The organism is Candidatus Accumulibacter propinquus, assembly GCF_056856495.1.
This window is the reverse complement of the sequence record NZ_JBSEHC010000002.1, coordinates 346030-403700: the sequence shown is the minus strand read 5'-3', so window position 1 is coordinate 403700 and position 57671 is coordinate 346030. Positions and strand designations below refer to the sequence as shown.

48 protein-coding genes, 4 pseudogenes and 1 CRISPR repeat array (2 of these 53 only partly in view) are annotated in these 57671 nt (G+C 62.4%); of the genes and pseudogenes, 29 read left to right on the top strand and 23 right to left on the bottom strand.

The annotated features are described in order from the left end of the window. The 9 genes from AC15MQ_RS04345 to AC15MQ_RS04305 form a co-directional block, all read left to right on the top strand. Positions 1–1450 carry the 3' portion of a Ni/Fe hydrogenase subunit alpha gene (locus AC15MQ_RS04345; RefSeq protein ID WP_483079429.1) on the top strand. 38 nt of this gene lie to the left of the window's left edge, so the window shows 1450 of its 1488 coding nt (coding positions 39–1488); its start codon lies off the left edge, out of view; the stop codon is at positions 1448–1450. Between the two features lie 6 nt (positions 1451–1456). After that, the gene (locus AC15MQ_RS04340) at positions 1457–1951 is read left to right on the top strand and encodes a hydrogenase maturation protease (protein WP_287651634.1); all 495 of its coding nucleotides are present in this window, start codon (positions 1457–1459) and stop codon (positions 1949–1951) included. Further along, positions 1948–3888: an FAD-dependent oxidoreductase gene (locus AC15MQ_RS04335; protein ID WP_483079428.1), complete on the top strand. Its 1941-nt coding sequence runs from the start codon at positions 1948–1950 to the stop codon at positions 3886–3888. The genes AC15MQ_RS04340 and AC15MQ_RS04335 overlap by 4 nt, the downstream gene beginning before the upstream one ends. Beyond that, positions 3885–4349 carry a hydrogenase iron-sulfur subunit gene (locus AC15MQ_RS04330; protein ID WP_332335965.1) on the top strand — a complete coding sequence of 155 codons (465 nt, stop codon included), beginning with the start codon at positions 3885–3887 and terminating at the stop codon, positions 4347–4349. Before AC15MQ_RS04335 ends, AC15MQ_RS04330 begins: the two co-directional genes overlap by 4 nt. A gap of 17 nt (positions 4350–4366) precedes the next feature. After that, on the top strand, positions 4367–4591 hold the full coding sequence (locus tag AC15MQ_RS04325) for a sulfurtransferase TusA family protein (protein ID WP_034917267.1): 225 nt from the start codon (positions 4367–4369) through the stop codon (positions 4589–4591). Between the two features lie 363 nt (positions 4592–4954). Next, on the top strand, positions 4955–5257 hold the full coding sequence (locus AC15MQ_RS04320) for a BufA1 family periplasmic bufferin-type metallophore (protein ID WP_294996396.1): 303 nt from the start codon (positions 4955–4957) through the stop codon (positions 5255–5257). 28 nt (positions 5258–5285) lie between these two features. Next, positions 5286–6203, top strand: a complete 918-nt coding sequence (gene bufB / locus AC15MQ_RS04315; protein WP_483079427.1) for an MNIO family bufferin maturase — start codon at positions 5286–5288, stop codon at positions 6201–6203. Beyond that, positions 6200–6985 carry an HvfC/BufC N-terminal domain-containing protein gene (locus AC15MQ_RS04310; protein ID WP_483079426.1) on the top strand — a complete coding sequence of 262 codons (786 nt, stop codon included), beginning with the start codon at positions 6200–6202 and terminating at the stop codon, positions 6983–6985. Before bufB ends, AC15MQ_RS04310 begins: the two co-directional genes overlap by 4 nt. Next, positions 6985–7518: a DoxX family protein gene (locus AC15MQ_RS04305; protein ID WP_483079671.1), complete on the top strand. Its 534-nt coding sequence runs from the start codon at positions 6985–6987 to the stop codon at positions 7516–7518. The genes AC15MQ_RS04310 and AC15MQ_RS04305 overlap by 1 nt, the downstream gene beginning before the upstream one ends. 173 nt (positions 7519–7691) lie before the next feature. On the opposite strand, the pseudogene AC15MQ_RS04300 reads toward AC15MQ_RS04305, so the two are convergent. From AC15MQ_RS04300 to AC15MQ_RS04245, 12 genes and pseudogenes are all read right to left on the bottom strand, one after another. Continuing rightward, positions 7692–8471, bottom strand: a pseudogene (locus AC15MQ_RS04300) (Wadjet anti-phage system protein JetD domain-containing protein); the annotation flags it as partial. A 15-nt stretch (positions 8472–8486) separates the two neighbouring features. After that, positions 8487–10822: a CRISPR direct-repeat array (repeat unit 37 nt; unit sequence GTTTCAATCCTCGCTCGGCCCTCGCGGGCCGGGCGTC). 178 nt (positions 10823–11000) lie between these two features. Then, positions 11001–11291, bottom strand: a complete 291-nt coding sequence (gene cas2 / locus AC15MQ_RS04295; RefSeq protein ID WP_332335961.1) for a CRISPR-associated endonuclease Cas2 — start codon at positions 11289–11291, stop codon at positions 11001–11003. Between the two features lie 14 nt (positions 11292–11305). Beyond that, the gene (gene cas1c / locus AC15MQ_RS04290) at positions 11306–12337 is read right to left on the bottom strand and encodes a type I-C CRISPR-associated endonuclease Cas1c (protein WP_483079425.1); all 1032 of its coding nucleotides are present in this window, start codon (positions 12335–12337) and stop codon (positions 11306–11308) included. Positions 12338–12349: 12 nt separating this feature from the next. Continuing rightward, positions 12350–12979, bottom strand: a complete 630-nt coding sequence (cas4, locus tag AC15MQ_RS04285; RefSeq protein WP_483079424.1) for a CRISPR-associated protein Cas4 — start codon at positions 12977–12979, stop codon at positions 12350–12352. Further along, the gene (locus AC15MQ_RS04280) at positions 12966–13349 is read right to left on the bottom strand and encodes a DUF5615 family PIN-like protein (RefSeq protein ID WP_483079423.1); all 384 of its coding nucleotides are present in this window, start codon (positions 13347–13349) and stop codon (positions 12966–12968) included. The genes cas4 and AC15MQ_RS04280 overlap by 14 nt, the downstream gene beginning before the upstream one ends. Then, entirely contained in the window at positions 13346–13585 is a 240-nt protein-coding gene (locus AC15MQ_RS04275; RefSeq protein ID WP_332335957.1) for a DUF433 domain-containing protein, read from the bottom strand. The genes AC15MQ_RS04280 and AC15MQ_RS04275 overlap by 4 nt, the downstream gene beginning before the upstream one ends. Next, entirely contained in the window at positions 13582–13956 is a 375-nt protein-coding gene (locus AC15MQ_RS04270; RefSeq protein ID WP_483079422.1) for a DUF433 domain-containing protein, read from the bottom strand. The genes AC15MQ_RS04275 and AC15MQ_RS04270 overlap by 4 nt, the downstream gene beginning before the upstream one ends. 3 nt (positions 13957–13959) lie before the next feature. After that, positions 13960–14865, bottom strand: coding sequence for a type I-C CRISPR-associated protein Cas7/Csd2 (gene cas7c, locus AC15MQ_RS04265; protein WP_483079421.1), 906 nt, complete (start codon positions 14863–14865; stop codon positions 13960–13962). A gap of 1 nt (position 14866) precedes the next feature. Continuing rightward, the gene (gene cas8c / locus AC15MQ_RS04260) at positions 14867–16621 is read right to left on the bottom strand and encodes a type I-C CRISPR-associated protein Cas8c/Csd1 (RefSeq protein ID WP_483079420.1); all 1755 of its coding nucleotides are present in this window, start codon (positions 16619–16621) and stop codon (positions 14867–14869) included. Further along, positions 16618–17283, bottom strand: a complete 666-nt coding sequence (gene cas5c, locus AC15MQ_RS04255; protein ID WP_483079670.1) for a type I-C CRISPR-associated protein Cas5c — start codon at positions 17281–17283, stop codon at positions 16618–16620. Before cas5c ends, cas8c begins: the two co-directional genes overlap by 4 nt. 13 nt (positions 17284–17296) lie before the next feature. Continuing rightward, positions 17297–17458: a hypothetical protein gene (locus AC15MQ_RS04250; protein WP_483079419.1), complete on the bottom strand. Its 162-nt coding sequence runs from the start codon at positions 17456–17458 to the stop codon at positions 17297–17299. A gap of 232 nt (positions 17459–17690) precedes the next feature. Further along, positions 17691–19955 carry a CRISPR-associated endonuclease Cas3'' gene (locus AC15MQ_RS04245; RefSeq protein WP_483079418.1) on the bottom strand — a complete coding sequence of 755 codons (2265 nt, stop codon included), beginning with the start codon at positions 19953–19955 and terminating at the stop codon, positions 17691–17693. A 105-nt stretch (positions 19956–20060) separates the two neighbouring features. Here AC15MQ_RS04245 and AC15MQ_RS04240 point away from each other — a divergent pair, with 105 nt between their 5' ends. Next, a complete protein-coding gene (locus AC15MQ_RS04240) occupies positions 20061–21578 on the top strand; it encodes a MarR family transcriptional regulator (RefSeq protein WP_483079323.1) in 1518 nt (505 codons plus the stop codon). Positions 21579–21870: 292 nt separating this feature from the next. Here the strand turns inward: AC15MQ_RS04240 and AC15MQ_RS04235 are convergent, their stop codons facing one another. From AC15MQ_RS04235 to AC15MQ_RS04215, 5 genes and pseudogenes are all read right to left on the bottom strand, one after another. Continuing rightward, the gene (locus AC15MQ_RS04235) at positions 21871–22146 is read right to left on the bottom strand and encodes a helix-turn-helix domain-containing protein (protein WP_483079417.1); all 276 of its coding nucleotides are present in this window, start codon (positions 22144–22146) and stop codon (positions 21871–21873) included. Positions 22147–22268: 122 nt separating this feature from the next. Beyond that, positions 22269–22748, bottom strand: a pseudogene (locus AC15MQ_RS04230) (Wadjet anti-phage system protein JetD domain-containing protein); the annotation flags it as partial. Beyond that, positions 22738–22995, bottom strand: a pseudogene (locus AC15MQ_RS04225) (IS4 family transposase); the annotation flags it as partial. The pseudogenes AC15MQ_RS04225 and AC15MQ_RS04230, both read right to left, overlap by 11 nt. A gap of 6 nt (positions 22996–23001) precedes the next feature. Continuing rightward, positions 23002–24255, bottom strand: a complete 1254-nt coding sequence (locus AC15MQ_RS04220; protein ID WP_332337375.1) for an ISL3 family transposase — start codon at positions 24253–24255, stop codon at positions 23002–23004. Between the two features lie 413 nt (positions 24256–24668). After that, a complete protein-coding gene (locus AC15MQ_RS04215) occupies positions 24669–24860 on the bottom strand; it encodes an IS4/Tn5 family transposase DNA-binding protein (RefSeq protein WP_483079669.1) in 192 nt (63 codons plus the stop codon). A gap of 206 nt (positions 24861–25066) precedes the next feature. Between AC15MQ_RS04215 and AC15MQ_RS04210 the strand changes: the two genes are divergently transcribed. The 18 genes and pseudogenes from AC15MQ_RS04210 (at position 25067) to AC15MQ_RS04125 (ending at position 47834) form a co-directional block, all read left to right on the top strand. Continuing rightward, entirely contained in the window at positions 25067–26761 is a 1695-nt protein-coding gene (locus tag AC15MQ_RS04210) for an ATP-binding protein (protein WP_483079416.1), read from the top strand. Further along, positions 26758–27408 carry a response regulator gene (locus tag AC15MQ_RS04205; protein ID WP_287665871.1) on the top strand — a complete coding sequence of 217 codons (651 nt, stop codon included), beginning with the start codon at positions 26758–26760 and terminating at the stop codon, positions 27406–27408. Before AC15MQ_RS04210 ends, AC15MQ_RS04205 begins: the two co-directional genes overlap by 4 nt. Before the next feature lie 184 nt (positions 27409–27592). Beyond that, a complete protein-coding gene (locus AC15MQ_RS04200; protein ID WP_483079415.1) occupies positions 27593–27991 on the top strand; it encodes a response regulator in 399 nt (132 codons plus the stop codon). A 171-nt stretch (positions 27992–28162) separates the two neighbouring features. Continuing rightward, positions 28163–29131, top strand: a complete 969-nt coding sequence (locus AC15MQ_RS04195; protein ID WP_483079414.1) for a DUF3313 domain-containing protein — start codon at positions 28163–28165, stop codon at positions 29129–29131. A gap of 693 nt (positions 29132–29824) precedes the next feature. Further along, positions 29825–30916, top strand: coding sequence for an efflux RND transporter periplasmic adaptor subunit (locus AC15MQ_RS04190; RefSeq protein WP_483079413.1), 1092 nt, complete (start codon positions 29825–29827; stop codon positions 30914–30916). A 6-nt stretch (positions 30917–30922) separates the two neighbouring features. Further along, complete coding sequence (locus tag AC15MQ_RS04185; RefSeq protein ID WP_483079093.1) at positions 30923–34129, top strand: efflux RND transporter permease subunit; 3207 nt, start codon at positions 30923–30925, stop codon at positions 34127–34129. Next, the gene (locus AC15MQ_RS04180) at positions 34122–35552 is read left to right on the top strand and encodes an efflux transporter outer membrane subunit (protein ID WP_287669395.1); all 1431 of its coding nucleotides are present in this window, start codon (positions 34122–34124) and stop codon (positions 35550–35552) included. Before AC15MQ_RS04185 ends, AC15MQ_RS04180 begins: the two co-directional genes overlap by 8 nt. 128 nt (positions 35553–35680) lie before the next feature. Then, complete coding sequence (ppk2, locus tag AC15MQ_RS04175) at positions 35681–36571, top strand: polyphosphate kinase 2 (protein WP_483079412.1); 891 nt, start codon at positions 35681–35683, stop codon at positions 36569–36571. Between the two features lie 297 nt (positions 36572–36868). Next, positions 36869–37426 carry a lipid-binding SYLF domain-containing protein gene (locus AC15MQ_RS04170; protein ID WP_287655692.1) on the top strand — a complete coding sequence of 186 codons (558 nt, stop codon included), beginning with the start codon at positions 36869–36871 and terminating at the stop codon, positions 37424–37426. Between the two features lie 79 nt (positions 37427–37505). Continuing rightward, positions 37506–38732 carry a patatin-like phospholipase family protein gene (locus AC15MQ_RS04165; protein WP_483079411.1) on the top strand — a complete coding sequence of 409 codons (1227 nt, stop codon included), beginning with the start codon at positions 37506–37508 and terminating at the stop codon, positions 38730–38732. 31 nt (positions 38733–38763) lie between these two features. Beyond that, a pseudogene (locus AC15MQ_RS04160) lies at positions 38764–38883 on the top strand (IS5/IS1182 family transposase); the annotation flags it as partial. Positions 38884–38955: 72 nt separating this feature from the next. Then, complete coding sequence (locus AC15MQ_RS04155) at positions 38956–40374, top strand: DUF2252 domain-containing protein (protein WP_287665857.1); 1419 nt, start codon at positions 38956–38958, stop codon at positions 40372–40374. Beyond that, positions 40371–42128 carry a SulP family inorganic anion transporter gene (locus AC15MQ_RS04150; protein ID WP_332333141.1) on the top strand — a complete coding sequence of 586 codons (1758 nt, stop codon included), beginning with the start codon at positions 40371–40373 and terminating at the stop codon, positions 42126–42128. Before AC15MQ_RS04155 ends, AC15MQ_RS04150 begins: the two co-directional genes overlap by 4 nt. Before the next feature lie 222 nt (positions 42129–42350). After that, positions 42351–44072: an FAD-dependent oxidoreductase gene (locus tag AC15MQ_RS04145; RefSeq protein ID WP_483079410.1), complete on the top strand. Its 1722-nt coding sequence runs from the start codon at positions 42351–42353 to the stop codon at positions 44070–44072. Between the two features lie 91 nt (positions 44073–44163). Continuing rightward, positions 44164–44706: a hypothetical protein gene (locus AC15MQ_RS04140; protein ID WP_287665853.1), complete on the top strand. Its 543-nt coding sequence runs from the start codon at positions 44164–44166 to the stop codon at positions 44704–44706. Then, positions 44703–45905 (top strand): hypothetical protein, encoded by a 1203-nt coding sequence (locus tag AC15MQ_RS04135; protein ID WP_287665852.1) that lies wholly within the window; start codon positions 44703–44705, stop codon positions 45903–45905. Before AC15MQ_RS04140 ends, AC15MQ_RS04135 begins: the two co-directional genes overlap by 4 nt. Next, positions 45902–47401, top strand: a complete 1500-nt coding sequence (locus tag AC15MQ_RS04130; protein WP_287665851.1) for a patatin-like phospholipase family protein — start codon at positions 45902–45904, stop codon at positions 47399–47401. Before AC15MQ_RS04135 ends, AC15MQ_RS04130 begins: the two co-directional genes overlap by 4 nt. A 79-nt stretch (positions 47402–47480) precedes the next feature. Further along, the gene (locus tag AC15MQ_RS04125) at positions 47481–47834 is read left to right on the top strand and encodes a hypothetical protein (RefSeq protein WP_483079409.1); all 354 of its coding nucleotides are present in this window, start codon (positions 47481–47483) and stop codon (positions 47832–47834) included. 357 nt (positions 47835–48191) lie between these two features. Here the strand turns inward: AC15MQ_RS04125 and AC15MQ_RS04120 are convergent, their stop codons facing one another. From AC15MQ_RS04120 to AC15MQ_RS04105, 4 genes are read right to left on the bottom strand one after another with little or no spacing between them, the layout of a single operon-like run. Next, positions 48192–49388 (bottom strand): DUF3322 domain-containing protein, encoded by a 1197-nt coding sequence (locus AC15MQ_RS04120; protein WP_483079408.1) that lies wholly within the window; start codon positions 49386–49388, stop codon positions 48192–48194. After that, positions 49385–52759, bottom strand: a complete 3375-nt coding sequence (locus tag AC15MQ_RS04115; RefSeq protein WP_483079407.1) for an ATP-binding protein — start codon at positions 52757–52759, stop codon at positions 49385–49387. The genes AC15MQ_RS04120 and AC15MQ_RS04115 overlap by 4 nt, the downstream gene beginning before the upstream one ends. Then, complete coding sequence (locus AC15MQ_RS04110) at positions 52752–53396, bottom strand: DUF4194 domain-containing protein (RefSeq protein WP_483079406.1); 645 nt, start codon at positions 53394–53396, stop codon at positions 52752–52754. The genes AC15MQ_RS04115 and AC15MQ_RS04110 overlap by 8 nt, the downstream gene beginning before the upstream one ends. After that, the gene (locus tag AC15MQ_RS04105) at positions 53393–54268 is read right to left on the bottom strand and encodes a transposase (protein WP_287665844.1); all 876 of its coding nucleotides are present in this window, start codon (positions 54266–54268) and stop codon (positions 53393–53395) included. Before AC15MQ_RS04105 ends, AC15MQ_RS04110 begins: the two co-directional genes overlap by 4 nt. 447 nt (positions 54269–54715) lie before the next feature. On the opposite strand from AC15MQ_RS04105, the gene AC15MQ_RS04100 reads away from it, so the two are divergent. Further along, positions 54716–55684, top strand: coding sequence for a hypothetical protein (locus tag AC15MQ_RS04100; RefSeq protein ID WP_287654660.1), 969 nt, complete (start codon positions 54716–54718; stop codon positions 55682–55684). Between the two features lie 485 nt (positions 55685–56169). Here the strand turns inward: AC15MQ_RS04100 and AC15MQ_RS04095 are convergent, their stop codons facing one another. Both AC15MQ_RS04095 and AC15MQ_RS04090 read right to left on the bottom strand, forming a co-directional pair. Further along, on the bottom strand, positions 56170–56718 hold the full coding sequence (locus AC15MQ_RS04095) for a Uma2 family endonuclease (protein WP_483079405.1): 549 nt from the start codon (positions 56716–56718) through the stop codon (positions 56170–56172). After that, positions 56715–57671, bottom strand: partial view of a DUF3375 domain-containing protein gene (locus AC15MQ_RS04090; RefSeq protein WP_483079404.1) — the 3' portion only. It continues 498 nt past the right edge of the window; the window shows 957 of its 1455 coding nt (coding positions 499–1455); its start codon lies beyond the right edge, outside the window; the stop codon is at positions 56715–56717. The genes AC15MQ_RS04095 and AC15MQ_RS04090 overlap by 4 nt, the downstream gene beginning before the upstream one ends.

Genomic DNA, 57671 nt, shown 5'->3' with positions numbered 1-57671 from the left:
GGAAGGCCACGGCAAGATTGAAATTTTTCTGGACGACGCCGGCGACGTTTCCTCAGCGTATTTCCAGATTCCGGAACTGCGCGGTTTTGAGTCCTTCTGTGTCGGACGCCATGCCGAGGAAATGGCCAATATCACCAATCGCATCTGCGGCGTTTGCCCGGAAGCTCACCACATGGCGGCAGCCAAGGCCGTCGATGCAGCCTTCGGCGTTACCTGCCTGCCGGCGGCAAGGCGCATTCGCGAATTGATCTACATGGCGTTTTTTGTCACCGATCACACCACGCATTTCTACTGCCTGGGTGGGCCGGATTTCATCGTTGGCCCGGATGCTCCGGCCTCCGAGCGCAATATCCTGGGGGTCATTCGCAAGGTGGGCGTCGATATCGGCTTGCAGGTCATCAATTGCCGCAAGCGCAACCACGAACTGATCAAGCGTCTGGGCGGCCGCGGCGTGCACTTGTGCGGGGCGTTGCCGGGCGGTTGGTCGGTGGCCCTGAGCGAGGAAATGCGCCGGGATTTTCTTGACTGTGCCAAGGAAAACATCGATTTCGCCCGTTTCTCGCTGAAAACGTTCGACGACATCGTTCTCAAGGATCAGGCTTATCTTGATCTGATGTTTTCCGACTTGTATCGCCACGAAACGCACAGCATGGGGACGGTCGATGCCGGGATGGCACCCAATTTCTACGAGGGCAGGATTCGTGTCGTCGATACACTGGGAAATGAAGTCGCCCTCTACGATCCCAAGGATTACCTGAGCCACATCGCCGAACACGTCGAGCCATGGAGCTATCTGAAATTCCCCTATCTGAAGAAATTCGGCTGGAACGGCTTTGTCGATGGGCAGGAGAGCGGCATTTACCATGCCACCCCGCTGGCACGCCTCAATGTCGCCGACCGCATGGCCACACCGCTTGCGCAGGCTGAATTCGAACGTTTTTTCGACACCTTCGGCGCGCGGGGAAAGGCCGCCAATGGCCGCAACCTGCCGGTTCATCAGCGCCTTGCCACGCACTGGGCGCGGTTGATCGAGTTGCTCTATGCCGCAGAGCGCATGCAGGAGTTGCTCGAACACCCTGAAATCTGTGATCCAGCGGTCCGCCAGGTCGTCGAGGCGCGGGCCGGCATTGGCATCGGCTCGGTCGAAGCCCCGCGCGGCACGCTGACCCACCATTACGAGACCGACGTACGTGGTGTGCTCACCAGGGTCAATCTGATCGTCGGCACAACCAACAACAATGCCCCGATTTCGCTTTCAGTGATGAAGGCCGCCAAGGGGCTGATCAAGGGTGGCGTGTTCAGCGACGGCATCCTGAACCAGGTGGAAATGGCTTTCCGCCTCTATGATCCCTGCTGCTCGTGTGCCACGCACGCACTGGGCAAGGCACCGCTAGAGGTTAACCTGCGCGCCGTCGACGGATCGCTGCTCGATCAACAGGTGCGGGGATAAGCGACCATGCGCAGTACAAATGGCGACTGCGTCGTTATCGGCCTGGGTTGCCCTTTTCTAAGTGACGATTCCATCGGTCCGAGGGTAATTCGCGAACTGGCAGCCGGAGTGGAAGAGTCATGGAGGCTGGTGGAATCGCATGCCGGCGGCTTGTTGCTGCTGGAGGAACTGGCGGGTGCAACGCGGGCCATCATCGTCGACGCACTGCTCGACAGCCGCCGCACGCCGGGCGAGGTGGTGGTGGCGGGCATCCACGGCAGCAGCCAGAATGCGGCCTGCGGCCACGACTGCACACTGCTGCAGGCGCTGACCATTGGCCGCGCCATGGGCCTGGATCTGCCCACCGACATGAATATTCACCTGGTCGCGGTGGTGGCTGACGACGTCACCACGTTCGCTGAAAACCTGTCACCCCGCGTCGCCAGCGCCCTGCCGGAAGCCTGCCGGACAGTACGTTTGCTGGCCCGAGGGTCTCTCTTTGCCAACAAGGAGGCTGCATGAGTTCCCGAGCAAGAACCGCCGTCATTCTTTGCACCTGCAGCGGCATCATCGCGGAGCGGATCGACTGGGAAAAAGTTCAGAAACTGCTTGCCGGCCACCCGACCAGGCCGGTTTTCCGGGTCGACCAACTCGCCTGTGGTGCCGACAACCTCGAACAGCTGGAAACCTGGCTGAAGGAAGAAAAGCCTGAACGCGTGGTCGTCGCCGCCTGTTCGCCACGCGATCATGAAGCGACTTTTCGGCGGCTGTTGATCGGGGCCGGCATCAACCCGTATTTCCTCCAAATGGTCAACGTCCGTGAGCAGGTTGCCTGGGTGACCGCCGATCCCGTGCAGGCAACGGCGAAGTCGGCACGTCTGTTGTCGGCGGCGCTGGATCGGGTACAGCGGCAAGAGCCGCTCGTCGCGCGCAAGGTGCCGCTGCGCACCGAAGTAGCGATCATCGGTGCCGGACCGGCCGGCATGCAGGCGGCGCTGACCCTGGCGCGCGCGGGGCGCAAGGTGACCCTGATCGAGAAGGAACCCTTCATCGGCGGACTGCCCGTTCGCTATGAGGAACTTTTTCCGAATCTCGAATGTGGTCCGTGTTTGCTGGAGCCGGTGATGGGCGAATTGCTGCATGGCCACGAAAGTGAGTACGTTGATTTGCTGACGCTGGCCGAGGTGACCGCAGTCAAGGGCACCTTCGGCAACTGGACCCTGACCGTCAAACAGCGACCACGCTTCATCAACCCGGATTTATGCATCGGCTGCATGGCCTGCGCTGCCGTCTGCCCCGAGCACCGGCCGCACGCGTGGAATGCTGCAGGCGAACTGGCCGCGGTCGATGCGCCTTTTGCCGGTGCACTGCCCAATTTTCCGCATATTGATCCGGCAGTCTGCCTGAAATTGAAAGGCGAGGAATGCAATGCCTGCCTCGTCGAATGCCCGGTCGAAGGTTCTCTGGCTTTCGACGATACCGCTCGTCAGATCACCATCGAAGTGGGCGCCATTATCGTCGCCACGGGTGCTCTTGAAAAACAGGACGTTCCCGCTGCGTTCGCCGGGCTAGCGGACGTGCATACTGGCTACAGCTTCGAGCGTCTGCTGGCGATGAACGGCCCGACCAGCGGCGAGATCCTGAAAGCTGACGGCACCCCGCCGCAATCGGTGGCCATTGTCCATTGCGCCGGCTCGCTCGATACCAACGAGATTTCCTACTGTTCCGGCACCTGTTGCCGCGCTGCGCTGAAGTACGCCCACATTACCGCTGCCAAAGTGGCGGGGGTCGAACTGACGCGTCTGGTTCGCGAACAGGTCGTACCCGGCCTGGATGCCGATAGCCAACTGCACCACGACCACAGCGCAGTCAGCCGCTATTCCGGGCTGGGCGCCCTGAGCGTCGACGGCGTGGGCGCAGAACGCCGGATCGTTTGCCAGGACAATGGGCAGTCGATTGCCGCCGAGATGATCGTGCTGATGCGTCCAGTCGTTCCCGGCGAAGGAACCAGCAAGATTGCCGAGGTGCTTGAACTCGATACCAATGCAGGCGGCTTCCTTGCCCAGTTGCATTCGCTTTCCGCTTCCTGCGCCAGCAACATGAAGGGGATCTATCTGGCCGGGACCAGTCGTGGGCCTGGCGATATCCGTGAGGCCTTTTCCAGCGGTACGGCGGCGGCCGGCCTGGCGCTTTCCGAACTGGTCGATGGTCGCGATCTGGTGGTCGATCCGCAGGTGGCGGTGGTCGATGTGATGCGCTGTTCTGGATGCGGAACGTGCCTGCAGGTCTGCCCATACAAGGCCATTTCGTGGAATGCACGCGACAGGATTGCCGATGTGGCCGATATCCTGTGTCGAGGTTGCGGGACCTGCGTCGCAGCCTGCCCGTCTGGTGCGATTACCGGTCAGGGCTTTTCCCGTGCGATGCTGCGAGCTGAAATTGGGGGAGTATTGTCATGAGTTGCCAGAGCTATTCGACCACCCATCCAACAAACCCGACGAACAACGTTGACGCCATTGCCGGCGTTGCTGTCAAAGTTGTTGCCTTCCTGTGCAACTGGTGTTCCTACGCGGGCGCTGACAAGGCGGGTGCCAACCAGTTGCCGGTGCCGGCAGAACTGACGGCGATCCGCGTCATGTGTTCTGGCCGGGTTGAGCCGACCATGATCCTCGAATGCTTCCAGAAAGGAGCGGACGGCGTATTGGTGCTGGCCTGCCATCCCGGTGACTGCCATTACAAGGAGGGCAACCTGCGCGCCTACTGCCGGGCCGAACTGCTGGAGCGCCTGGTACCACAATTGGGCGTCGATCCGCGGCGCTTTCGCTTTGACTATGTCTCGGCGGCGGAAGCAGACAGGTTTTCGCAGATCACCAATGAATTCGTTGATCAGGTTCGTGCCCTTGCGGTAATACCATCTTAAAACTAAGGAGAAGAAGAATGGCAACCCAAATCCTTGACTGCGTTGGACTCAAGTGCCCGCAACCGACGCTGAAAGTGACCGTCCAGTCGACCCGGATGAAACCGGGAGACATTCTCGAAGTCGTTGCCGATTGCTCGACTTTCGAAAAGGACGTGCGTGAATGGGCGACTCGCGCCAGGAAGACCGTCCTCTGGTGCAAGGATGAAGGCGGCGGCAAGAAACGCATCCAGATCAAGCTTTGAACAGTTTCCCGGCGACCTGGCCGGGGCGCGGGCAGAGCGCAAGCGTTCAGCGCACCCACCTCTGCTGTTGGCCATCACGGCATCGTCCTTGTTGCGCGATGGCACTGGATGGACATGGCGATAGTTGTCGGTACCGTGCTTCTTGCCGACACGTCGCGCCTGTACGACGCGGCCGAGTTGCTCGTTGCGCTCGAAATTTGTCTGGGGCTCCGCGCGTTCTGCTGCGGGGCGAAATCGTCAGAGAAGAAACTCCCGGGTTGTTGTAAGGAATCGGCTGCGACTCCGACTATCGTCCAGCAGGCCCGAGAAACTTCGGGTGACTGCAGAAAACCAAGCCATCCAACCCAAACAAGGAGTGTACCGATGAACAAGACAATGACGACAGCTTCACTGGCCCTGGCGCTCGGCGCCGCCCTGACGGTAGCCGCCAGCCCGGCTTTCGCCGCCGATAGCGCGGCCGACAAGGAAAAATGCTACGGCGTCGCCCTCAAGGGCAAGAATGACTGCAAGGCGGGCGCCGGCACCTCATGTGCCGGTACCTCGAAAACCGACTACCAGGGCAATGCCTGGACCCTGGTGCCCAAGGGGACCTGCGAAAAGACTGTTTCCTCGACTTCGCCGACCGGCAAGGGCCAGCTTGCCGAGTTCAAGGAAAAGAAGGCCTGATCGAAATCCGGATCGCGGAGCATCCGCCATGACGAACCCTGCCAACTGCCGGCCATCCCAGGGCGATGCCCCCGCGTTCCCCGTCACGACCCTGCCCGCGCGCGGCGGGGTCGGGCTCAAACCGGAACATTTTCGCGAGATCCTTGGCACTGCGCCGGATGTCGGCTTCTTCGAAGTGCATGCAGAGAACTACATGGTGGACGGCGGACCCTTCCACTACTACCTGGGCCGCATTCGCCAACGCCATCCCATTTCGATCCATGGCGTCGGCCTGTCGATCGGCGGCGAGGAGCCCCTGGACGCCGCGCATCTGGACCGGCTGGCCGCGCTGCTGGCGCGTTACCAGCCGGAATCCTTCTCCGAACACCTGGCATGGTCCAGCCACGGCGGGGTCTATCTCAACGACCTGCTGCCGGCACCTTATCACGTCGGCACGCTGGCGCGGGTTTGCGCGCATATCGACCATGTGCAGGAGCGTTTGCAGCGGCGGATGCTGCTGGAGAACCCCGCGACCTACGTCGAATTCGCCGCCTCGACCATGGCCGAAACCGATTTCATCGGTGAAGTCGTGCGCCGCACCGGCTGCGGCCTGCTGCTGGACGTCAACAACGTCCATGTCGCCAGCGTCAATCACAACCGCGACCCGCGCGCCTATATCCGCGCCCTGCCGCTGAAGGCGGTGGGCCAGATCCATCTGGCCGGCTTCGCCCGCGACATCGACGCCGCCGGAGATCCCCTGCTGATCGACAGCCACGACGCGCCGGTGGCGCAGGTGGTCTGGGATCTCTATGCATTCGCACTGGACCTGCTGGGTCCACTGCCGACCCTGATCGAGCGTGACGGCGACATCCCCGTGTTTCCGGTCCTGCTCGCCGAGGCGCAGCGGGCGGACCGGATCATGCGCCAGCAGTTGGCCGCTACCGCGCCGGCCGAGGCTTGCGCGTGAGCGCGCAACGGCACTTCGCCGAAGCCGTGCTGGCTGCCGAGCCGCTGTGCCCACCGGGCCTGATGGCCTGGAACGGCTCGGACCCGGCGCAGCGTTTCGCCGTCTACCGCAACAATGTCATGGTCTCGCTGATCGACGCGCTGGCCGACAGCTATCCGGTGACGCAGGATCTGGTCGGCGAGGAATTCTTCCGCGCCATGGCGCGCCTGTTCGTCCGCACCCATCCGCCGCGCTCGCCGGTTCTGGCGCTCTACGGCGCGGGTCTGGCGGAATTCATCGAAGGTTTTGCGCCGGCGGCCGTCCTGCCCTACCTGGCCGACGTCGCCCGGCTTGAGATGCTGCGCGTGCAGGCCTGGCACGCCGCCGATGCGGCGCCGCTTGGCCTCGCGGACTTTGCGGCCCTGCTGGAGAATGCGCCGGCACTGGCGGCAACTGGTTTCGACCTGCACCCCTCGCTGGCAGTGCTGCGTTCGGCCCACGCCGTGGTTTCGCTGTGGGCGGCGCACCAGGCGCAAGACGGTACGCCCGACCTGACGGCGGTCGATCCCGCGCTGCCCGAATCGGCCCTCGTCCTGCGCATCGGGCTCGACGTCGAAATTCGGCGGATTCCGTGCGCCACGGCACAATTCATCCTGCACCTACAGCAGGGCCTGGCCTTCGGCGCCGCAGCCCAGTTTGCCCTGGACACCGAGCCTGCCTTCGATCTGCCCGCCGTGCTCGGCATGCTGATCTGCGGCGGAGCCATCATCAACCTGTGTCAACCAAGAAGAGAACCTGCATGATGAATTCCATCGCCACCGTTAACGCAGCCAGCCAGGCTGGGAATAGCGGTCCAATCGGCCTCGTGTTCAAGCTGATCGCCCTGTTCGGGCGCATCCCCGATAGCCTGATCGCCTTGCTCGGCCGCTTTTCCATAGCGGCGATCTTCTGGAAGTCGGGACAAACCAAGGTACAGGGCCTTGTCATCGACATCGTCAGCGGCGAGTTTCATTTCGGCGCGCCGCAGCTCTCGGACTCCGCCCTGAGTCTGTTTCGCGAAGAATATCGGCTACCGCTGGTAGCGCCGGAACTCGCGGCGCCGCTGGCGGCCTTCGCCGAGCACCTGTTTCCACTGTTGATCCTGCTCGGCTTGGCCACACGCTTCTCCGCGATCGGTCTGCTGGTAATGACCTTGACGATCCAGTTCCTGGTCTACCCCGACGCCTATCCGACCCACGGCGTCTGGGCCAGCGTGCTAGTCTTCCTGATCGCCCGCGGACCGGGCGCGGTGTCGGTGGATCACCTGATCGCCGCACGCTTCAAGCCGATCGTATAAGACGGCGGCGATAGAAGGCAGTGCGCGCGGGCGCCGAGGCGGCAGACATGGGAATTCGGTCCGTATGGTTAACCGCAAGGCAGGCAGCACGGCTACTCGGGCCGGACGGCGGATCGCGCTGGCGCGGGTCTGAGCGAACCTGAGGATCGATCAGGCGGACTTGCAGCAACCTGTCACGCCAAAGCCGCCAGCGCCGCCTCGACCCAGCCAAAACCGATCCGCTCCTGTTCGAGACGCAGATTTCTGCGCAGGCGGTTGTCGCGCAGGTCGTCGTACAGGGCGCCCTCCTCCGCGTTCAGTCGTGGCAGATCGCGCAGCGTCTGCCGGTCCTCCTCGCCCCAGTGCGTGGTGAAAGCCAGCAGCGTCGCACGATCCATCAGGAACGATTCGGCGTCGGCGCAATGGGTGCGCAACTGGTCGAGGATGGCGAAGCCGTGGGTGTCGATGTCGCCCCAGTAGTGGATGCGGCAGCGCGACAGCCATGCGGCCTCGTGCAGCATCTCGAAGCCGTAACCGGCGCCGAAGAGGATCAGGCTGTGCGGCACCGCCGGAAAGGCGAGGAAGTTGATCTCGTTCTCGGTAATGAAAACGCGTTCGACTTGCGGGTCGATCCGGGCAAAGCTCCGGGCATCGAGGGTGAGGTCCTGCTCGGGGTCGCCGTCCAATAGCGCGTGCCGGCGATCGAGAATCCGGAAACGGATACGCTGCGGTTTGTCGCGGAAGCCGTAGCGGCGAGCGAACTGGCTCACTCCGGCGGCCGATGGGTCGATCGCCGCGGGCGGCAGGGCGAGATCGAGCAATTCGCCGAGCACCCCGCGCTGCGCTTCGATGAACTTGCTGTGCACGCCGGGGATATCCACCTGCCGCATGTAGACGCCGAGGCGCGGGTGGCACTGCAGCCAGGCGACGATGTCGAGCAGTCGGCGCCATTCCTCCCTTCTCGACGTCAACCGCCTCGCCACCTGGTTGTTTCAATCCTCGCTTGGCCCTCGCGGGCCGGGCGTCCGGCATGGTCGGCGACGGCTCGCGGCGAAACGCCTTGTTTCAATCCTCGCTCGGCCCTCGCGGGCCGGGCGTCGAGCGGCGATCGCGTTCACTCTTCTGACCAAGTAGTTTCAATCCTCGCTCGGCCCTCACGGGCCGGGCGTCGTCGGACACGTCGACCGGGTCAAACGTCCCCAGCAACCAGTTTCAATCCTCGCTCGGCCCTCACGGGCCGGGCGTCCACACGTTCCAGGAGGATGACCTGCGCAGCAACACGTTTCAATCCTCGCTCGGCCCTCACGGGCCGGGCGTCCATCGACGGCCGCCTTTCTGCAAGGCGACGCGCGGTTTCAATCCTCGCTCGGCCCTCGCGGGCCGGGCGTCACCCTGCGATGGTATTTGCCGACCTGGAAAGCCAGTTTCAATCCTCGCTCGGCCCTCGCGGGCCGGGCGTCCCGGCTCATCACCGGTCATATCCGGTACTTCTGAGGTTTCAATCCTCGCTCGGCCCTCGCGGGCCGGGCGTCCTCGACTGCGTAGCCCTGCCTGACAAGGGCGTTGACGTTTCAATCCTCGCTCGGCCCTCGCGGGCCGGGCGTCGATCGCTACCGGGCGAATGGTGGCTTCGGTGTTGTGGTTTCAATCCTCGCTCGGCCCTCGCGGGCCGGGCGTCCGCCGCAAGATACCGTGGAAAGCACGGTCCCGCTGTTTCAATCCTCGCTCGGCCCTCGCGGGCCGGGCGTCCGGGCCATTCGGCAGGATGCGCGGCCCTTGCGGTGTTTCAATCCTCGCTCGGCCCTCGCGGGCCGGGCGTCAACAGGGCGCCGGGATAACCGGACGCCCCGCTATGTTTCAATCCTCGCTCGGCCCTCGCGGGCCGGGCGTCGATGGATCGCTGGCGGTGTCGCTTACCAGTCGACACGTTTCAATCCTCGCTCGGCCCTCGCGGGCCGGGCGTCGTGCGATCAAGCCGAGCTTGCCGGGGATATCCTGTTTCAATCCTCGCTCGGCCCTCGCGGGCCGGGCGTCATCGCCTCTTTCCAGCCCAGATCCTTGAGCCGATCGTTTCAATCCTCGCTCGGCCCTCGCGGGCCGGGCGTCGCGATTGACGCATACGCCAGCGATGCGGGCTACGAGTTTCAATCCTCGCTCGGCCCTCGCGGGCCGGGCGTCCCTGGCGATCGGCGATGGTTGCCGGCTACTGGCTGGTTTCAATCCTCGCTCGGCCCTCGCGGGCCGGGCGTCGGCGTGATACCGCAGTGATAAATCACGATGCGCTCGTTTCAATCCTCGCTCGGCCCTCGCGGGCCGGGCGTCCGGCGCAACGCTGGTGTTGATCAGGCGCTTGGTCGGTTTCAATCCTCGCTCGGCCCTCGCGGGCCGGGCGTCATCGATGTTCGCCAGCGCTTGCCGGAGCATTTCGCGGTTTCAATCCTCGCTCGGCCCTCGCGGGCCGGGCGTCGCCGATTGCCGGGGCAGAATGCCAGTCTGCGAAGTTTCAATCCTCGCTCGGCCCTCGCGGGCCGGGCGTCTTTTCCGCCCACGTTCGAGTGGGTCCAAAGTCCCGGTTTCAATCCTCGCTCGGCCCTCGCGGGCCGGGCGTCCTGTGCGCGGCGTCGTAGTAATCCGGTGGCGTGGTGTTTCAATCCTCGCTCGGCCCTCGCGGGCCGGGCGTCGGTCAATCCACGATGCGCCGGAGTCTGTCGACGAGTTTCAATCCTCGCTCGGCCCTCGCGGGCCGGGCGTCGTCGGCAAATACCACTCGGCGGCGACTGCGGACGAGTTTCAATCCTCGCTCGGCCCTCGCGGGCCGGGCGTCCCCGCCTCTTGCGTGACCTTGTTGCGCCGATCCCAGTTTCAATCCTCGCTCGGCCCTCGCGGGCCGGGCGTCGGCGCCAGCCGCGTTTCGTGCGCTTGGCCTGCGGGTTTCAATCCTCGCTCGGCCCTCGCGGGCCGGGCGTCCCTGCGCGCGCGACCAGCCCCTGGCGGCCGCGTCGTTTCAATCCTCGCTCGGCCCTCGCGGGCCGGGCGTCGCAACGAAACCATCCTCACCGACCGCGAATTCGCGTTTCAATCCTCGCTCGGCCCTCGCGGGCCGGGCGTCCAACTGCTCGCGCGCGCCACGAAGCCCTTCCAGGTTGTTTCAATCCTCGCTCGGCCCTCGCGGGCCGGGCGTCTGGCCTTGTTGCGCTCGACGGCTTCGACGCCGGGGTTTCAATCCTCGCTCGGCCCTCGCGGGCCGGGCGTCCAGTCCGGCAGACCGTTTTGTCCCCGATCCTGCCGGTTTCAATCCTCGCTCGGCCCTCGCGGGCCGGGCGTCTGGCTACGCGCATCGCATTGAATTTTCGAAAGAAATTCATTTCGTTGCGCGAACCGTCCAGCGCTTCGCCGAAACGAGGCGCTGCTGGTTCTATTGCATCTGGTTTTGGAAAAACAAATCAGGCACTTGACTGTACCGCGAACCTGTCGGGAAAAATGCTTCACTTGTGATCCGCGCTTCATAGAACGAGTGGTGCTTCGAAATCCACTGCCTTGAATTTGCCGTACTCGCGCACATGAAGTTCGACCGGCTCGGTAAGGCGGTAGAAACGCAGTGAGTCTTCCGCAGCGTCGATTTCGGCGAGCAGGCGGCGTTCGAGTTCCTCGAACTGGGCGAGATTCACCTGACACTCGAAGACCGACTTCTGCACGCGCTGGCCAGTCCCTTCACAGACGCGCGCAACGCGGCGCAAACGGCGGCGACCAGCCTGGGTTTCTGTTGAGACGTCGTAGCTGACGATGACGAGCATGACCTTGCCTCCGCTCATTTGGGGCAGAAGGGCAGATAGCCGGCCGTATCGCCGCGCACGTCGCGCGCCAGCAAACGCGCCTGAACGAAGGGAACCAGACCGAGGGCGAGGCTGGATTCCAGCAGCGGGTGCGTCAGGGCTTCCTGCTTCCGCTCATGGTAGGCTGTGATCACGGCGCGCCGCGCATTGTCCTTGAGCGTTACGGCGCCACCCGCATGTTCGTCGAAATCGTCGGCGTTGATCTGGCGGCGATTGATCAGTGTCAGCGCCAGGCGGTCGGCCAGCAGCGGCCGGAACTCCTCCATCAAGTCGAGCGCCAGCGCGGCACGCCCGGGACGCAGGGCGTGAAGGAAGCCGATCTGCGGATCGAGGCCGACGCTTTCCAGCGCCGAGCGGGCATCATTCATCAACATCGAGTAGAGGAAGGAGAGCAGCGCGTTCATGCGGTCGAGCGGTGGCCGTCGGGTGCGGCCATTCATGGAAAAAAACGGTCGGGCTTCGGGGCGCACCAGCAGGGTCAGGGCGGCGAAGTAGCGCTTGGCCTGGTCGCCCTCGATGCCGCGCACAGTGTCGAGATCGGCGGCGTGTTCGAGTCGGGACAAGGCGCGGCCGAGTTCGTCGGCGCTGACGGTGAGCACCGCGGCGTCTGCTTCGCGGCCGTTCTCTCGGGCGCCGCGTTGCAAAACCTGACGGCAGTTCTTCAGTTTGCCGGCGATGCAGGATTTCGCCACCGCCAGACAATAGTCGGCGCTGGCGAGACGGCGATGCTGGGCCTGGCGCAGCAAAACGTTGCCGGAAACCGGGCCTTCCAGCCGTGCCTTGAAGCGGCCGTGAGCATTCAGCAGCACCAGGCTCTTGCCTTCATCGGCGAGACGGTGCATGAGGATCGGCGAGACCATCACATGGCCAAAACACACGACGGCGGAGAGATGATGCAGCGGCACACGCAGGCGCGTTTCGCGTTCGATCTCGACGCGCAGGGTGTCGTTGTCGAGATGCAGGTAACTTTCCGGCAAGGTGACGTAGAGCGTGTTGAGTAGTTGCATCGACTTCCCCGTTCAGGCGTCGGCGTCGAACAAGCGGGCGCGGGCGGCGCCCAGCGCGCCGTTGTCGGCCAGGGACGGCTGGCAGAGTTCGAGCAGCGAGCAGTTTTTGCAGCGCGCGTCGTTGGCGGCCGGTGGCACGCTGCCGGCGGTGATCAGCCCGCGCACGGCGGCGGCGGCCTCGGCCACACGCTGGCGCAAGGCGGTAGTGATGGCCACTTCGCGGCGCCGGCGGGAGGTGGCGTAGTAGAGGGCGCCGCGCGGTACCGGCTTGCCGCTCATTTCTTCCAGGCACAGCGCCTGCGCGGCGAGTTGCAGATCGTCGCAGGCGGCGATCCAAGGCGCCTTGCTGCGGCTGCCGTGCTTGTATTCGACAGGATAGGGCGTGCCGTCGGCCTCGAACTCGACGATGTCGGCCTTGCCGATCAGGCCGAGGCGATCGCTCCACACCGGCAGCGCCCGTTCCACGCGCACGCCGGCGCGCGTTTCGACGCCGGGCTGGTCGACCTGCTGATGCACCGCCTGTCCGCGCAGGGTATGCAGGTTGTCGGCGAACACCTGCTCGACGTGGATCAGCGCGCACTGGCGCGGACAGTAGCACCAGTGCTGGAGGGCAGAGACGGGGATGGGGTCAGGGGCGTCCACCGGACAGTCCCGCCAGGAAGGGACGGCGACGTATCGTCTGGCCGTCGAAAATGTGGAAGCACCCTTCCTGAAACTGCTGCCCTGCCTGCAACTCGACCAACCAGTCGGCCGGGTGCTCCGGCAGGTAACTGGTCACGCGCAGCAAGACAATGACTCGCGGTGCAGGCAGTTTTTGTTTGAACACCAGTTCGCCATAGTCGCGGTCGAAGGTCGCCAGCCAACGACCTTCGGTGCGCGCACGTTCCATAACCCCTTCGTCGTCGACGCTTGGACTCTCTTCGCTAATTGCGAAGACATCCCAGCCCAGGGCGCGCAGCCGGCGAACCGATGGCTGTGGGAAGTTCTCGTTCAACAGCCACGGCGCCGTCATACCGTGGCCTTCTGGATGGCGACGAAATCCTCCTCACGGAAAACTTCAGTAACGAAAGCAATCGCCGCGAGCACGTCTTCACGCGTAACGCGCGGGTATGAATCGAGAATCTGCTCCATGCTCCAGCCGTCGGCCAGACGATCCATCAGCAGTTCGACGGAAATCCGCGTGCCGCGAATGATGGGCTTGCCAACCAGAACTTGGGGGTCGACGGTAATGCGGTCTTTCCAGTTCATGCCGAGTGCCTCCGTATCAGTATCGCTTCTTTGTCTTCGTCGAAATGGCAGTGCAATGCGTCCCTCTCCTGGACTTCCAGGCCGTTACGGTCATCCGCTTCGGTGAAGATGTCGGCGCCGACCGCGCACGACTCTTCGACAATGAAGTGAATTTCGCACATGCTCATGGCGTCCTTGCGTTGAGATGCAAAACCTTGCACGGCGAGGATGTCCTCGCTGGTGATGTTCGGGTAAGACTCAAGAATTTGCTTGAAGCTCCAGCCGTCGGCCAGCCAGCCGGCGATCGGGTCGACCGCAATGCGCGTGCCATTGATGCGCGGCTTACCGGCCGGTGTATCGGCCGTGGCGACGATGCGGTCATCATCGTCCATGTTTCAGCACTTGCGTATCAGTGTCACACCCGGCGCGGCAGCCAGCTCCTGACCCACTGCCACGTCCTGCCCATCGAAACGCACTGAGTATGCACCGAAGCTGCGTGCAACTTCATCCGTACCTTTCGGCTCGACCATCAGGCGGTCAAACAACGCATGAGCCGGCGCGTTCCCCAATTCGGAATCATGGCGGAACACGTATAGCCCGCGAGTGGACATCTCGCCGCGCGCGGCGGAGCGGTCGTGTTCGAACATCTGCTCCAGCGCCTTGAAGAAGAGTTCGAGATCGTCCGCGGAAAAGCCGGTCTGCTTTGCCAAAAAGGAGGAAACAAAACCGTGAGCGCGATAAAGGCCGTAGGGCACGGTGTGCTTGCGACCCATGGTGCGATTGTCGCCCTCCTGCTTCTCGGCTTCGGCCTCCGTGGCGACCGCCATGCGCGTGATCGAGTGCTCTTGGGCTACCACGGGATCGATGGATCGGGCGAAGGTGAGTTGCACAGGGCCGCGTACCTGGCCGCAATTGACGCCGGTGGACATCACTGCGCCAAAAGTGCGCACGTCGAAGAAATTGGCACACATCCATTTGCGCGCATCGTCGACGGCGTCGCCACCCTTGCGTTTCTTGCCCTCGCCTTCCAGCGCGTCCTCGCGACCGATGGCGACATAGGCGCGCTTGTGCTGGGCATTCAACACCGCTTTTTCCTTGACGTAGATTTCAAACGGCGGCTGTTCACCTTTCACCAAGCCAACGTAATTGCGTACCTTGCGCTTGAGCGACACGTCGGTAACCAGGCCGTCGCCGGTTTCAGCATCGAGACGCGGCAGGTTGCCGGCATCGGGGTCACCATTTGGATTGCCATCCTTCACGTCGAACAACAGCACAAAGTCGTAGCGGCGGTTCAGGCTCATCTCAGTTCTCCTCGGAAACGTCGGTATTGGTCTTGCGCGTATAGAAATCCTGGCGCTGATGGTAGTAGCCCAGGGCAAAACGTCCCTGCTCGGGCAATGGCAACTGGCGAGGGAAATCGGCGATGCCGCCCATGATCTCGCCGATCAGGCGCTCAAGATTGATGCGGCGGCCGGGCGAGAGCTTCCCCAGATGGTGGTTTTTCAGGCGCAGCAGCGTCGTGAACACGGCCACTGGCGTACTCGACGCCGCGCCGTAGTAGCGGTCGCGGATGGTGGCGTTGAGGCCGGGGCTGGCCTCCTCCTGGATTTTTTCCAGCACTGCGAACAGTCGGCCGAGACGGTAGGCTGGGCTGGTGTGGGCGGTGTCGAGCATGGGGGCGAACTCCTTCTCGGTGATGGTGGATCGGCGGTTGGCATTGCGAATGGCACGGTTCAGGCACGCTTTGAGCGCGGCGGCGCGTGGATAAGTGACCCGCTGCTCAGCGCGGCAGCGCCCGATGGCACCTTGCAACAGCGCGGCCGGATAAGGGCAGTCCTCTCCAGCGAGCACCGTGCGAATGACTTCGCCACCGAGTCGGGGCGGAATGTTGTCGGCTTTGCCCTGCACGGCAATCCCGGCGAGCAAGCGAAACAGCGATAGATAGCGTGGATCGTTCGCTCCGCGCGCGACGTCTAGGTCGTCAAAATGGTGGCGCAGTCGGACACCCAGTTCCTTTACCGTGCCGGTCTGCCAAAAGCGAACGCTGATGCGCGCGGCGTTGGGCGCCAAACCCAACACATGGCAGCGCGTAGCGTCCTCATCGCTGGCAAAGTGGCCGCTGTGGATCGATCGGTAGAGCGTATCGAGTGCGCGCGTGCCACGGTCCGGATCATCCTTGGGCGGTTCGCCGAAGAGGTCGGGCACCAGGGTTTCGAACTCGCTCGCCTTCTCGGCCCAGAACACGGTAGACGCGTCGCCGACCTGCACACGTTGGCGCGAATCGCGGCCGAGTAGATGGTTGAGTGCGGTGGTGTACGCGAAGGCGGCGGGCTTGCCGACTGGCGCGTTCGCGCCCTGCCGCTTGCCGTAGGAATTGAAGGCGTCGAGATTGAACGAAATGACATTGGCGCCAGAGGACTGTGCGCCCCACACGCCCTTGATCGCCGCGTGAGTCCGCTCCGCTGGCGCCTTCTCGCCGCTAACCAGGCAAATGGCGGCGGCAGCCTCATCGCCATACCGAGTAGCGGTGGCAAACGCTATCGCCGGGTGCTGGCAAACAAGTTCGATCTCTCCTTGCAGGCGGAAGCTCAACACGGGATTGGCTTCCAGAATTTGCGGCCAAAGCGGATCTGCGGCCAAAGCTGCAAGATCGATGGCACCGAGATAATCGCGCACCGCGGCAACGCCAGGCAACGCGGCGGCAGCCTCCGGTAGCATGTCGATACGAGCGCGAAAGGCGGCCTGCTGTTCGACAACCCGCTCCGGTTTGCCGCGCGCGTCGACGCCCAGAACGTATTCAGCGGTATCCCATAGCAGGTTGGCGGCTACGCCCGACGAGCGCTTGACCGTCGCCGGCACCAGGAAGCGTTGGCCGATCAGCTTCTTGCCCTCCTTGCGCCGCGTATCGCGGATGGGCGGCAGCCAACGGCCAACCGCGTCGATTTCGAGCACGAAGGGGATTTCCTTCTCCTCCAGTCCGAAGGCGGGCAGGCGAGCGGCTGGATCCGGGTCGACGCTCTTGCGCCGGTAGTAATCGTTGAGGGCCTGGAGGATCATCGCCGCACTCCCGCGTCTTGCCAGGCCGGCACCGCGACTACACCGTCCGCCAACTGTGCACGGAAGAAACGCGGCTGCGGATCGGCGCGGATGGTGAAATCGAGGTCGTGCAGCATCCAGCCCAGGTCGCGGCTTTCCGGGATAGGCGCGGCTTCCGCCGAGGGGTCGGCAACGTAGCGGACGCGGGCGGCAAACTCGCGGCAACCAAGATAAGGCTGGTTCACGCACTGGCCGCCTGCGGCGCGGCGCTCGAACATTGCGCGGTACTTGGCCGGTGGGCTTTGGTCGAGACGGTCGGGCAGGATGTCTAGCTCGGCATGGACACGGTAAGCCACGTCGCGCAGAAACAAGCCGGCCCGTTGCTGGCGCTCGTCCTCGATGTTGAGGGCAAGCACGCCGTCGCCGCCGTTCATCGCTGTCTGCACGTTGCGCACCGACATCACGGCACCGACTTCGTTGCGCCGCAGGTTGATCCAGCGGATCGGCTTTAGCACTTCGATACGCCGCACACGCCAGCACACCGAGGGCTTCCAGAAGATGGCCTCGAACACTGCACGGGCAGCGGACGGTGTCATCACGTCGTAGGAAACCCGCTCCACTTTCATTTCCGGACGGGTAAAGCAGGCGAAGTCGCCGGAGACTTCAATACAGTAGGGCTTCATTGCATACACCCCTTCAAAAAGGGCCAAAACGATGCGAAACAAGAAATGCGCCGACCGGAAGCGTCAAGTACCAGAGAACGATCTGAGCAAGCACAACACCCCAGGCCAGGACAAAACGGTACACTGGCTGCGCCGCCATCAGACTAAGCTCCCGAAGTAGTTTTCTCAGTTCCATGCCGCTCTCCTCGACAATCGAGTGGCGCAAATATAACATATGTTCTTAGTAATGGTAGTATGAAGAAAAAAGTTAGTTCTGCTAGTATTCCCACAGCGTCAGTTGAGCATTGCAGCGCAGCCGCTCAACTGACGAGGATTGAAACTTAGTAAGGGTAGTAATCAAGAATGGAAGGTGGGGGCGGGAACTTCCCGTCCCCCATTTCTGCTCGATAGTTTTTTGAACCATTGGCTCATAGCGCGAGACTTCCCGCCGGCAGTAGAAGATCTTCTTCGTCCAGCAAGCCAAGTACGGGGTCGTAGAGCAGATCGTTGCGCTGAACAAAACACCCGGGCTGGACTTCCGCCACGTCACCCCGCAGCTGCATACGTTCCACGATCCTCCGTCGCACGGTCACGGTGCAGCGTTGCAGTGTGCGCATCAGCCAGCGTTGCGGACCCTCCTTTTCGAGTTTGCCAAGCAGTGCGTCAAGACCCGGAGAGCCGTCGTAGCGAACAAAGACCGTCGCCTGGTCTTCGTCGTCGATCAGGTGAAAATTGTCCGCAGCAGTGCGGAACTGGACGCCGAGAGTCGCGTCTGGCGTCAGGTCGCGCACAACACCCCTGGTATCGAGATTGGTACCGAAATAGAGCTGGTCGAAATAGTGCTCGAACAGCTCTGGCGCCAGCGGTTCGCCATCCCAAGTCCGCAGTACCGATAGGCAGGCATCCTCGGCCTGACGCAAAAAGCCGGAAGGCGAGCGATTTGGCGGCAGGAAGACGACCACCTTGCCGCGCTCCTGTTCGCCTTCACGATTGCAGCGGCCGGCCGCTTGGGCGATCGAGTCGAGGCCAGCGAAGGCGCGATAGACAGCGGGGAAACTGACATCGACTCCGGCTTCAATCAGGTTGGTGCTGACAACCCGCAAGGGACGCACGTCGAGGCCTTTGCGTTTGGCTTTGAGCCGCTGCTTGATTTCGTCGAATACTTTTGCACGGTGGGCGCCACACATCAGCGCCGAGAGATGCAGCGTTCCCTGGGGCATCAACCGCCACAGCTTGCGCGCATCGCCGCGCGTAGCAACGATAGCGAGAACGCAATCCTCTGCCGTCAGTTCGCTGGCCATTTCCTCCCAGCTCGTGCGACGCGTCCAGTCCGGCAGACGAACATCGACGCGCTGCAGGCGACGGTAAAGCTCGCAGGGATCGGCGACGATCTCGGTGACCTTGTCCAGACCGCGCAGACTGCGCGCGGCATCAAAATAGGTTTTGCTGGCCAGCGCCGGCTGGGTGGCGGTGCACAACACCACGGTCACGCCGTAATGCCGCGTCAGCAGATTGAGGACATCGAGGATGGGTTGCAGGAATTCCGGCGGCAGGCACTGCGCCTCGTCGAGGACGATCACGCTGTCACAGAGGTTGTGCAGCTTGCGGCAGCGCGAGGTCTTGGCCGCGAACAGGGATTCGAACAACTGCACGTTGGTGGTGACGACCAGCGGCGCGTCCCAGTTCTCGCAGGCCAGCCGCGAGCGCGTGGTCTCCTGGCTTTCGTCCGATTCGGCCTGAGAGTGGTGCTCGACGATGTTCTCCGCACCGAAGATGCGTGCGAAGACGTCGGCGGTTTGCTCGACGATGCTAGTGTAGGGAATCGCATAGACGATGCGGCGCTTGCCGTAAACGCGCGCGTGTTCGAGGGCGAAGGCCAGGGAGGAAAGGGTCTTGCCGCCGCCGGTTGGCACTGTGAGCGAAAAAAGTCCCGGCTCACCCTGTGCGCGACTGCGGCATTGAGCGAGTACCTCGGCACGCAGGCGGTTGACTGGCGAATCGAGCGCCATGACCGTGACCTCAGCCATGTAGGCGTCAAAGCGCGCTGCCAGGCCTGCCAGCGTGGGATAGCCGAGCCTCGCCTCGGTGAGGGTGCCGTCCATGAAAGACTCGGTGTCGAGGAAGTCGGCATCGACGATGCAGGAAAACAGCATGCGCACCCAGAGCGCAAAGCCCTTGCTGCCGCCTGGTACATTTCGCAAGTCAGGCACTGAGCCCCGCGCCAGCAACTCGGCCGGCGCGGCGGCACGCGCTTCATCGAGCTCGCGCCGGGTATCGGGGTTGTCCGCCCCCAGCCGCAAGTCCAACCCGCCATTCCAGTCCCGCAACCCGCAGTGATGACCGGCGATTAAGTAGGCCAGGATACGGCCGGCGATGCCGAAACGCTCGATGGCATGCAGCGCGCCGGCGCCGGAGTGTGTCTTGTCCCGGCCAGGCACCCGGCCTTCGATGTGGGCTTCGGTCCCCGCTGCCAAGCGGATGTAATTCTGAAAACCCGGACGATACTTGCCGAGGTCGTGCCAGAGTCCGCCGAGCTTCGCAAGCTCCTCCGCACCGAAAACGGCAGCGAACTTGCCGGCACAACGTCCGACCGTGGCAAGGTGAGCGGCGAGATCGTGGATATCGCTACCGTCACTACCATCACCATTTCCGCAGCGTCCGCCACCTGGCCGCACATGTGCGATGAAACTCATTGACTCCCCCTTGCAATCAGGAATGTGGCAATCCTAAGCCGGCGAAGCCGGAACCAAACAGGTTGAGATTTCTGTCATAGCCCAAACGGAAAAGCGGAGGCGACCATGACACAGATGCTGACCGATCGCTATCACGAGCGGCTTGCCGGAACACTCTCCTGCTACGACCGGATCGTGATTACAGGCACGTTGCCCGGCGCGTGCTACGCGGCGGGAATGACGAGTTTTCTCAACGCCCGGCACATTCGCATTTTTGACTACCCGCGCTTTGCCGAACCGCTGCGTGATCGCATTCGTGAAGCCGCACAGGCACTGGCGACTGCGCAAGGAGCGCGGATCGAGCACGTGGCCAAGGCCCACCTCCGCAAGGAAGACCTCGTGGCGGCAGTGCTCAAGGCGCGTGGTGATCATCCGGGACTGGTGCATGTGCTTTCCGCCATGGAAGCCTGCGACGCCTACGAACCGTGGCATGACAAGCCAAGTCATCAGACCTTTCTGCGCCACACCTCGGGCAAATGCCTGCACTACTATTTCTACTGGATGGACGAGGCTCTCGGACTCATCTACCTGCGCGTGCCAACGTGGAGCCCCTTCCGGCTGCAGTTCTATTGCAATGGCCACAGTCGGCTGGCGCGTTCTCTGAACGTGGCCGGCATCGATTACGCGATGGCGGACAATGCGTTTATCCGCATCGACGACTGGGAACGGGCGCAACAACTCGCGGACGCCTTCTCGCCCGACACCCTGCATGCGCTTCTGGACCGCTACGCCGAGCAATGCTGCCCGATCCTGGATGTCTTCGGACAGTCCTATCACTGGAGCCTGATGCAGGTCGAATACTCGACCGATCTGGTGTTCCGCTCCGACGCCATCCTGAAGTCGCTCTACGAGGAACTCTCCCGGCAGGCCATCTTCTCGGTCAAGGCCGAGCAGGTCGCCAGTTTCCTGGGCAAGAAGATCACGCCGCAACTGGCGCAGGAACTCGGTAGCCGCTTCACGACGCGCATCGAGGGCACCTGCATCAAGCACCATTTTGGCAAGGTATCGGTCAAGATGTACGACAAGTTCAACCGTGTGCTGCGCCTGGAAACCACGACCAACAACGTTTCCTTCTTCAAGCACCACCGCAAGGTGGAACATCGGGATGGTCACGAGTCGCGCGAGATCGCCCCCCTCCGAAAGACCATCTACAGCCTGATCGACTTGCGCGAGATCCTGCTCGGCTGTAACCGCCGCTACCTCGAATACCTCTCCGCACTCGACGACTTTTCCGCCGGCGATCGTAACCTGCATCGGCTGGTCAACCCCAAGACGGTCAACGGCCATACCCTCAAGGGCTTCAATTTCTTCGATGCCACTCAGCAGGCCCTGCTGCGGGCGCTTCAGCGTCCCGAGTTCAACATCCGTGGCATCCGCCGTGCCGACCTCGTCCCCTTCTTGCGCCAGATCTCGCCGGCCAGCATCACGCGCCAGCTTTGGCGCCTGCGCCAGTTCGGTCTCATCAAGAAAGTCGTTCATGGCTATCGCTACTACCTGACCCGTCTGGGCCGCTCGACCATCGCCGCCGCTTGTCGAATCACTGAACAAACCATCGTCCCGGCTCTCGCCCACGCTACCCCGTAACTGAATCTGCTCAGGAAATGTAAAGATCTGAGTCATAAGTGACTAATACCGCATGGGCTCACAGAGCGAGCCTTTCAAATCGTCCCACAAAAATAGTCGGCGCTGGCGGGACGGCGATTTTGCCGGCTCGGATCTCAAATGTTGCGCAGTTTCACGGCGAAATCGGCGATACCGAGGTTGAACGACCGCTTGGCGGCGGCGATGACCTTGTAACCCTGGGCCTTCAAGGCGTAGTGGATCTGCACGCGCTTGATGGCCTGGGCGTCCAGGAACCTTCTGAGTTCGCGCTCGGTCAGGGAGATTTTTCCCCTGGAAGGGCTGGCGTGGTGAATAGATCGCCCTGCTCGACCACGACCAGGAGGCCGCCGGGCTTGACGCGCAGATACTGGCAAAGCCTGCCCAGCACTTCGCGATCAAAAATCTTCACCCGGTCGTGGTAGTAGCGGTCCAGCGTGGTGCGGGCGATGCCTGCGGCGCGGCAGATATCGGCAAGCTTGAGACGGCGCGCGCGGCATTCTGTCCGACACGCAGGGCCTGATGGACTGGTTTGGCGGTCTGTTTGCGACACCGGAGCAGGATGGCAGGACGCCGGCGGAATTCGCGGCGGCCTATAAGCGCTATCGGGTAAGTTCTTCGATCTTCAGAGGCTCCAAGCCAGGCAAATACGTTCCTAGAAACACGAAAGACTTCTTACTGACCGCTTAACGCCTCGGGTGCCGACGCGTCGAGCCCTGCCAGTGCGGCCTCGACCCAGCCAAAACCGATCCGCTCCTGTTCGAGACGCAGATTCCTGCGCAGGCGGTTGTCGCGCAGGTCGTCGTACAGGGCGCCCTCCTCCGCGTTCAGTCGTGGCAGATCGCGCAACGTCTGCCGGTCCTCCTCGCCCCAGTGCGTGGCGAAAGCCAGCAGCGTCGCACGATCCATCAGGAACGATTCGACGTCGGCGATATGGGCGCGCAACTGGTCGAGGATGGCGAAGCCGTAGGTGTCGATGTCGCCCCAGTAATGGATGCGGCAGCGCGACAGCCATGCCACCTCGCGCAGCATCTCGAAGCCGTACCCGGTGCCGAAGAGGATCAGGCTGTGCGGCACCGCCGGGAAAGCGAGGAAGTTGATCTCGTTCTCGGTAATGAAAACGCGTTCGACTTGCGGGTCGATCCGGGCAAAGCTCCGGGGTCACGGCGTAGGTAGGATGCAGATACAAGCCGAGTTGCGCCTCGAAACTGAGCGGCCCCAATCCTTCAATGGACTGGCCGTTGAAGCCCAGATCGGTGGTGTCCTGCAGACACAGGACCACGGGATGCTGGCGCATCCTGACCTTCGCGCTCTCCATGTGCGGCGACAGGACCGCTTCCCACCCGAGGGCCTGCTTCTTCTCGCTGGACTGATCGAAAAAACGGTAGACCGCCTGCGTTTCGGGGGTTTAGGTCGTTTCGTGTGGAACGGGCCTGAAAGGGACGAAGGGAGATACGGGCAAATGGATGAGTTTCCCGGCGATGAGGTAGGCCATGGCGATGAAGTTGTCGACGCGGCGATAGCCGCGGGCGCGGGCACGTGCCTCCTGAAGAGCTCTATTCATTGCTTCGACACGGCCGTTGTGTTTGCCGGATTCGAAGCCGTTGAGTACGCCAGGAAGGTGCTTGGTAATGGTCCTGCCGAGGCGCTTGAAGGGTTCCAGTCGGCAACGACAGGCCCAACTGAGCCAGCGCTTCAACAGGGGCTTGGCCTCGTCAGGTGTCTTGGCCGTGGCATAGATCGCGCGCAACGCTTCCTTGATGCGCCAGGCACGTGCGGTTTTGAGGTTGGAGCGCTGCAACCAGTGCATGGTCTGGGTTTGCTTGATGGTCCAGTCGGCGGGTTTCTTGTGCAGGCTCCAGCGGGTGCCTTTGAGTTCAGGTTCGCTTTTGACCTCCGCACGGCGCACCTCGTCCAGGGCCGTGCTGCCCAGGGCGACCACGTGAAATCTGTCGAAGCAGACCTCGGCTTCGGGAAAGTGTTCGGCGGCGCCGGCCTGAAAGGATCCACTCATGTCCATACTGACATGCGTAATCGCGCTCGGTTGGCCGCCATGCTCGGTGAGGTCGGTGGCGAACATCCCCAGCGTGGCCTTATCCCGGCCAGGCGTGGCAAACAGCAGGCGCGGCTTGTCTAGATCATGGAAAACAGTGATGTACGTCTGGCCGCGCTTACTGGCGGTTTCATCAACACCAATGGCGCGAACCTCGGCATGGCTTTCCTTGGCGCGCGCTTTGTTCACATGATGCTCGATCACGCGCCACAGTCTGCGACTGCGGACACGCAGCAGCCGGCCGGCCGCCAATACCGACATGGTCGGTGCCAGCATCAGCGTCAAGGCTTCGAACAGCAGGGTGAAGCGACTCCCTTCCCGTGCCCAAGGCACGGGAATCTGTGTCACCTTGTCGCAGACGGCACAGGCCACGCGCGGCACGGCGGCATGCAGATGAGCTTCATACTGGAAAAAATCCAGATGACGCCACGAGCGCGCCAAGCGGTCGTGCAGTGGCTGCGCCGCCGTTCGACAGGCCGGACAGGCATGAACTGCTGCGCTGAACGTCACCTGGAAGTCAATCCGCCCCGCTTCGGGTGTAAAGATCACTTGATCCACTTGCCAAGGAGCGACAAGACCCAGAGCCTGGGTGAACAGCGTTTCAATCATGGGGAACCGGTCGAGAGAAGGAAGGCCGCTATTGTCCTCCATGCCGAGTGCGGCAGGCTGCCTCCCTCGGCCCGGAGGAAGCGTAAGCGAGGGGCGGCGATGTCAAGGGTTCGGCTACGCCCGGACTTCGTCCGCCCTTGACATCGCCGCCCCCTCAAAACCACAAGGCCACCGCCCGTTCCACACGAAACGACATAGATCCTCCACTTGCCAAGGAGCGACAAGACCCAGAGCCTGGGTGAACAGCGTTTCAATCATGGGGAACCGGTCGAGAGAAGGAAGGCCGCTATTGTCCTCCATGCCGAGTGCGGCAGGCTGCCTCCCTCGGCCCGGAGGAAGCGTAAGCGAGGGGGCGGCGATGTCAAGGGTTCGGCTACGCCCGGACTTCGTCCGCCCTTGACATCGCCGCCCCCTCAAAACCACAAGGCCACCGCCCGTTCCACACGAAACGACATAGATCCCGTTTCGGCCCAGCCCGAACAGGCACTCGTGATACTCGCCGTAGGTTTGTCGGTAAAATCACTCGCGATCTTGATCCGCCGATGGGTCAGAGGACCGTCTCCCAGTTCCGCTCCGCCAAATTCTGCTGCCGCCCACTGGTCCATGCTCATCGCCCCACTCAAAGGGCGCACACGATACCGAATCTCCGCCCCTTGCTTGCGCGCGGGTGCGAAAGAGGTGGATCCATCATTGCCCCATCCCCGCCTCGAAATCGGAAAAACATGCTCAATGAGTTGTGTGTAAAGGTATGTACTCAAGGGGGCGACTTTTCTAAAGCCTTTGCACTTCGGAAGAGACTTCCTCGCAACAAATGGTAGAGTCCGTAACTTGCCATCGGCTTGACAAAGCACTAGAGGAGGTCCCAATCAAAACGACCGTCGATGCAAAATTACCCCCGTCTTCCATCGGGAACGTGCAACTCGCTACCGGACACCGAGAGCACCTGCTCCAGCTAGATACGCTCATTTCCAACCTGTCATCCCGTTTCATCAATCTGTGTCCTGACGAGGTGGACGGCGAGATACGTGACGCGTTGCGGCGTATTTGCGAGCATGTCGGCATTGATCTCGCAATCCTTTGGCAATGGTCGACAACTGATCCTGATGTCATAATACCTACCCACGCCTATTGCGCTGACGAGGGATTTCAAGCGCCCTTGTCGTTGCGCCAGGAGCTTTTCCCCTGGGTCCGTCAGCAATTGCTGGATGGCCGCTTGGTCGTTCTTTCCTCGCTGAGTGCACTGCCGGCGGAGGCCAGCAGTGATCTGGAAAATGGTCGGTTGCATGGCATCAAGTCGAACCTGACCATGCCACTTGCGGTGGGCGGAGAGCCATTAGTCGGAGCACTGAGCCTCAATACCCTGCGCGCAGAGTGCGACTGGACGGACGCGCTGGTCCAGAGCCTGCAGCTTGCCGCGCATGTTTTCACCAACGCGCTTGTCCGCAAGCGCTACGATCAGAGCCGGCAACAAAGCGAGGCCCGCCTCGCGGCGGGCGCCGAGCTGGCTGGACTTGCGTATTACGAGCTTAACTTTGCTGAAAACACCAGCTATGTCGACGACCGAATGCGTCATCTGTGCGGTATTCCCCCCGGACGGGAAGGAAGCCTTGATGCCCTGGCATTCTGGAGAGAGCATCTGCATCCAGACGACAGTGGACGCATACTGGCTTTGCGTCAGAAATTGCATGACGGCAAGTTGAAACAGTTCTCGGTCGATTATCGTTTCCTGCATCCGACGCATGGTGAGAAATGGATCCAGCACTTGGCTCGTGTCAGAAGTCGCGACACCAGCGGGCGCGCGATTGCCACCTATAGCGTTCTGCGCGACGTGACGCAACAAAAGGGAGTTGAAAACGAGCTACGCGATCTGACCCGACGCTTGATCCGGGCTCAGGAGGACGAGCGTGCGCGAATCGCGCGCGAGCTACACGATGACGTGACGCAACGGCTCGCCGTACTGGCGATCGAGGTCGGGCGCGCTGAACTCGCCACACCCGACGGCATGCGGGCAGAGGTGATGCAGACGGTACGTCAGGAACTCATGCGTCTGAGCGAGGATGTCCACTCGCTGGCGTACCAGTTGCATCCGTCTGTTCTGGAGGAACTCGGACTGGCCGAGGCACTGCGTGCGGAATGCGAAAGGCGGATTCGTCAAGGCTGGACTGATCTCTCGGCTAGTCTCGAACCGTTGCCCGCTTTCGTCGGCAAGGAGGCTGCGCTGTGCCTGTTCCGCGTCGCCCAAGAGGCGCTGAACAACGTCGCACGCCACGCCGGATGTCGTGCCGCGAAGCTCACGCTCCGACACATGGACGACGGCCTGCTCCTTGCTGTTCGTGACGATGGCGTTGGCTTCGATCCGGTACATCGGCGAGAGAGTATGCACCTCGGTCTGGCGAGCATGCGCGAACGTGTGCGGCTACTCAACGGCTCGCTCGATATCGAGAGCGCACTCGGTCGGGGCACGACGATTGTCGCCTGGGTTCCCGCATCAGGCGAATTGCGATGAGTGCCCCGCGCCGTCCGCGGGTGTTGATCGCTGATGACCATCTCATGGTAGCCGAGGCTCTCAAAAGCCTGCTCAGTCCTGACTTCGATCTCGTCGGCGTAGTGGAAGACGGGCGGATGTTGATTGAGGCGGCAGAGACCTTGCGACCGAACGTTATCGTCGCGGACATCACCATGCCACATCTCAACGGCATTGACGCGCTGATACGGTTAAGACAAGGAGGATCTCAAGTTCCTGTCGTGTTTCTTACCATGCACCGGGACGTAAGCTTTGCCCGCCGCGCGCTCGACGCCGGCGCCTCGGGCTTCGTGCTCAAACACTCGGCGCCAATCGAATTGATCGTTGCCATTCGCGCCGCCCTCGAGGGGAGGATTTACCTCTCGCCACAGATCACGGCAGATGTCCTGGAAACCCTGAAGCAGCGGCCGGAGAGGTCTGACGATCCGCTCGCTTCGATTACGTCGCGGCAGCGCGAGGTTCTCCAACTGCTTGCGGAGGGGCATGCGGCAAAGACGATTGCTGTCGAACTCTCAATATCTGCCCGGACCGTGGAGTTCCACAAATATCAAATGATGGAAACTTTGGGCATTCAAACCAAGACCGAGTTGATCCACTTCGCCATCAAGCACGGACTCGTCGTGCTCTGACTACCCCAGCTACCGCTCGACATCATGGTTGACCACGCCGGTTCTACGACCCGGTCCCTGGTAATTTCCCAGTGACCTACCCCGGAATATCCCGAGGTTACAGCATCCCGATCCCCAGCTAAGCTACGCCTAGCGCTGGGTACCGACTGGTATCACGGCAAATTGCGGAAAAGGAAGCGCCTTGATGCCCGAAACGCCGCTGAGTTGTGTTCTGCTCGCAGACCGTCACCATGGTCTCACGGAAGGCGTGCGCTGTTTGCTCGAGACGTCGTTCGAAACGGTGGTCATGGTTGCCGACGAGGTGTCGCTGCTCGAAGGGGCGATCCGACTTCGGCCTGACGTGGCGGTCGTCGATCTGTCGTTGGCCCAGAGCAGTGGTCTTGGCTGGTTCCATGCGCTGCGGCAGCACTGCCCCAATCTCAAGGTGATCGTGCTGAGCGTGCACGACGAGCAGAGCGTTCGCCAAGCGGTAATGGACGCCGGCGCCAATGCTTTCGTGCTCAAGAGTGCGATCGCCACCGAGCTGTTGACTACGGTCGATGCCGTCCGCCAGGGCAGACGTGCAGACGTTTCGATCCGGTGAGTCAGGCGCACCCTGAATGCAGAATTCAATGTAAAGCTGTTTTGGGTATACGTGGGTGCCTGAGCCAGGTACCAAGGTGCAATCCATTTTTGAAGAGCACGCTCAGGAGGCAGTAATAACCAAAACAAGTCCGATCACGAAATCCTGCTGTTGCACGGTGGGGTGCGCCTGGTGCCCTATCACGCCAGCGTCTGCGAAGGTTTGGTCGAGGCGGGCCGAGCGCTTGCCTGGGTGGTTGGTGGGTCCATTGGCGCCTGGCAGAAAACCAACTCTGACCAGGGTCTTGTCACTCAATTTATACAAGAAGCATTAATGAAAACACCACGCACTTTTCACCAGACAGTTGCTGTACACACGATAGCACTCCTCGCTCTTGCCGGAAGCACGCTCCTCTCGGGCTGCGCGACCGATAGCTCCTTGCTGGGCAGTGGCACGAACATAACCGTTTCAGACAAGACACGCATGACCAAGAGCGGCTATCTGTCCGATTACGCGCGCTTGAAGCAGACTCCCTGGAGTGACGGAATCGAGTGTTGGCGAGATCCCGAATTCAATGCCAAAAACTACGACAAGGTGTTGATCTCGCGTATCGTAATTTCGCTCGCACCGCCCAAGGACAAGGATGCTCAACAACTGATCGATCCTGGCGACCTCAAGACCCTTACCGACTACTTCCATGGATCGCTGAGCAAGGCGCTGAAGCCAAAGATGCAGGTCGTTGATACGCCTGGACCTGGGGTGGTGGTTATCGGGATCGCCTTGACCTCCCTTGTGCCGACTACAGTGAGCAAGAGCGTTACCGGTACGCTGATTCCATATGCATTCATCGCCGAGGCCGGTTCTGGCGTAGCCTCCGGTAGGCCGGCAGGCTCTACTCCTTACATGGGCGAGACTGGAATGGAGATGGCGTTTCGTGACGGCACATCGGGGGCTGTTCTCGGAGAATGCAGGGACACAGAAATCGGACGCAAGTACGCCGCAGATGCCAGTTCGAATGCTGTTGGCACGGTCCAGACCTGGACGGGCGGCTATGTGAATTCGTTCCAGGCCTGGTCATATGCGAAGAACGCATTCGACAAGTGGTCGATGCTGGTCGCGAAGCGCTTGGCCGATCTGCGTGGAGCTAACCTGGCGCAGTAACACCCTTCTGCCCGAGCCAAGGACACGCTTGAAAAGGTCCCCACCGGTGCTGACAGCGGACTTGGGCAAGGATCCCCCAAAACGCGGCGAATGCCACCTCTTCGCATTAAAAGTGAAGACAGAAAAATGACTCATCGAATCCTGTACACAATCGCTCTGACCGTTTCCTTGATCTCTGAGGCGGGCGCACAGCAAATTGTTTACCCCGCCAATGGGCAGTCACAGCAGCAACAAAAGACTGACGAGGCGGCCTGCTATTCTTGGGCAGTGGAGAAAAGTGGTTTTGATCCCGCTTAGTCGCCTCCGCAGCAAGCGGCCGCAAAACCTCCAACAACATCAACAGGAACGACGCCGGGCGCGGGCGTGCGTGGCGCAGCTCGTGGTGCCGTTGTGGGTGAAGTCGTTGGAGGGAACGCGAGCTGATCGGCGCTACGACAGGTGGAAAATAGGGCACGCCCCTCAAGGGGGTACGGTGGCCGCGTTCTCCCCCAGCCCAAAAATATCCCGAATGTGCAGCAACCAGTCTCCCCTATTTCCCCTGCAGGAACCGTCATGACGTCCAGCCCCTCATCCTTTTCCGCCGCTCATCACGCCTTCCGCCATGTCGCCCTCGGTCTGGCCGGTGTGGCCTTCCTGATCATTGCCGGTTGCGACAAGGAGAAGCCCGCCGCCCCGCCGTCACCAACCGTCGAGTTGGTCACCGTCACGCAGCAGGACGTGCCGATCTACATGGAATGGATCGGGTCGCTCGACGGCGACGTCAATGCCGTCATCCGCCCGCAGGTGACCGGCTACCTCGTCAAGCAGAACTACCGCGAAGGCGACCTGGTGAAGAAAGGTCAGCCGCTCTTCGAGATCGACCCCCGCACCTTCGAAGCCGCCGTGGACGAAGCCAAGGGCGTGCGCGCCCAGCAGTTGGCCCGCTACGAAACGGCCCGTGCCAACCTCGCCCGCGTCAAGCCGCTGGCGGCCAAGAACGCGGTCAGCCAGAAGGACCTCGACGATTCCACCGGCACCGAACAGTCTGCCAAGGCGCAGCTTGAGTCCGCCGACGCGGCGCTCAAGACCGCGAAACTGAATCTCGGTTTCACGCGCATCACCTCCCCGGTCACCGGCATCGCCGGCATCGCCAAGGCACAGATCGGCGATCTCCTGAGCCCCAGCATGGCGACCGAACTGACCACCGTGTCGACCGTGGAACCGATCAAGGTCTACTTCAACATCAGCGAACGCGAATACCTGAAGATTGCGAACGCGGCGATCGCCAGCGGCAGCCGGCCGGAGAAAGTGCCGCTCACGCTGATCCTGGTCGATGGCTCGGTTTACCCTCAGCCGGGCAGATTCTCGATCCTCAACCGGCAGGTGGACACCAGCACCGGCACCTTCAAGGCGGCCGCGCTCTTTGGCAACCCGGACAACCTGCTGCGCCCCGGCCAGTACGGCCGGGTGCGCGCCACGATGTCGGTCCAGAAGGGCGCGCTGCTGGTACCGCAGCGTGCGGTCACCGAACTGCAGGGCAAATACCTGATCGCCGTCGTCGGCCCGGACAACAAGGCCGACATCCGTCCGGTCAGCGTCGGTGAGCGGATCGGGACCGACTGGATCATCACTCAAGGGCTGCAGCCCGGCGAGCAGGTGATCGCCGAAGGCACACAGAAGGTGCGGCCGGGAATGACCGTCAATCCGAAACCCTTTGTCCCGGCCGCACCGGCGGCGCCCGCCGCAGCCAGCCCGGCCAAGGCCGACGACAAGCCGGCGGCGCCTGCGCCCGCCGCCAAGGGGTAAGGCACCATGTCCAAGTTCTTCATCAACCGGCCGATCGTGGCCATGGTCATCTCGATCCTGATGACCATCGTCGGCCTGGTCGCCATGTCGGGCCTGCCGACCGCCCAGTTCCCGAACATCGTTCCGCCGCAGATCCAGGTCAGCAGCACCTACACCGGCGCCGACGCGCTGACCGTCGAACAGGCGGTCGCCACGCCGATCGAGCAGCAGATGTCCGGCGTCGACAACATGGACTACATGTACTCGATCAACGCCAACAATGGCCAGTCCACCCTGTACGTCAACTTCGCGCTGGGCACCGACGCCAACACCGACCAGTTGCTCGCCCAGATGCGCGAAGGCCAGGCCGAGTCGCAACTGCCCTCGGACGTGCGCAATTACGGCGTGACAGTCCAGAAATCGACGTCTTCGCCGCTGATCATGTTCGCGCTCTACTCGCCGAACGGCACCTACGACAATGTTTTTCTCGCCAACTACGCGTACATCAACATCAACGACCAGATGACGCGCGTCAAGGGGATCGCCAGCGTCACCGTTTTCGGCGCCGGCCAGTACGCGATGCGACTGTGGGTCAAGCCCGACCAGTTGGCCAAGCTGAACATCACGGTTCCGGAAATCATCAACGCCGTCCAGAACCAGAACACCGTCAATCCGGCCGGGACGATCGGCGGCGAGCCGGTGCCGGCGGGGCAGTCGTTCACCTACGCGGTGCGCGCGCAGGGGCGGCTGCAGAGCACCGAAGAGTTCGGCAACATCGTCCTGCGCGCCAACCCCGACGGTTCGGTGGTGCGCGTCGCCGACGTGGCGCGAATCGAGCTCGGTGCGCAGACCTACAGCCAGCAGGGCCGGCTGAACGGCAAACCGGCGGCGCTCGTCGCGCTGTACCAGATGCCCGGCGCCAATGCGCTCGACGCCGCCGACGGCGCCAAAAAGCTGATGGAGAAGATCAAGGAGAGTTTCCCGCCCGACCTCGAATACGTCATCGCCCTCGACACGACGCTGTCGGTCACCGAAGGAATCAAGGAGATCGAGCACACGCTGATCGAAGCGCTGGTGCTGGTGATGATCGTCGTCTTCGTCTTCCTGCAGGGCTGGCGGGCGACGCTGATCCCGCTGCTGGCGGTGCCGGTGTCGCTGGTCGGCACCTTCATGCTCTTTCCGATGTTCGGTTTCTCGATCAACACGCTGTCGCTGTTCGGTCTGGTGCTGGCCATCGGCCTCGTCGTCGATGACGCGATCGTCGTCGTCGAAGCCGTCGAGCACCACATCGAACATGGTTTGTCACCCAAGGACGCGACACTGCGGGCGATGAGCGAGGTGACCGGGCCGGTGATCGCCATTGCCGTCATCCTGGCGGCGGTTTTCGTACCGACGGCTTTCATTCCCGGCATCACCGGCCAGCTCTACCAGCAGTTCGCCGTGACCATCGCCATCTCGGTGATCATCTCGGCCTTCAACGCGCTGACGCTCAGCCCGGCGCTCTGTGCGCTGCTGCTGCGACCCAAGGTCAGGGGTAGTGGCCCGTTGCAGAAATTCTACGACGGGTTCAATCGCGCTTTCGGCCGGGTCACCGGCGGTTATGTCGGTGTCTGCCGGCTCGCCATCCGCCGCAGCGTGATGAGCCTCTTTTTTCTGGTGGCCGTCGCGGTTGTGGCGGGTTTCTTCGGCAAGCTCGTCCCTGCCGGCTTCCTCCCGGATGAAGACCAGGGTTACGTCTTTGCCGCGATCCAGCTCCCCAATGCCTCATCCTTGCAGCGCACCTCGGATATTGCCGCGCAAGCCGAAGATCTGATCATGAAGGTGCCAGGCGTCCAATACACGACCACCGTCATCGGCTACAGCATGCTGAGCCAGGTGACCAATACCTACAGCGCTTTCTTCTTCATCACGCTCAAGAACTGGGGTGAACGCAAAGCACCCGACGAACAGTACACCGCGATCAAGGCCGAGTTGACGAAGCGGCTCGCCAGCATCCCCGGCGCCATTGCTTTTGCGTTTCCGCCACCGGCCATTCAGGGGGTCGGCACCTCCGGCGGGGCGACTTTCATTCTCGAAGACCGCGCTGGAAAAGACATCGCCTTCCTTGCCGCGAACACCACCAAGTTTATCGAAGCGGCGAAAAAGCGCCCCGAGCTGGCCAGCGTTTCGACCACCTTCCTGCCGATCGTGCCGCAGCTTTTCATCGAAGTCGATCAGGACAAGGTATTGAAGCAGGGGGTCATTATCAGCGATGTCTACAAGACGCTGCAAAGCTTCCTCGGCAGCGGTTTCATCAACTACTTCAACCGCTTCGGACGCCAGTGGCAGGTCTATGTGCAGGCCGAGGGCGAATACCGGACCAACATCGAGAACGTCGGGCGCTTCTACGTGCGCAACAACAAGGGTGAAGCGGTGCCGCTCTCGGCGCTGACCTCGATCCGCAACATCTCGGGTCCGGAATTCACGATGCGCTACAACCTCTACCGCAGCGCACAGATCAACGCTTCGGCAGCGCCTGGTTACAGTTCGGTGCAGGTGATGCGGGCGCTCGAAGCAGTTTTCGCCGAGACGATGCCAAGCGAAATGGGTTACGACTACTCGGGCATGTCGTTCCAGGAGCAAAAGGCCCAGCAGGGCGTCTCGCCGATGGTCATCTTTGGTTTCTCGCTGCTCTGCGTCTTCCTGATCCTGGCGGCGCAGTACGAAAGCTGGTCGCTGCCTTTCTCGGTCCTGCTCGGTACGCCGATCGCCGTCGCCGGCGCCTTCGCCGCGCTGCTGTGGCGCGGCCAGGAACTCAACGTCTATGCGCAGATCGGCCTGGTGATGCTGATCGGTCTGGCGGCCAAGAACGCGATCCTGATCGTCGAGTTCGCCAAGATGGAATACGAGAAGGGCGAACTGTCGCTCGCCGAATCGACGCTCAAAGGCGCGGAACTGCGCCTGCGGCCAATCCTGATGACTTCGTTCGCCTTCATCCTCGGCTGCGTTCCGCTGGCCATCGCCAGCGGCGCTGGTGCCATTTCCCGACAGGTGATGGGCAGTGCGGTGATCGGCGGCATGCTGGCCGCTACCTGCATTGCCATCTTCATCATTCCGGTGACTTTCTACGTGGTCGAAAAGATCAGTCACAAGGGCGACACCGGGGTCGGTCACCACGCTGGGGAGAGCGTCGCCGCGGCCACCGAGAGTTCCACGGTACCGATTGCTGGAAAGGAGGGAGATAGCCATGCGTAAGCCCTTGTTGGCCGCACTGCTGGCGCTGCTGGTCGGTGGCTGCATGGTTGGACCCGATTACGTGCGTCCAACTATCGACACGCCGACGGCCTGGCGTCTGAGTGACCAGGACGCCAGGGATCTGGCCAATACTGCCTGGTGGGAGCAGTTCGGCGACCCGGTACTCAACGAACTGGTCAGCGCCGCCCTGCTTGCCAACAAGGATCTGCTGATTGCCAGCGCGCGCATCGAAGAGTTTGCCGGCCAATATGGATTCGTCCGTTCCGCCCTCTTTCCGCAGGTTGGCGCCGGCTACGAGGTGAGCCGACAGAAGGGCGTCGCTCCGGGCGCATCGACCTCCTCGACCTACAACAACTATCAGGCGGTGCTCAATGCCAGTTGGGAGATCGATATCTGGGGCCGCATTCGCCGCCAGACCGAAGCGGCGAGGGCACAGCTCCTGGCCAGCGAGGACGGCCGGCGAGCGGTCATCCTCTCTCTGGTCGGTAGCGTTGCCGGTGCCTACGTCAACCTCCGCGACCTCGATCGCCAGTTGGAAATCGCCAGGGCGACGGCGAAAAGTCGCGGAGATTCGTACGAGATCTTCAAGGAGCGTTACGCGGGTGGCATCATCTCGTTGCTCGAACTGAGTCAGAACCAGTCCCAGTACGAGGAAGCTCTGGCCACCATCCCGGCCATCGAGAAGTCGATCGTACAACAGGAGAATGGCCTGAGCGTGTTGCTCGGTCGCAACCCCGGGCCGATTACCCGCGGCAGGAACATTGATCAACTGTTGCTCCCGGCCATTCCAGCCGGTCTACCCTCGGATATTCTTGAGCGACGGCCAGACATCCAGCAGGCGGAGCAGAGCCTGATTGCCGCCAATGCCCTGATCGGCGCGGCCAAGGCGGCTTACTTTCCGACCCTCTCGCTGACCGGTCTGTTCGGCTACGCCAGCAACAGCCTTGGCAATCTTTTCGACAGCCAGTCGAAGGTCTGGCAGTACGCTGCACCGATCAGCATGCCGATCTTCACGGCCGGCGCCATCGCCGGTCAGGTGCAGGCGGCGGAAGCGCAACAGCAGCAAGCATTGTTTGCGTATCAGAGGGCCATCCAGCAAGCCTTTCGCGAAGTCAATGACGCGCTGATCGACCAGGACCGCACGCGTGCCCAGTTGCAGGCGCAGAAACGCCAGGTGGGAGCTCTGGAGCAGTATGCGGGGACGGCGCGGCTGCGCTACGAAAACGGCTACACCAGCTATATCGAAGTCCTGGATGCGGAACGTAGCTTGTTCAATGTCCAGTTGCAGTACACGCAGACGCAGCAGACCCAGTTGCAGGCGATGATCAATCTCTACAAGGCAATGGGCGGCGGCTGGGTGGTCGAGGCGGAGAAAGTCGCCGTTGCAGGAGGAGTGAGGCGGGACGAGGTCCTCCCGCAGTAGGCCTGGCAGGTGCCGGCGCAGTGGTCTTCCCGTCGGCGTGTTTTGGCATGCCTGACTGCTCGGCGCCCGCCTGTGGGGTCGCCAGCCAGCCATGGCAGTCCATCGAAGCGTATCAAGAGGAGAAGTCAATGAGCAAGAAAGGCAAGTCGGCAAAGCGTGTCAAGGCCGAGCAAGTGATCAGCCCTGGTCCCGAGTCGCCGGCAGAGCAGACCGAGGGCGAGCCCCAGAGCAAGCCGACGAAAAGAATGTCCGAGCGGGTATACCTCAAGGAACTCGAAAAACTCGAGGCCGAGTTGGTACACCTGCAAACCTGGGTGATCGAGAAGGGCCTGAAGGTGGTGATCCTCTTCGAAGGCCGTGACGGGGCCGGCAAGGGCGGCACTATCAAGGCGATCACCGGGCGCGTCAGCCCGCGCATCTTCCGGGTTGTCGCCCTGCCGGCTCCGACCGAGCGCGAGAAGACCCAGATGTATGTACAGCGTTACCTGCCGCACATGCCGGCGGCCGGCGAGGTGGTGATCTTCGACCGCAGTTGGTACAACCGCGCCGGTGTCGAACGCGTCATGGGCTTTGCCAGCGACGAGCAGGTGCAGGGTTTTCTCAAACTGGCGCCCCTCTTCGAAAAGCTGGTGGTCGGCAAAGCCAACAACATCATCCTGCTCAAGTACTGGCTCGAAGTCGACATGGATGAGCAGACGCGCCGCCTGGAGGCCCGCATCACCGATCCGCGCAAGCAGTGGAAGCTGTCGCCGATGGACCTCAAGTCGTACAGCCGCTGGTACGATTACTCGCACGCGCGCGACGAAATGTTCAAGGCAACGGACACCGAGTGGGCGCCCTGGTTCGTCGCCCGCTCCGACGACAAGAAACGCGTACGCCTGAACATCATCAAGCATATTCTGAGCAGCATCCCGTACGAGGTCGTCAAGCAGCCAAAGATCACCTTGCCGAAGCGCCAGAAAGCCGGCGACTATCAGGAAGCCGATCTGCCGCTGAAGTATATTCCGGAAGTGTATTGAACCGGGCAGCAGACCCCCTCGTAGAGGACTCTGAGACGCATCCTTTCAAGACTGAGTGAGGGTATTAGCTATGACGTAAAACACCTGTTTTCCAACCCAACCGACGGCTTGCGGCGAACGTTGCTCCCAACCGGGCAAAATGTGGGCGAAAAACCGTGTCGGATAGGCGTTGTGGCCGAAAACTTGGCCGCAGTGGTTTCCCGACGTGGTTTTCTGAGGTTCCAGCTTACATCCCCCATGAGGTACAGTCCGCTCGGCTGAAATTTTCTCGATAACCATTCTTCACAGGAGTGCTCCATGCCTAAGACATTTGCTCGATTCTTTCAATGGTTTCTGTTAGCCGTCATTGCGGCTCTGCTGACTCCGGTCACGGCCAGCGCGGCGGATCATACCGCCCTCGAACGCGACGCGCGCAATATCTATCAGAAGTTGCTCGCCAGGGTTCCTGCGGCGAAAGCGCTGTCCAGGAATGCGCTGGCCGTTCTCGTCTTTCCGGAGATCACCAAAGCCGGTCTGGTCGTTGGTGGACAGTACGGCGACGGTGTTCTCTTCAAAGACGGTCAGGCGGTGGGGTACTACAACACCACCGGGGCTTCGTACGGTCTGCAGGCCGGCGCCCAGAAATACGGCTATGTGATGTTCTTGATGAATGAAAATTCGCTCGAGGCGCTGAACCGGAACGACGGATTCGAAGTCGGTGTGGGCCCCTCCATCGTGGTGGTGGATGAGGGCATGGGCCGGTCGCTGACCACGAAGACCATTAACAAGGACATCTATGCCTTCATTTTCAACCAGAAGGGCCTGATGGCGGGCTTGGGTCTGCAGGGAAACAAGATCACGCGCCTGAACGACTGAACCAGCCCATGAGGAGAAGGCAGCAACCTGGCAGTCGAAGCTGCCGACAATGATCCAAAAGTGATGCAAGGAGAGAACCGTGTCCCTCAAAACCACCTGCCTGATTGTCGCCTCCTTCCTGATCATTCAAGGTTGCTCGATGACACCACCGCGCCTGCCGGCGGTGCCATCAACGTGGACGGCGAAGGCCGAGATACCGGGCATGCCCGGCGTGCGGCATGTCCCGGGCGACATGGCCGAGTTCAGCCGTGATTCGTTCGACGCGCTGCGCCGGGAACAGGCTTACCGTGCGCAGCAAGGACAGCAGGGGCAGCTGCCGCCCGCTGTTTTTCTCGCCATCTCCGGCGGCGGGGATAATGGCGCGTTTACCGCGGGCGTGATGAATGCCTGGACAGCGACCGGCACACGCCCGGAGTTCAAACTCGTTACCGGCATCAGTACCGGGGCGCTGATCGCACCCTTCGCCTTTCTCGGCTCAAAGTACGACGGTACGTTAAAGGAAGTGTATACCACCATCTCGCCGAAAGACGTCATCGAGCCACGCGGCCTGGTTTCAGGCGTACTGAGCGACGCGATGGCCGACAATGCGCCGCTCGTGAAGTTGACGCGCAAATCGGTGAACGAGGAACTGCTGCGGGAAATCGCCGCCGAGTATGCGAAAGGTCGCCTGCTGCTGATCGCCACCGCCGACCTGGACGCGCGTCGGCCGGTGATCTGGGACATGGGAAAAATTGCCACCTACGGCGGTCCCGGAGCACTCGATCTTTTCGTCAAGGTCATGATTGCCTCGGCGTCGATTCCAGTAGGCTTTCCGCCGATGATGATCGACGTCGAAGTCGACGGCCGGCCTTATCAGGAAATGCACGTAGACGGCGGCATTGTGGCGCAGGTCTTCGCCTATCCTGCGGAGATGCGCATCAATGAGGCGGCGATGGCGGTCGGCGTCAGCCGTGAGCGCCGGCTCTACGTGATCCGGAACGCGCGCCTGGACGCGGAGTGGGCCGATGTCGAGCGCAATACGATGAGCATCGCAGCGCGTGCCGTTGCTTCGTTGATTCACAGTCAGGGAATTGGCGACCTATATCGCATCTATGCCACCGCCGAGCGCGATCAGGTCGATTTCAACCTCGGTTTCATCCCGGCCAGTTTCAAGGTGCCGCACAAGGAAGAATTCGACAACGCGTATATGCGCGCGCTCTACGACCTCGGTTACCAGATGATGGCGCAGGGCTTCCCGTGGCTCAAGGCGCCGCCTGGTTTCGCGCTGCCGAGGGCCGTGGCGGCCGGCCAGGAGTGCGTCCGGTAAAGGGTGAACTTAAACAAGAAGGTGCTTCGCCTGGGGAGACGATCATCCCCGTGATGCGATCCTCAAGGAGATCGAAGCCAAGGGAAGCCCCGGCTGGAAGAACGAGAGCGGCTACCACCGGCGCAGCATCGCGGAGAATATGATGTACCGAAATATGCCAATATACTACATCAACGCCGGCCAGATGCAAAGATCGTTGGCGATGTGATCAGGTGAGTGGGAGATGAGCAAAATCAATCGAAGTGAGAACCCTCGGAATACGGGAACGGACAACGAAAGGGCGATTCTTTCCCCGGACGAGCGCCGCGTGCAAGGTAAGGCGCTGCGCGAGGCAGTACCTCGAGAAACCCAGGGCGGATGGAAGCCGCTCAGGAAGCGGCGCGATCCGGTTGAAGTGCTCACCGAGTCCAACGAGGGGCGGTTGTCCCAACTCGTGCCCATCCGCTTCGGTCGGATGCTGCAGTCGCCTTTCACCTTTTATCGGGGTTCGGCAGCGATCATGGCGGCCGATCTGGCGTCCACCCCCAACTCCGGCCTACGGGTACAGGCATGTGGCGACGCCCATCTATTGAACTTCGGCGGCTTTGCCACACCCGAGCGGCAGGTGATCTTCGACATCAACGACCTGGATGAGACCCTGCCGGCCCCCTGGGAGTGGGATGTCAAACGTCTGACGGCGAGCGTGGTCATCGCCGCGCATCACCTGCGGCTCCACGAAAGCCAGGCCGCACGCGCGGCGACGGCGACCGTGCGCGCGTACCGTGAGCGGATGGCCGACTATTCGTCGATGCCCGCGCTCGACGTCTGGTACGACAGAATCACGGTCGAACAAATACTCGCCGAAGTGTCCAGCGAAGAAGTCAGGAAACGCATCATCAGGCGGCTCCAGAAGGCGCGCCAGCAAAGCTCTGCCGAAATTATCTTCCCCAAGCTCGCCGAACACCACGGGACGCTGCCCAGGATCAAGGAAGAGCCACCGCTGATTTTTCACCCCTCGGAGGAACTGGCGCCAGGACTCAGAACACAGTGCAGCGAAGCGTTGGCCGCTTATCGCGCGTCACTCCCCGAACACGTGCGCGTGCTGTTCGACCGCTTCCATTTCTGCGATCTGGCGATCAAGGTGGTCGGTGTCGGCAGTGTCGGCACGAGGTGCACGATCGGGCTGTTCATGGCTGCGGACAATGATCCCCTCTTCCTGCAGATCAAGGAAGCGCGGGCGTCGGTCCTCGAACCCTACGCGGGCGCGAGCCTGCACCCGAATCACGGCCAGCGAGTCATTGCCGGGCAGCATCTGATGCAGGCCGCCAGTGACATCTTTTTGGGCTGGACAACGGGCAGCGATGGGCGGCATTACTATCTGCGCCAACTGCGCGACGTCAAGATCAGCGCCATCATCGAAGGATGGGATGTCGAGCTGCTGATGACCTACGGCCGGCTGTGCGCCTGGGCGCTGGCGCGCGCGCACGCTCGCTCGGGGGACGCGGCGCTGATCGCCGGCTACATGGGTTCGAACGCGGCTTTCGACGACGCGATCTGCGAGTTCGCCGTCGAGTACAGCGACCAGAATCAGCGCGACTACCGGGCCTTCGTCAAGGCGGTGCGGGAAGGACGAATCGAGGCTCAGGTGGAAGAAAATCCATGAGTACGACACCGACTGCCGAAGAAAGGGGCTCTGCCAGTGGCGTGGCGCGCGCAATCCCGGCTCGCGGCTGGCGGGCGGTCTTTCCGCCGGCGCAGTGGCTCGCCGGCTATCAGAAGCAGTGGCTGACGCACGACGCGATCGCCGGCGTCACGCTGGCGGCCTACGGCATCCCGGTGTCGCTCGCCTACGCCTCGCTCGCCGGCCTGCCGCCGCAGTACGGCATCTACTGCTATCTGGTCGGTGGCCTGTTCTACGCGCTCTTCGGCTCGTCGCGCCAGTTGGCGATCGGCCCCACCTCGGCGATCTCGATGCTGGTCGGCGTCACGATCGCCGGCATGGCGCAGGGGGATGCCGGACGCTGGGCCGACATCGCGGCGCTCACGGCGGCGGTCATCGCCGCGATGTGCCTGCTGGCGTGGCTCTTTCGTCTCAGTTCGCTGGTCAACTTCATCAGCGAGACGATCCTGCTCGGCTTCAAGGCCGGCGCGGCGCTGACGATCGCCATGACCCAGCTGCCCAAGTTGTTCGGGGTCAAGGGGGGCGGACACGGCTTCTTCGAGAGCGTCGCCGTCCTTGCCGGGCAGCTTCCCGACACCAACCCCGTGGTGCTAGTTTTCGGTCTGAGCGCGCTCGCCGTGCTGCTGCTCGGCGAGAAATTCCTGCCCGGCCGGCCGGTCGCGCTCTTCGTGGTGGTGCTTTCGATCCTCGCGCTGTCGCTGACGCCGCTCGGGGATCTCGGCTTCAAGGTGGTTGGCTCGCTGCCGCAGGGCTTGCCCGAATTCCGTCTGCCGGGCCTGCGGCTGCGCGACGTCGACGGGGTTATCCCACTCGCCTTCGCCTGTCTGCTGCTGGCCTACGTTGAAAGCGTTTCGGCGGCCCGCGCGCTGGCGCAGGCGCATGGCGACGAAATCGATCCGCGCCAGGAACTGCTCGGCTTGGGGGCGGCGAATCTGGGCGCGGCGCTCTTTCAAGCCTACCCGGTGGCCGGCGGTCTGTCGCAGTCCTCGGTGAACGACAAGGCTGGCGCCAGAACGCCGCTGGCGCTGGTCTTCGCCTCGCTGACCATCGGCCTGTGCCTGCTCTACCTGACCGGCATGCTCTACAACCTGCCGAACGTGGTCCTCGCGGCGATCGTCCTGGTCGCCGTCAAGGGACTGGTCAATATCGGCGAATTGCGCCACGTCTGGCGGGTGAGCCGGCTGGAGTTCGGCGTCTCGATGAGCGCTTTCGCCGGCGTGCTGCTGCTCGGCATCCTGAAGGGCGTGATCGTCGCGGTTGTCGTCTCAATGCTTTTGCTGATCCGCCGCGCGGCGCACCCGCATGTCGCTTTCCTGGGCCGAATCCCCGGCACCCGGAGTTACTCCGACAGCGAGCGCAACCCGGACAACGCGCCGGTCGCCGGGGCGTTGCTGTTTCGCGTCGAATCCTCCCTGCTCTACTTCAACGTCGAGCACGTGCGCGAAGCGCTCTGGCAGAAGATCCGCGCAAGCAACGCAGCGCTCGACCTGGTGGTCTGCGATCTGTCCACTTCGCCGGTGGTCGATCTGGCCGGCGCGCGGATGCTGGCCAAACTGCATCAGGAACTGCAGGCAGCCGGGATTCGCCTGCGGCTGGTAGGGGCGCATGCGGCGGTGCGCGACATCCTGCGCGCCGAAGGATTGGAGGAAAGCGTCGGCTACTTCGGCCGGCGGATCACGGTGGCCGACGCCATCGACGAGTTTGATGGCGGTCCCACAAAGGCGTCGCGCGCATAATTCGGAGATGCCGCGGCGTTTTGGCGAGCGCCGCCGGTCGGCGATAAGGATGTAGCCGCTGGTCAGCAGTACCCGTCGCGGGAAGACCAGGATCAGGCCATCGATGTCGCGGCTGCTATAGTCAAGTTATGGGTAATCGAGTGTTGTTACGCCACGTGAAATGGATGGCTGCGCTGCCGGGCAGCTGCCCGTCGAGGATTGATAGATCATCGGGAGAGTGCCATGGAAGCAAAGAGCCAGAGTGCAAGAACCAAGGTCGTCATCGTCGGTGGCGTGGCGGGTGGTGCCTCGTGCGCGGCACGGCTGCGCAGGCTGGACGAAAACGCGGAAATTCTCATGGTCGAACGCGGACCGTACGTTTCGTACGCCAATTGCGGGCTTCCTTACCATGTCGGCGGCGTGATCGAAAAGGAATCGAGCCTGCTGGTGGCGACTGCTGACACCTTCCGCCGGGTGTTCAATATCGATGTCCGAACGAACTGCGAAGCCGTCTGGATCTCGCCGGACACAAAAACCATCGAGCTGCGCCATGTGGAAACTGGCGAGGTGACCAGCGAGTCCTACGACAAGCTGGTGCTGTCGCCCGGTGCGCCGTCAGTCCGTCCGCCGTTGCCGGGAATCGACCTGCCGGGGATTTTCCAGGTGCGCACCGTGCCCGATGCGCGGGCGATCCGTGACTGGATCGAACGGGGTTCGCTGTTCCTCTCCGGGATGGACAAGTACTCGGGCTTCCAGACGCTCAGGCCGAAGACCCGCGCGGTGGTCATCGGCGGCGGATTCATCGGCCTTGAAACGGCCGAGAACCTTGTGCATCGCGGGTTCGAAGTCACCCTGGTCGAGATGCTCGATCAGGTCCTGGCGCCACTCGATCAGGAAATGGCGCGCATCGTGGAGAGCTATGTGGAGCGGCACGGTATCCGTCTCGCGCTCAATGACGGGGTGGCCGGATTCCAGCAGGCCGCGAACGGCTCGCTCGAGGTTCTGACGAAGTCGGGCAAGGTGCATCCGGCCGACATCGTGATCCTCGCGCTTGGCGTGCGTCCGGAGACGGCTCTGGCGAAGACGGCCGGCCTCGCTATCGGCGAACGCGGCGGGATTCGCGTCGACGAGCAGATGCGCACCAGCAACCCGGACATCTTCGCCGTCGGTGACGCGATCGAAGTCAGGGATTTCGTGACCGGTGAGTGGAGTCTCATCGCGCTCGCCGGGCCGGCGAACCGGCAGGGCCGCATCGCCGCCGACGTGATTGCCGGGCGCGAGTCCCGTTTCCGCGGCACCCAGGGTACCTCGATCATCGGGCTGTTCGGTGCCGCCGCCGCCTGGGTCGGCGCCAGCGAAAAAACGCTCAAGCGGCTCGGCGACAGCGATTATGAAAAGATCTACCTCTACCCGAATTCGCACGCCGGCTACTACCCGGGAGCGCGGCCGATTGCGATGAAAGTGCTCTTCCGAAAGTCCGACGGACGTTTCCTGGGTGCGCAGGCGCTCGGCGAGGATGGCGTAGACAAGCGCATCAGCGCGCTCGCCATGGCGCTCCAGATGGGCGCGACGATCCATGACCTCGAAGAAGCCGAGCTGTGCTACGCGCCGCAGTTCGGAAGCGCGAAGGATCCGGTCAACTTCGCGGGCATGGTCGCTGCGGATATCCTCTGTGGCGACATGCCCTTGAGTCATTGGGATGCTGCCGACAACGCGTTCCTGCTCGATGTGCGCGAACCCGGCGAACTCGCCGTGGAGAGCGTGCCGGGCGTGCTCAACATCCCGCTTGGCCAACTCCGGGCGCGGCTCGACGAGCTTCCCCGCGATCGGGAAATCCTGGTCATTTGCCGTTCCGGCCAGCGTGCCTATTACGCGACACGCGCCCTGCTGCAGAACGGGTTCAAGGCGCGGACGCTGGCCGGCGGGATGTTGTCAAGGTTTCACACTCGCCTGCTGGTGAATTGAATGAGTCAAAGGGTCTTCGCGGTGGCGACTTTGAACCTGCCGCTGGGCATCGGCGGCGGAGCAGGAATTCGTCGGGGGCGGGAAGTGGATCATGGCTGGCGCTGACCGGCAACAGGAAAGCTGGAAGGAACGATTCTTCCACGAGATGGCCGAGTACGGGATCAACGTCATTTATCTGGCGCTCGTATTCGCCGCTTTCACGCAGTACCGGAGACTCGTTCTCGCCGCTCACGACATCATCTACACCAATTACTGGGTGGCAGTGATCCAGGCGTTGATCCTCGGAAAGGTCATCATGATCGGCGCTGTCTTCCATGCTGGTCGCGGCCTTGAGCGGAGACCACTGATTTATCCCACTCTTTACAAGGCTTTGGTCTTTACTCTTCTTGTCGTGTCACTCAACGTCATCGAGCATGCGATCGAGGGCCTCTGGACGGGAAAGGGGCTCGCGGGTGGCTTCGCGGAGTTTGTCGCCAGAGAGCCCCACGAATTGCTCTCCGGATCCCTGGTTCTTCTTGTGGCCTTGATTCCTTTCTTCGCCGTCAAGGAGCTTGGGCGAGGGTTTGGACGGGCGAGGATCAGGGCTCTCCTTTTCCACGAGAGAACAGGGCAGTTCCTTGAGGGCGAAAAATGATCATTGCAAAAACGGTCCGCAGCCTGCAACGACGTTTCAGCCCCAAGGGAAAAACGGCTCTGCGGGTCACTTCTTGGTGCCTGGTGACGGCGGTGATGTTCGCCGCGGGCGCGGAGGCTACCGACTTCGGAACCAAGGGCGGGGCCGAACCCGCCAACATCAACGAGATAGTTGGCGTCCTGCGACAGGATTCTTACGACATGGAGTTGCTGATCAGCTTCGGTACCTCCAAGGGCGGCTCGGCGGGTCACCTCGCCCTGGGCCTCCGGGACGAAGTGCCCGGTGATGACCTGGTCTACTCGGCAAACTTCTATGCCGACCGTGCGCGCAAGCACGAAACTGGCTTCTACACCGAAGATCTCATGATTGGCGTCCCCAAGAAGGAGTATCTGTTCAAGACACGCTCATCGCTCGGCGACACGGCCGCGTTTGGTCTCGACTTTGGGGAGATCTACAAGCGATCGGTCATTGGCGTGCGCGTGTACGGCGTACCGGCTGGCGAGAAGGAAGCGATAGTGGCGTACTTCAGGCGCATCAATGACGACTATCACCGTCACGCCAGGAATACTCAGTACCACGACGGCGAAATCAGGTATGACTACATGCGTCTCAACTGTGCCAAGACCATCGGCTCGGCATTCAGATTTGGCGCTGGATACGACAAACTGGAGGTTACCAGCGCAAAGGTGCTTACCAGACGACGGATCCTGGTGGCGGCAACAGCCAATATTCCCACCGAGATGGCAATGAAGCTCATCAAGGAGTGGAACGTGCGCGGATACGGAATGGACGTGGTGCTTTACAGGAAGTACGAGGGCTCGACCTATGTCGATCCAAACGAGGAAGAAAAGGTGGCCTTCAAGGACCTGCCCAACCGCTTTCCTTCGGTGCTGTCGCGCGACTTCCGCAAGGAACAGGGGCGTTACGAGGACTTCGACAATCTCTTCGCGATGTACCTCCTCCACCATATGGGCAAGTACAGCGTGCGGGTTAACGGCGAGACGACGCTGCTCGAGATCGAGAAGACCAAGGATCACATGGCCTACGCGCAGGCCGTCGAACTCGCTACGCGGTGCGCCCGGTCGGACAGTGAAAACGTCCGTCGGCGCTTGCCGATGCGACCGCTGGGGAGCGGGAACGGGGCACCCACGGATAACGAGCACCTCGACAAGTGCACCGACCAGGCGGAAATGCAATGACGAGACTGCGCGCGCGCTTGCCGGTGATGTTCGCCACGCTGCTTGTTCTCTGCGCTTGCGCAACGCGACCGATCAATCCCCCGATCACGCAGGCCGACCCCGGCGTCGGCTACCGTTTCGAAACACGGCAGTTGTATTTCAAGGACCCGGAAGCGCTGGTCCTTCTCGCCTTTTCCGGCGGGGGCACGCGCGCGGCCGCATTTTCTTTTGGCGTCCTGGAATTCCTGCGGCGTACCGAGGTCGACAGGGCGAATGGCGAAAAGGTCCGCCTGCTCGATGCGGTCGGCGTCATTACCGGGGTGTCGGGCGGCAGCTTCACAGCGCTGGCCTATGGTCTCTATGGAGACAAGCTGTTCGCCGATTACGAACAACGCTTTCTGAAGCGTAACGTGCAAGGCGAGATCATCAGCCGCTTATTCAACCCGGCCCGCTGGGGTGACCTTTGGTGGACCCGGTGGGGGCGCTCTGAAATGGCGGCCGATCTGTATGACGAGATCCTGTTCAACGGCGCGACCTTCGCCGATCTCGAACGCGGCAAAGGTCCGCTTGTTCTCGCCTCGGCCACCGACCTCTCGACCGGAGCCCGTCTGGTCTTCGACCAGAACGTCTTCGACGCGCTGTGTTCGGACCTTGGCGCGGTGAAACTCTCGCGCGCCGCCGCGGCCTCGTCGGCGGTGCCGGTGGTGCTTTCGGCGGTCACGATCAACAACTACGGCGGCACCTGCAATTATCAAACGCCTTCCTGGCTGCAATTTCTTGGCGGAGCGGCTGACCCGCCGCGCACGGCCGCGCGCGCAAGGCGCGACTTTGACGAACGGCTCGCCTTCGCCGATGGCGCGCAACGCCCATACATCCATCTCGTAGACGGTGGTGTCGCGGACAACGTGGGCATGCGTTCTGTACTGACCCTGCTCGAGTTGATGGAGGCATTGCAAGGCGCCGGGGTGCCGACACCGTTCGACCGCACGCGCAGGATCGTCGTTTTCGTCGTCAACTCGGTGTCCTCGCCCCCGACCCGCTGGGACCAATCGGATACGCCCCCGGGCATGATAAGCACATTGCTCCAGGCGTCCAGCGTGCCGATTGATCATTATTCCTACGAAGCGACGGAGTTGCTGCGAGACAAGGCGGCGCGCTGGCAGTCGCTGCGTCGGCTTCGGCAATCGGCGGCATTTGCGGACCACCAGGATGCCGCGATCGCTGACGACCTTAAAGGCCCGGAGGTTGAGATCTATGCCATCGACGTCTCGTTTGCGGCCCTGCAGGACAAGGCCGAATTCGACTACCTGAATAGCCTGCCCACCAGCTTCGTGCTGCCCGCTGAAGCGGTGGATCGTTTGCGTACCGCGGCAGGAGTGATCATCATGGCGTCACCCGAATTCCAACGGCTCCTCAAGGACGTCGGGGCGAAGGTGGCTCCCGAATCCGCATCGATGGAACCGGCGACATCAGCGGTGCGGCGTGCGTTCCCGACGGCTACACCGGCGGCCAGATAGCGGAAACCCATTTTCGGCTTTGGCTCCCTGCTGGTGGCCCTGTAATTGAATCAGCCAGCGCTTTCGATTGGAGGGCTACATGGGTATTCTCGATTGGTTCAAGAACCGACCGGGCCAGTACGATCCGGATCGGGTATCCGACGAGTTGGTGCAATGGGGGGTCGAGAAAGCGATGACGCTGACCAACCCCAGACTCAAGCTGTTGCCAACCTGCCAAAAACGCCTGACACCCGCCGTCGCGACGACGATCGAATTCCTGCGCGCGCAGGCCCGGGCGCTGCCAGCCGTCCGACAGGTTTCGTCGACGTTTTGGTCAGCCGATCCGGCCTTGCGGGCTTTCTTCGTCGCGCCTTCGGATATCCCGCCGGTAATCAGGAATGTGGCAATACTAAAACCGCAAGGGCTCACAGAGCGAGCCTTTCAAATCGCCTGAAAAAAATAGTCAGCGCTGGCGGGACGACGATTCTGCTGGTTGGTGGCTCTGTTGGTGCGCGGTTTCACGGCGAAATCGGCAACGCCGGGCTTGACGCGCAGATACTGGCAAAGCCTGCCCACCACTTCGCGATCAAAACTCCTGGTCGTGGTAGTAGCGGTCCAGCATGGCGCGGGAGATGCCTGCGGCGCGGCAGATTTCGGCGAGCTTGACGGCGTGCGCCGTTCACGGCGCCGACACGCCGACCGACGGCGCGCGCGGCATTCTGTCCGACACGCAGGGCCTGATGGACTGGTTTGGCGGCCTGTTTGCGACACCGGAGCAGGACGGCATGACGCCGGCGGAATTCGCGGCGGCCTATAACGCCTCGGGGGCCGACGCGTCGAGCCCTGCCAGCGCCGCCTCGACCCAGCCAAAACCGATCCGCTCCTGTTCGAGACGCAGATTTCTGCGCAGGCGGTTGTCGCGCAGGTCGTCGTACAGGGCACCCTCCTCTGCGTTCAGTCGTGGCAGATCACGCAACGTCTGCCGGTCCTCCTCGCCCCATTGCGTGGCGAAAGCCAGCAGCGTCGCACGATCCATCAGGAACGATTCGACGTCGGCGAAATGGGCGCGCAACTGGTCGAGGATGGCGAAGCCGTGGGTGTCGATGTCACCCCAGTAGTGGATGCGGCAGCGCGACAGCCATGCGGCCTCGCGCAGCATCTCGAAGCCGTAACCGGCGCCGAAGAGGATCAGGCTGTGCGGCACCGCCGGAAAGGCGAGGAAGTTGATCTCGTTCTCGGTAATGAAAACGCGTTCGACTTGCGGGTCGATCCGGGCAAAGCTCCGGGCATCGAGGGTGAGGTCCTGCTCGGGGTCGCCGGCCAGCAGGGCATGCCGACGATCGAGAAGCCGGAAACGGATACGCTGCGGTTTGTCACGGAAGCCGTAGCGGCGGGCGAACTGGCTCATTCCGGCGGCCGATGGGTCGATCGCCGCGGGCGGCAGCGCGAGATCGAGCAACTCGCCGAGCACGCCGCGCTGCGCTTCGATGAACTTGCTGTGCACGCCGGGGATATCCACCTGCCGCAGGTAGACGCCGGGGCGAGGATGGCGCTGCAGCCAGGCCACGATGTCGAGCAGTCGGCGCCATTCCTCGGCCAGTTCGAGCGCCCGCAGCGGCCGCTTCGCCAGCCATGCCAGGAGTTCCGGCTGGCATGCGCGCGTCGCTTCGAGCAGGCCGCCGAAGCGGCTGGCCTCGCGCCGCTTGCCGACGATCGCCAGGGCGTCGTCGAGGGTATCGATCCACACTTCCTGCGGCACCGCGTTGGTGCCGAACAGGCGGTGCCGGAACTCGCGCATCTCGACCCGGCAGTGCGGCATTGCCCGCAGTTCGCCGATCCAGGCGCGCACCGCGTCGAAGCGGTCGGTCATCTCCTGCGAACTCGGCCCACGCAGCGTCAGGCGCCTTGGAAACAGCGGCTCGCCGGTGACGACGCCGGCCAGCAGATCACCACGCTCCCACAGCTTCTGCACCTGGGCGCGCAGTGCCGCCGGCCGCGTCCAGCTCATCCCGACGCCTTCGCCTTCTCGGCGCGGTACTCCTCGATCGACAGGTTGCGCAGCTTCGAGGTGCGGCCTTCCTCGTTGTGGACGAAGCCGACGCTGGCGACGAAGGGTTCGATGATGTGGATCTTCTGCAGCGGAGTGACGATCAGCAGTTGCAGGTTGAGCTGGGCGAACAGCCGCAAACCATATTGCGCCGACTCGTCCGAGCCGCGCCCGAAAGCCTCGTCGATGACCACGAAGCGGAACGACCGCGAACGTACGGCGCCCCATTCGAGGCCGAACTGATAGGCGAGGCTCGCCGCCAGGATGGTGTAGGCCAGCTTCTCCTTCTGGCCGCCCGACTTGCCTCCCGAATCGGAATAATGCTCGTGTTCGCTGTGGTCCTCGCGCCAGCGTTCGCTGGCGGCAAAGACGAACCAGTAGCGCACGTCGGTAACCTTGGCCGTCCACCGGCGGTCGGCTTCGGAGAGACCCTCGCGACCGCGCAGGCGCTCGATGATCCGCCTGACCTGCAGGAACTTGGCTTCCGAATATTGCGCGTCGTCCGATCCGGTCAGCGACCCTTCGGTGCAAGCCCGCAGCTCGCTCTGGAAGTCGCGGATGTCGGCATCCGGCGTCGGTTGCACTTCGAGCGCGATGTAACGTCCCGGGTTGTAATCGATCTGCGTCAGGGAGGTGTTGATGCGCGCGATGCGTTCGCGGATGGTCTCGCGCCACATCGCCAGTTGCGCGTTGAAGTTCGCCACTTCGCGGATGGTGTTCTCGTTGAGCAGTTCCTTGAAGCGGGCCTCGAAACGCGGCAGGTCGTCGGCCTGCAGCTTGTCGAGCATGTTGCGGTATTCGAAGACCGCTTCGATGCTGGCATCGACTTCCGCGGTGTCGAGTTTGAACTCCTCCTTGTAGGCGACCATCGCCTGGATGATCCGGTCACGCAACCCGTTGAGCTTGCGCGACTCGGCTTCGATGCGCGTCTGCAACCAGACGCGCGTCTCGTGCTCACGGTTCTCGCACGATTCGACGCTGAGTTGATGCTCGCCGAGCGCCTCCTGGCGCACGCCATCGAGGCGTTCGAAATACGGCAGCTGTGCGGCCATCCCCGGCTCAAGCAAGAGCGCCTGTGTCTGCGCGTGCAGGGCCGCGGCATCGCTCTGCCGCTGCTCGAGTCGTGAGCGTTTGTCGCGGTGCTCCGCCAGTTGGCCTTCGAGTGCCTTTAGCGCGGCGACGACTTCACGCAGCCGCTCGCTGAGTTGCTTGAGCAGGTCGGAGGCTGACTCCAGCCCCCGCTTCTCATCCTGCAGCCTGGCCACCTCGGTCGCCAGCGACTGCCAGTCGAGCTCATGGAAATCGGCGTATTCGTCGAGCCGTGACAACGCCGTCAGACGCTCCTTGAGCGCGTTCTGCTCGTGCTGGATCCTGCCGATGCGGCTACCCAGCTCGGCGAGGCGCGCTTCGAGTGTTCTGGCGTTGGCTTCGAGCGCCGCGATCTTGGCGGCGTTGCTCCAGCCGAGCACATAGCGACTGCGATCGTCGAGGCGATGGCGATCGTCCTTTTCGTGCCGCTCGCCGGGCGCCTTGATCTGGCCGGCGCGCGTGATCGCCCGCAGCTCGCGCCGGAACTGCTCCTGGGTGGCACAGCAGGCGACGTCGAAGCGATGCGCCAGTTCGCGCTCCAGCCAGTCGTAATACGGCGAATCCGGTTTGACCGAAAGCTTGCGCACCAGCGAGTCGCGGTGCAGATCGGGGAGTTCATTGCGCGCACTCCGACGCACCCGAAAATAGACCAGACGCCCCTTGAGCTGGGTCTTGTCGACCCACTCGGCAACGCGCGCGTAATCGTCGTCGGGCACCAGCAGCGACAGGCCGAAATTGCGCAGCAAGCGTTCGGCTGCGCCTTCCCAGTCGCGCTCGTCGGGGCGCACCTGCAGCAACTCGCCGGCAAACGGCATCGCCTCCTCGGACAGCGCCAGCGCCTGACAGAGCGCGCTGCGCATCGCCACCTGTTCGGCCGGGATATTGCTGCGCCGGGCCTTGAGACTGCGGATCTCGGATGACAGCTCGTCGTGTTCTAGCTTGCCCTGGCGCAGGCTGACACCGTGCTCGGTGAGCGCGTTCTGCAAGCCCGCCTCGCGTTCGCGGGCCTCCTCGGCCAGCGACGAGCAGCGCTGGCGCTGGTCGAGAAAAGCCGCCTCATCGGCGCCGGGACTGTCGCCGATGGCGCGCACCAGGTCGGCATAACGCTGCGCCTTGCGCCGGCGCCCCTGGCAATCCTGATCGAGCCGACGAATCTCGGCGGCCAGCCGTTCGAGCCGATCGCCGCCGTTGTCGGCGATGTTCTGCTTGAGTTCGGCCTCCAGTGCGCGTTGCGTGTCGCACTGCGCCTCGCAGCGCCTGACCTGCGCGTCCTGGCGGCGCCAGTCTTCGGCCAGGCCGGCGATGCGCTTGTCGAGCAGGCCGAGCTTGAGGCCGGCGAAGTAGGCCTTGAGCGCCTCACGGCAACTGCGCAGTTCCTCGACCTGCAGCGCCAACGCGCCATGCTGGTTGCCGTGGGCGACCAGCGGCGAGAGCAGCGCCACCTGGCGCTTGGCCTTCAGCACCGCTTCATGCGCCCGGTTCAAGTCGTCGAAATGACCAAGCAGCGCGGCAATGCGTGGCTCGACGTCGAAGGGTTCGAGCATGTGACTGCGCACGAAGTCGGTCAGATTGCCGACCGACTTCATCGACACCGTCTGGTGAAAGAGATCCAGCGCCTGTTCGTTGTCGATGCCGAAGCGGCGGCGAAACCAGGCGCCGTACGGCGGGAAGCTGTCGAAGACCTCGCAGCCGGGTCGCCGCAGTCGCTTGCGCAGCGCCGCGATGTCCGTGCCGAAATGGGCAAAGTCGCCGGCGATCGAGAGATCGCGTTCGGCGACGACGAAGAAGCGCGCCGGCTGCCCCTGCGCGTCCTTGATCCAGAACACCTGCGCCAGCGTAACCGTCTGGTCGTAGCCGGCGTTGTGAAAGACGCCAAGGATTACCGAGTAGTGGTTGTGGTCGCGCAGCGCCACCGGCCGGGCCGTGCCGCTGAGTTCGTTACGCTCGGATTTGTAGTGGCCGAGAACGTACGAGCGCAACGTCCGTTCGCGGCTGTCGGCACCGGCGGCCTTGTTGTAGGCAATACGCTGCGCCGGCACCAGCAGCGTCGTCACCGCATCGACCAGCGTCGACTTGCCCGAGCCGATGTCGCCGGTCAGCAGGGCGTTCCTGCCCTCCGGACTGAGCGTCCACACCCGCCCGTCGAATGTTCCCCAGTTGAACACTTCGAGACGCTGCAGGCGGAAACCCGAAAGCGTGTCGTCGGCCATGAAATCCAGGCCGAGGCTTTGCGGCTCACTCATCGACGACCCCCTGCTGCCCGGCGAGCAGCGCGCGATAGCCGGCCAGCCGCTGATCGAATTCGGCCAGCCACTGCGCATCGACGAAAGCCTTGAGGATCCGCCGCACCTCGACCATCGTCGGCTGTCCAGGGCCGACCTTCAGGCGACGCAGGAAACCGAGTTCGATGACCTTGCCGAGATGGGCATCGATCTGGTCGATCAGCCGCGCCTCGTTGCTGCCTTCGGGCAGGAACACCCGCATCAGTTCGGCGACCTCGTCGCGCGCAAGGACCAGGCGCGTGTCGCCACCGCTGGCATCGAACTCGGCCAGCTTCTTGCGCAGCAACGCGAGCAACAGACTGACCGGAAACGACAACGGGCGCCGCGCCACCAGTCGCGGCAGGCGCGGCGTCGAAGCGTCGTCGGGTTCGGGACGCGAGCGCAGGAATGCGTAGCCCTCCGCTTCGTCGAGCACCAGTTCGAGGTTGAGCACCGCGACGTAGTCGCGCACCCGGCTCTGGAGAGTGAGCAGAGCATTCCACAGACCGGCGTCCTCTTCCTGGTAGATCACCCCCTTGAGCAGGGGAATCACCAGGGCCGACAGTTCGGGGCTGGCAGCCGCCGTCGCGGCAGAGGCTTCGAGATCTTCCTGCATCATTCCGCCGGCGCCTGTTTGACGATCATTTTCTTGCGGTCTTGTTCAAACTTCCGCACCGCGCGACTGACGGTCATGTAGTGGACCGCGAAGTGGCGCCCGATCTCTGCCATCGTATAAGCACCGGATAGGTAAGCCTCTGCCATCGCCTGATCTCTATCGGCGTGGCGCGCCCCGTATTCATCCAGCGACAAGGCGATCGATCGTCGGTGCGCCCTGGAAACTTCGCGCAGATCCTCTGCGTTCCTGGTCTGCGAATGGCGCCCCACGAACGCCTTGTCACCCAGCAACAGTTGATGGCGAGTGGCCAACATCGGACTAGGCAAGCCCGCGCCCGCCATCACGAACTGACCATAGCTCCTGAGCGCTTCGCCGCGGTTGGGACCAAACTGACCCAGCAACCCCTCCGTATCCAGCCACGGCGGCGGTGCCTCCTGGCCGGCAGTGCAAGGATAACTGCTCCAGCGCCAGTCCTCGAGCGATTCCACCAGCTTGGCGCGCAGTGGGTTCAGCACGACGTAGCGAGTCAACTCCAGCAAGTGGGCTTCCTTTTGTACGAGGATCGCCTTGTAGCGCCCCTGAAAGAGATGGCCAACCAGGCCATGGCGGCGGTTGAAACGCTGCGTATAAAGGCCGTTCAATTGCCGCATCCCACTCGATAGATTACCGTCCACTGTCTCCACCAGCAGGTGATAGTGATTGGTCATCTGGCAAAAGGCATGCACCACCCAGTTGAACCGCGCGCAAGCAAGACCCAGCACCTCCAGCCAATCCCTGCGATCATCGTCGCTCAGGAAAATATCTTCCCGACGATCACCGCGCGAGGTGACGTGATATACAGCACCCGGAAATTCCAGCCTCAATGGTCTAGCCATCTGTGGAGTGTAACAGAAATGATGGAATGTTAGAACTGACCCCTATGGCTCCTGACCCCTATGGCTCCTGACCCCTATGGCTCCTGACCCCTATGGCTCCTGACCCCTATGGCTCCTGACCCCTATGGCTCCTGACCCCTATGGCTCCTGACCCCTATGGCTCCTGACCCCTATGGCTCCTGACCCCTATGGCTCCTGAACTGACCCCTATGGCTCCTGAACTGACCCCTATGGCTCCTGAACTGACCCCTATGGCTCCTGAACTGACCCCTATGGCTCCTGCTGACCCCTATGGTGCCTATGGCGTGGACCCCTAGGGCGTGGTGGAACCAACAACCGTCATGTAAACTCGAATACTTGTACTTGTCCGCTTGCCTTCGGCTACCAGGATCGGCGAGATTTCCGGAGGCGAGAAACTCCTGAACCTATATCTTTTGGGGAGCAGCAATGAGATCCCGAATTCTTGCCTATGCGGCCGTTATTGTCGCCCTGATCCCGCTGTCGGTACATGCCGGATTCACGGTGACTGTCACGTCCTTGGCTCAGGGAAACATTCCCACACATCAAGAAGATTACCAGCGCTACTCTTCTCTCGCTGATTGGACGTCGGCAGGATTTGTCGCCACCACGCATGCCCATGCCGACAGGGACGCCTTCGATTCACCCTTCGATGGGGCAGATGCGACCGCCGTGTTTGACCAGTCCAACCCGACAAACGCCGTCTTGCGGTCCAAGGTCGTGGCGCGGCGCTTTTATGGTGGTCGCTATCAAAACATCGTTTGGGCGCAGAGCATCTTTTCCCTGAACTATGGCCTGCAGATTGAAAACCTGACGGGATCCCCTGTCGACGTGAACTTTGCTGGCGAAATGCATGGACTGTTTGCGACTCCCGTACGTGACTTTGCGCACGTACAAGCGGAGGAGAAAGTGCATCTGACTGGTCTGACGACGACAGGCAGCGACAGGGGCAGTCTATTCGTAAACTTTGATGGTGCGAAGTCCGATGGACTGTGGTCGAGTTTTGTCCATCCAGCCAAGGTCCATGACGACGTCTATGGAACGATCGACGGATTCGAACTCAATTCATTCGAGTACTACGGATCGAGGTCGGTCGCCGGTGGCGCGATGGTCGTCAGCGATGTCGACTACGATCTCGTTCTGACTGCAGATCTCGATATTGGCAACGGCCTGGCACTGGTGGACTTCACAAATACAGGACACCTGATGGTGACGGCAACCGATCCGTTCACCGGCGCAGATCGCAGTTCGGACATCCGCGTCACGCTGGTGCCGATTGTGCCATCGGTCTCGGTGCCTGAACCAATCGGCCTCATTCTGCTACCTCTTGGCGCCCTCGCATTGACCCGCAGACACCACGCACACAGAGTGCAGCAGCGTCAGGAGACCGCAGTCTAAGGGTCAGTTCTGCAGTCTAAGGCTGCGGAGCGGGGTCAGTGCGGAGCGGGGTCCGGAGAGCGGGACTGGGGTCAGGGGACTGGGGTCAGTCAACGGACGGCAACGCACGGGGTCAGCGGCAACGCACGGGGTCAGTTCTAACATTCGCAACGGACGGGTTCAGTTCTAACATTCGCAACGGACGGGTTCAGTTCTAACATTCGAACACATCCATGCGCGCAACCCCGCCGGCATTGCGGTGCGCCACTGCTTGCAGGCATGCCAGCGAGATGCGGGTGGCGGCTTGAACCAGCGGTCGCCGGTGTTCTCTGCGCCGCGCCCATTCAAGTAAACCGCTTGTGGGATGCGGCGCGGCACGACCCGACCGCAATGTGCCGGCTCGCCACGATCGTGTGTGGGCGTCACGGCCGGCCTGGTCGAGCAGGTGTGCAACATGAAGGTCAGGCCACCTTTTTGTTCTTACCGAACCGTACACTCAGAAGCCCTCAATCAACATTACGAAACAAACGTTCCCATGAAATCGTGGCCTCGACGCTGGCCAGTGGCAGCGTTTGGCCGGGGGCGAAATCGTGCAAGACCCATAGACCGTCCGAACCTTTGCGAAACAGCTCAAGCTGTTGCTGGTCGGGGTCGATCAGCAGGTATTCCTTCAGGGACGGCAGGCGACGGTAGGCGATAAACTTGTCGCCATGATCGTAGGCGGCGGTAGATGGGGATAGGACTTCGGCGACCAGCACCGGATGGTGCATCGCCAGTTCAGCGCGATGGTCATCCGGATGGCAGGTCACGAAGACGTCCGGGTAGAAAAAACTGTTCTTTGCGGCGATCTCGATTTTCATGTCAGCCATATAGACGCGCCAGGGTGTGCCCAACAGGGCTTCGTCGAGCGCTGCGAACAGATTGCCGGAAATCGTCACCTGCCGTCTTGAAGCACTGCCCATGGCGAACACTTCTCCGCCGACATATTCGTGTTTTTCCGGCTGCATGGTTTCCCAGCGCAGGTACTCTGCTGGGTCGAGTCCTGCCTCACTCACCGCACGAAGATCACACGCGGCAGCCGCGCCTGCCTGGCGTGGGGGTGACCTGCCGGCGTCATCCCGGTCCAGACGATCAACTCGGTCACGCCTTCGTCGATCACCGCCTTGAAGGTATCGTCGGCGAGTTGCAGGTAGGCCACCAGTTCGGCCAGGCCATGCTGCAGCGGTCTCGTTTCGCACAGTTCGCGCAGCGTGATCTGCGAGCGATCCTGCAAGGCATGGCGAATGTGGCGTGCGAGTTGCGCGCGGTCGACCACCACCTGCGAGAACAACACCGCGGCGTCGACCTCGCCGTCACCCGCGTCTAGCGCCGCATCGACGATCGACGGCCTGATCGCCGGCGTGTACAGCGGCCGCTCGATCGGCAGTTCGATGGCGGCCGCGGTATCGGCGATGCTCATCACCGTACCCGTCGGCGGCGTGTCGCGCAGCGCCAGCGCCTTGGCTTCGATGCCGTGCAGGATGTCCATGATGCGGCGATTCTCGAGCCAGGCCTGATCGTCGAGAAAACGGCGCAACTGCTGCGAGAGCTGGGCCACCGTGCGCTGCGTGTGCTCGCCGGCTTCCAGCCAGTCGTAATGTACCCGACGGGTGCGCACGTCGGGGCGCAGTTCGAGCACCGGCGGCAACGCCAGCACCCGTTCGAGCAGGGTGGTCAGCTCTTCCTGACGGCGGCTCGACATCAGGAAATCCCAGAAGGCGCGAAAGCTACGCCCTTGATCGGAATCGGCAATCGCGTCGCGCTCGCCCATGATTTCTTCGAGCAGCGCGCCCTTGGCGCCTTCCCACAAGGCGATGCGCTCGCGCACGCGCCGGTCGAGCCCACGGAAGTTGTGTTCGACCTCGCGAAAGTCGGTCAACAGTTCGCGCGCCAGCGTCGTGAACTGCTGGAAACGATCCTTCAGCCCGGTGGCGTCGAGCATCGGCAGGTCACCGGACAGGACGCGCGC

Bases quoted from the DNA above. Each gene is read 5' to 3' on its own strand.
- AC15MQ_RS04180 (WP_287669395.1), top strand. From the start codon at position 34,122: ATGCGTAAGCCCTTGTTGGCCGCACTGCTGGCGCTGCTGGTCGGTGGC.
- cas5c (WP_483079670.1), bottom strand. From the start codon at position 17,283: ATGAAGCCCTACTGTATTGAAGTCTCCGGCGACTTCGCCTGCTTTACC.
- AC15MQ_RS04140 (WP_287665853.1), top strand. From the start codon at position 44,164: ATGGCTGGCGCTGACCGGCAACAGGAAAGCTGGAAGGAACGATTCTTC.
- AC15MQ_RS04330 (WP_332335965.1), top strand. From the start codon at position 3,885: ATGAGTTGCCAGAGCTATTCGACCACCCATCCAACAAACCCGACGAAC.
- AC15MQ_RS04245 (WP_483079418.1), bottom strand. From the start codon at position 19,955: ATGAGTTTCATCGCACATGTGCGGCCAGGTGGCGGACGCTGCGGAAAT.
- AC15MQ_RS04200 (WP_483079415.1), top strand. From the start codon at position 27,593: ATGCCCGAAACGCCGCTGAGTTGTGTTCTGCTCGCAGACCGTCACCAT.
- AC15MQ_RS04270 (WP_483079422.1), bottom strand. From the start codon at position 13,956: ATGGACGATGATGACCGCATCGTCGCCACGGCCGATACACCGGCCGGT.
- AC15MQ_RS04205 (WP_287665871.1), top strand. From the start codon at position 26,758: ATGAGTGCCCCGCGCCGTCCGCGGGTGTTGATCGCTGATGACCATCTC.
- AC15MQ_RS04105 (WP_287665844.1), bottom strand. From the start codon at position 54,268: ATGGCTAGACCATTGAGGCTGGAATTTCCGGGTGCTGTATATCACGTC.
- AC15MQ_RS04135 (WP_287665852.1), top strand. From the start codon at position 44,703: ATGATCATTGCAAAAACGGTCCGCAGCCTGCAACGACGTTTCAGCCCC.
- AC15MQ_RS04170 (WP_287655692.1), top strand. From the start codon at position 36,869: ATGCCTAAGACATTTGCTCGATTCTTTCAATGGTTTCTGTTAGCCGTC.
- AC15MQ_RS04125 (WP_483079409.1), top strand. From the start codon at position 47,481: ATGGGTATTCTCGATTGGTTCAAGAACCGACCGGGCCAGTACGATCCG.
- AC15MQ_RS04305 (WP_483079671.1), top strand. From the start codon at position 6,985: ATGAATTCCATCGCCACCGTTAACGCAGCCAGCCAGGCTGGGAATAGC.
- ppk2 (WP_483079412.1), top strand. From the start codon at position 35,681: ATGAGCAAGAAAGGCAAGTCGGCAAAGCGTGTCAAGGCCGAGCAAGTG.
- bufB (WP_483079427.1), top strand. From the start codon at position 5,286: ATGACGAACCCTGCCAACTGCCGGCCATCCCAGGGCGATGCCCCCGCG.
- AC15MQ_RS04120 (WP_483079408.1), bottom strand. From the start codon at position 49,388: ATGAGCTGGACGCGGCCGGCGGCACTGCGCGCCCAGGTGCAGAAGCTG.
- AC15MQ_RS04240 (WP_483079323.1), top strand. From the start codon at position 20,061: ATGACACAGATGCTGACCGATCGCTATCACGAGCGGCTTGCCGGAACA.
- cas7c (WP_483079421.1), bottom strand. From the start codon at position 14,865: ATGAGCCTGAACCGCCGCTACGACTTTGTGCTGTTGTTCGACGTGAAG.
- AC15MQ_RS04275 (WP_332335957.1), bottom strand. From the start codon at position 13,585: ATGAACTGGAAAGACCGCATTACCGTCGACCCCCAAGTTCTGGTTGGC.
- AC15MQ_RS04250 (WP_483079419.1), bottom strand. From the start codon at position 17,458: ATGGAACTGAGAAAACTACTTCGGGAGCTTAGTCTGATGGCGGCGCAG.
- AC15MQ_RS04280 (WP_483079423.1), bottom strand. From the start codon at position 13,349: ATGACGGCGCCGTGGCTGTTGAACGAGAACTTCCCACAGCCATCGGTT.
- AC15MQ_RS04215 (WP_483079669.1), bottom strand. From the start codon at position 24,860: ATGGACCAGTGGGCGGCAGCAGAATTTGGCGGAGCGGAACTGGGAGAC.
- AC15MQ_RS04145 (WP_483079410.1), top strand. From the start codon at position 42,351: ATGGAAGCAAAGAGCCAGAGTGCAAGAACCAAGGTCGTCATCGTCGGT.
- AC15MQ_RS04335 (WP_483079428.1), top strand. From the start codon at position 1,948: ATGAGTTCCCGAGCAAGAACCGCCGTCATTCTTTGCACCTGCAGCGGC.
- cas8c (WP_483079420.1), bottom strand. From the start codon at position 16,621: ATGATCCTCCAGGCCCTCAACGATTACTACCGGCGCAAGAGCGTCGAC.
- cas1c (WP_483079425.1), bottom strand. From the start codon at position 12,337: ATGCAACTACTCAACACGCTCTACGTCACCTTGCCGGAAAGTTACCTG.
- AC15MQ_RS04185 (WP_483079093.1), top strand. From the start codon at position 30,923: ATGTCCAAGTTCTTCATCAACCGGCCGATCGTGGCCATGGTCATCTCG.
- AC15MQ_RS04110 (WP_483079406.1), bottom strand. From the start codon at position 53,396: ATGATGCAGGAAGATCTCGAAGCCTCTGCCGCGACGGCGGCTGCCAGC.
- AC15MQ_RS04100 (WP_287654660.1), top strand. From the start codon at position 54,716: ATGAGATCCCGAATTCTTGCCTATGCGGCCGTTATTGTCGCCCTGATC.
- AC15MQ_RS04130 (WP_287665851.1), top strand. From the start codon at position 45,902: ATGACGAGACTGCGCGCGCGCTTGCCGGTGATGTTCGCCACGCTGCTT.
- AC15MQ_RS04325 (WP_034917267.1), top strand. From the start codon at position 4,367: ATGGCAACCCAAATCCTTGACTGCGTTGGACTCAAGTGCCCGCAACCG.
- cas2 (WP_332335961.1), bottom strand. From the start codon at position 11,291: ATGCTCGTCATCGTCAGCTACGACGTCTCAACAGAAACCCAGGCTGGT.
- AC15MQ_RS04220 (WP_332337375.1), bottom strand. From the start codon at position 24,255: ATGATTGAAACGCTGTTCACCCAGGCTCTGGGTCTTGTCGCTCCTTGG.
- AC15MQ_RS04320 (WP_294996396.1), top strand. From the start codon at position 4,955: ATGAACAAGACAATGACGACAGCTTCACTGGCCCTGGCGCTCGGCGCC.
- AC15MQ_RS04150 (WP_332333141.1), top strand. From the start codon at position 40,371: ATGAGTACGACACCGACTGCCGAAGAAAGGGGCTCTGCCAGTGGCGTG.
- AC15MQ_RS04155 (WP_287665857.1), top strand. From the start codon at position 38,956: ATGAGCAAAATCAATCGAAGTGAGAACCCTCGGAATACGGGAACGGAC.
- AC15MQ_RS04210 (WP_483079416.1), top strand. From the start codon at position 25,067: ATGGTAGAGTCCGTAACTTGCCATCGGCTTGACAAAGCACTAGAGGAG.
- AC15MQ_RS04115 (WP_483079407.1), bottom strand. From the start codon at position 52,759: ATGAGTGAGCCGCAAAGCCTCGGCCTGGATTTCATGGCCGACGACACG.
- AC15MQ_RS04340 (WP_287651634.1), top strand. From the start codon at position 1,457: ATGCGCAGTACAAATGGCGACTGCGTCGTTATCGGCCTGGGTTGCCCT.